Genomic DNA, 57671 nt, shown 5'->3' with positions numbered 1-57671 from the left:
TAGCTAAATTAAAAGCAATAGCATCACTAGTTTTACCTTCAAATGCGCCTTCTAACTTACTACTTTGATCTTTTAAAATTGATTCAATTTCATCTAAGCTTGAGACGCAATTTTCTATATCTTCTTTTTCATCGCTAATCATACTTTGTATTTCATTTTTCAATTCATGCTTTAAAGCAAATAAACGTGCTTTCTCCATTGCGATTTTGGCATCTTTTTCAGCTTCTTTTTTGATAGCATCTGTAGCATCATGTATACTTTCTCCAATTTCATTTGAAGCATCACGTATATCTTTGAACAAGTCCATTTTATACTCCCTCAAACCAACGATATATTTCGCTGATTTCTTTGTCACGGTCTTCAAATTTTTTAGTTGCATCAATAATTTTTTCGCTAAATTGGGACAATCTTTGCTTGGTATATTTTAATTCTCCAATTGTATCTTCAAATAACGCTTCATCAAAAAAGTCATAATGGCCACTTTTTGATAATTCTTCAACGTAGTTTTCTATATCTGATGGGGAAATAAATTCATGAGAACCGCTTAACAATTTATTAACGTATTCCGATTCGATTTGTTTTGCTTGTTTTTTAGTATTTTCCATATATTTTTCTAATGCTTTTATCGCTTTATCGATATTGTGTAACTTATCTTTCATCTCTCTAGCCATTTGATCAGCTTTTTTACCGTCCACTTTAATTTTTACACTTCCACCACTGATTTCAAAAGTTTCAATTCCATGACCGGAAATAGGATTGAAAAAGAGTTTCGAAAGCTCAGAGTCATCAGCTAATATTTCTGTTCCTAAAATTGAAGATCCCAATGTAGCAATACCTATTTTATCATTTGGGTGTGCATAATCAGTTATAGTTTGATTATACTTACTTAAATCTAAGTTTTCTTTAACATTATCAGGTAATATATTGTAACCATTAGGTGCTGAAAAAGTTTTTGTTTTATCAAAATTAAATAGTACCGTCATCACCTGTGCAATTGTGCCTCCAAGACTATGGCCAGCACCATAAACATGTTTATAATTCCCTTTATTCAAAACTGACTGAGTCCAAAGATAAGCTTCGTTAAATTGATCAGCTTCTTTTGCATTATTTTTATCGACCATTTCTAGCCATTTATTATTACCAACTGTACTTGGGTTAATTTCTTTTAAGCTAGTGTCTCTGTAGATAGCTGCATTTAAAATTTTATTTGGATTAGTTTCAATTTTAATGTCATTGGTACCTAAATATATATCAGTATTAATATCAGCAGGTTCATATTTATCTGTCCCAGCATAAACAAAATACACAGTTTCATTGTCTACATTTCCTTTACTGTCTTTTGGAGACACCGCCATTGCTTGGAAGCCATTAACTTTATCGACCCTCGAAGCTTGAATTTTAAAAGTTTGATTGCTACTGTCAGAATTTTTAATAATAGTTTCATCTTCGTCAACTTTATCAAAGTCATAGGCGTTGGCAGAAAGTCTAAAATATGTGTTATCTTTAATATGTAGTTCTTTCATTATATCACCTCAAAGGAATGATTATTTTGAATAAAAAAATTTATTACATTGCAATTATAATTATTAGTATATTATTAATAATAGGAGGCGTCTATTTAAAAATGAAACATGATGAAAAAGAAAAATACTATAATGAGCAAAAAGAAAGAATAACGATTTATATGAAGCACAATGTGAAAGGTTATAAAAATATAAGTTTTACTAATTTTAAAGAAAACCCAATGGATGGCTATTCTATTAGTGGTTATATAAATAATGATAAAAAGTTATCATTTACAGCTGGTATAAGATCTATTGATGATTTTCAATTTGATACCGATATTTCTTATACAGATGAATTAGGTAGAAAATTTATTAAAAATCCTAAGTCAGTTTCTGAAATAAAGAAAGAGCAAAATACGTCCAATAAATAATTGTTCACACTGTGGTGAAACAAAAATATATAAATCAATAGATGACCTTAACTATGATATAAAATCTCGACACTATAAAAATAGTATAGTGCCGAGTTTTTATTAATTATTTAGTTAATTCAAAGTTTACACCGGCCTCATTAGAGTTTGTGACACTTTTATTAATTAAAGTGTAACCTGCAATTGAAATTTTTGATTCTATATTTGAAGCTGTATTTGTAGTTTCAGGATTATAAAAACTACATTCATATGTGTTATCATCTTTCTTTTTAATTACAAACATTCCTTTTTCTTTTAATTCAACAGTAATTCCGTTTATGTCAAAAGTTTTAGTACTATCACTATAATTAACCCCAGCAAATACTCCATCATTATCTTTTATCACATGAAAATCTTCATCTTGTTTAACAATACTTACATTATTATTCTTCGGTTTAAAATCACTTTTTGATAAACCAGGATACAAAACATACGCATATTTATTTTCAGACGTATTATGTGTTTGTGTTACTTCGTAATAATCATCATTTTTTTGAGTAGTGCTTTGACTGTTGTTAATATCTTTCCACTTACCAGTATGACTTTCTTTTTTTACAGTTATTTTTGGCTTGTCTAAGAAATGATAACCAATGTTCTTTTTAGTATCGTTGGACTCTAAAAAGACTGAATCGGTTTCCTGATTATCGGAATTGGTTGTTTGCGTATCATCTTTATATAATTTATAATCATTCGCTTTGCGATTTCCTACAGTTGTAACTGAATTCTTTGATGAATCAGTACTTTTAATGCCAGTTCCTAAGAAGACAATTTTATCGTTTAATATGAAATATGATTTTTTGGCAGTTAAAGTTTTGTTTTGATTTTCAAAATCCATACCGATGCTTGCGTATTTATTATTTAATTTTGTCCCGCCAACAAAGGAATTATTATTCTTAGTATTTGTAGATGGCATATCATTTAAAGTAGTAGTACCTGGAAGACGAGTCATATCGGCTGTCGCCCAGAAATTATCGCGATAGTGTTTGACATCGCTGTTATATAAATAAGACATTCCAGCACCAGTGTGCCAACCTTTTAAATTCTCTCCGTTGATACTTTCATAACGAGCAACGTTTTTCGATGTCATACTTAAACCAAATGCAAAGTCCAGTTCTTTATTGTGATAAGTGACACGATCCATGTCATTATATATTTTAAGTTGTTGTGTTAAATCGTTAGTAGAGATAGATTTATCATCTATTAACTTTTTCATTTTATCTATGTCTGAATATGAATTTAAATAATCATTTTGGTTGTAACTTGAATCAGAATTAACAGAAGTTTTGACGATTTGCTTATATCTAGTTTTTGTTGATTCATCCATGGTATCACTCAATCTCAACAATGATTTCATTACAGTCGCTGACGCTGTATGACTCGTTTCATTTTCACGACTGATAGCTCTACCTCGTGATAAATCCATCATTTCACCTTTATAAATTAATGGCATAAATCCTTCATCAATCCAATTGCTTAATGTAGCATTATCTTGTGTATGTTTAAAAGGAGATTCTTTTATCATCGGCATCATTTGAGAAATTCCCTCTAATAGTACAACACCATAAGCACCAGTGTAAGGGACATCTTGATGATCAATGTAAGAGCCATCTTTATAGAATCCATTGCGAGCTTTACCAGTGGCAGAATCTTGAACATAAGTGAACACTTTATTAAAAGAATCTATAGACTTTTTCATCATATCTACATCTTCTTCAATAACACTTTCTAAAAGTTTTACTTTAGAAATGTCTACTAAATTTCCACCTTTAGCATCTTCTGATTCACCAACAGAAGATAAAATTTTGTCACTGGATGGTGCATATGTACTAATAGGTTTTGAATAATTTTTCATTTCATCTTTAGTGAGCATATCATCCATTAGAAGTAGTGTATTTGTTAATGCTCTTGGCGTACCAATTTCATAATCCCACCAATTCAATGAGTTATTCTTTTTACTAGAATCTTTTTCTTTTCGATTGGTGGTTAAATTTGAGACTTTTTGAGAAGGATTCTTGCCATAAACACTTTTATGCATCCAATCTAGGGCTTCTTTTATTTTCAACTTGTTTTCATCTGTTTTTAATGAAGTATTCTTATGTCGCATTGCTTCTGCGATTTTCTCGATATTACGATAGGTTTTTGTCATATGAGAAGAATTAGTTTCAAGGTTTTCAGCTCCTGACCACAAATATGTTCTATTTGTATCAGTTTTCATATCTTCAAGTAACTTTTTAGCTTCTTTTTCTTTAGTATCAAACTTCTTCTTCATATCTTGATTATTCTCATCATACTGATCATAACCATAGTTAACGTCTAGCCACGTCTTCTTCAATTTTTCATAATCTGGCGTTTGAACATTCGTATTAGCCACAGCAATTTGATGTTTATCAACATTTCTAAATTCACCATTATTTAAAGTAATCACTCCGGCCATTAATAACGTAATGGTGGATAATTTTTGCCATTTCTTCATTTTATATGTCATTGACATGTCTCCTTTTTGTGTTGCGTGTGTGCAATTAATATTATGATTAATTAATAATTCAACTTTCCAAAGGATTGGAAAATTCGTTGATGCATGGAAACTATCAGTCACCATGAGATTTATTTAATATCTAAAAATGTAAAGAAATTAAAATTGGAAAATTAAATATTAACAATCTTATCGATTATAACATTTTAAATAATTAAGTTATACAATATTTATAATAATTAAAATTAATGTAATGTAAACTGTTAGAAATGAGACAAATTTTGATTTAAGTAATAAAATGGTAAGTGAATCTAAGAAGATATTAATTTATATTTATAATAAGATTGCTATTTTATATATAATGCGAAATGCAAAGTCAGCACGACTTTATGTATTTATTACTATTTCAAGCGAGTAATTATTAAAAGTATTTTGAAACAACGCATTATAAGAGGCGTATACGGAACAAAGAAAAAAGATAGCATGTCAAAGTAAATTGGTTTTTGAAATCTAAAATCTATAAGAAATAAGACGCTAGGGGATTAAAATGAAAAAAAGATATGTATTTGTGGTAGTTGTTGCAATAATAATAGGCCTAATTGTTATTGCTTATGCGCATAATAAACAAATAAAGGCTCATTACATTGAGACACAAGAAAAACGAATTGATTTGTATTTTAAGCATAATCTTAACAATTATAAAAATATGAAAGTGACAGATTTCCATAAAACTCCGATGGGTGGGTATTTCATTGTAGGTTATATAAATGATGATAAAAAATATAAATTCCAAGCAAGTATAGATTCGGGAAGCAATAATCAATATCAGAAAGATATTGGTTACCATGAAGATAAATTAGGCAAATTATTCAAAGAAAAAGACCCTAAATATAAACTCTCAGTCGATGAAATAATTGAAAAAGAACACTTAGACAAAAGTGAATATGAAGCCGATCCACCATTATTCTTCTTTTCAGGGAGACTAGAGTGATGAAAAAGAAATATATTTTAATATTGCTTACAGTAATTTTAATAGGACTGGTAGTCGTGGTATGTGTGACTCATAAACATAAAAAAGAACATTATATTGAGACGCAAGAAAAGAGAATAGATTTATTTTTTAAGTATAACCTGAATCATTATAAGTCACTTAAAGTAACGAGATTTAAAAAGTCGCCAATGGACAGTTATTTTATAGGTGGTTATATAAATAACAATAAAGATTATGAATTTCAAGCTTTTATTAATGTAGGTGATAGAAAGCAATTTCAAAGAGATATAGGATATGACGAAGAAAAACTTGGAAAACTAATAAAGGAGAAAGAAGTAAAAAATTGGAAAACCGTCGATCAAATAATTAAAAAAGAACACTTAGATAAAAGTGAATATGAAGCGGAACCACCGTTGTTCTTCTTTTCAGGATCGTTGGATTAGATTAGGTTAGGTTGTATGGTGTAATAAAAATTATTATTATCCTCACAATCATTAAAGTACAAAAGTATTTAAAAAAATCATTACATAACATACAAAAAGTGAGTATTACTAATGCCAGAATTAATAATACTCGCTTTTTTGCATATATAATTGATTAAAACTATAGCTATACAGATAAACAGAACAATCTCTAAATTTAATATGATAAACTCTTTTGATCATATATCAGATGTAGTCTTATGAAATAGATTTAGGAAATTTCCAACAGGCGGTATAAAAAATAGTAAGAACTTTAGCACTGGATAACTTTGAACTATCGCAAATTTAATTATTGATATAACAAAAATTAAGACTAATAATAACCAACTATATTTTTGTGAAAAAAACCTTTGAACAGTAAGTAGGGACAACTTTCTTTACAGATGACCAGTCTATTAAAATAAATCAGCTTTTTGGGGAATTATTTTACTTAGACTGGTACTCTATAGTTTCTCAAATATCTTGTATTTTAATTTGACGAATTCTATTTTAAGAGGATAGATTCTCTTTCTTCAAGCATTAATAAAATCGCCTACATTTAAAATTAAACAACCATTTAAAGGGGTTTTTTAATAAAGCTAGGCGACTCATTATTGAGTTGATCAAATATCATTGAAGCCAGAGCAAGTCCATAAAATATTTGTAACTGCTATTACTTTACCATCCTCATTTTCAAAATAAAGTATATCTTCTTTATCTTCATTCTCTAAATGTAAATATTCTATTTCTTAGATTTCCCAAGTTGCTATATGTCGCAATGTTTAGTTGCCTAACTTCCGATATTGAACTCATCAGTCCAATTTGGCATAGAGCCTTTTTAGTTCTTGATGTTTCTCTTTAAAACCTTGCATATTTTACAAAAAGAAAAATTAGCAGTATAATTGAGATAACGAAAATAAGTATTTACTTATACACCAATCCCCTCACTATTTGCGGTAGTGAGGGGATTTTTATTGGTGCGGCTATATGTCACCTATTTTGTATTGCGTCTACTTAGCCAATAAGAAAAAAACGCAATGGCACAGCCACTGATGACTGGTGCTATGATGTGAACGAAAATAAGCATCACCTTATACACCTCCTCTCTGCGTCTAAATTGACGCCTGAGAGTTAGGCGACTCTACTATTATATCATCTAATTGGACAAATTCTATGAGAGTAGATTTTGTTAATTTAAGAAAGAAGAACATTTAGTTCAGAGTTTAAGTTGCAAATGGTTAGATTATATGAAAATGGTAAGCCTAGGAATGAAATTATACGGTAGTATGATTTAAAACCTATGACGTTAGGAAAATGGATAAAGCAACATCAAAAATCAGGTTCATTCAATCATCAAGATAACTTAACAGATGAAGAAAAAGAGCTGATTAAATTACGCAAAGAAGTTCAACATTTAAAAATGGAGAACGATATTTTAAAGCAAGCAGCGCTGATTATGGGGCAAAAATAGAAGTCATTCAAAAGAATGCACATCAATATTCAGTACCAGCAATGTGTAAAGTCCTAAAAATACTAAGAATTACCTATTATGATTCTATAAAAAGAAAAGATAATAAAATCACTAAAGATGATTCAAACGTAGAACGTGCCGTCATAAATATTTTTAATTCTACCTGTAGCCAATTAAAAAACCTCCGTTTAATTCTAGACTGCTATTACTTGAAAATGAATAAAAGGTTGAAAAGGAAAAGTACTTAAATCTATAGTTACAAAAATTCAAAATAGATACAACAAAAAGGAATTATATTAAATGATTTAACAAAGGCTTAAAATACATTATCTATTAAAAAAATAATAGGTGATTGATACATATAATGATTCAAAATTAAATGTTAGTTCTAATTAAGGGAATACAGTTCAAGACTATGCAAACTCATTTATAAACATTGTCCGTTTATAGATTGGTATGCGTGGTCTATTTTTATAAAATATATTTAATTATGGGTTTAAACATCTATAACAAAATCCTAACAGCAAAAAATAAATCTACATTAATCATTTATCGCGACTCAAGGAAATCATATATTTCTATTCCTTCTAACATATCGTCAATTTTAATGAGTAATTTCTCTACTAATATTCTAGGCAAATAGGCACGTGCTTTAGTGGCTTGCATCCATGCTGGTTTTGGATCATATTCGTCAATGTACCATTCAATGACTGTTGGTTTGATCATTTGACATAATCCAGCCGCGCCAAATTGACCATCAGATTCTTTTGTAATAATTGCATGTAAAATTAAATGCTCGATTAGATCACAGTACACTAAGTTTTCTTTCTTTTGAACGTCGTATGAGTACTTAAATTTGGAAATGAATCTTAGGTCAGATAAGTTTTGGAATTTATCCTCGTTTATGTGATGACAATATAATCCTTCACTAGCTTTAGAGTATTTTCCTTTTGAAATACTTTTGATTTCTCCATTTAAAAATCGCGTGTATGATTTTTCCTTATAATAATCATCGGTTACAACCCCATATTTATTTAAAAGGTATGCTACAGCTTGCGAGTATGTAGCGTCTAATAATTGACTATATTCATTATATTTAGCTATATATTCATTTTTCTCCACTTCAATATTCCTCTTTTCAAACTTTATGATATGAAATGCTTCTAATTTACAAAGAATAAAATCAATACTCACGTAGTTACATTCGACTTTTATATGTCTATTACTCTTGTATAATACGCCAATTGATTAATATTTTGTCATTGAATTCCACATTTTTGTAATGATTTAATAGTTCTTCAGTTCTTTGTAAACAGACTGTAACTGTATCTTCAATTGATAAATTAAATGCCGCAAAATCTTCTAATTCAGTCCCTTTATGAATTAAATCGACAATGCTGTCTTTCACGCCTAGGGAAGAGAGCGTTTCCAACATATAAGGTGTAAAAAGCGTATGCTCTGCGTTTTCGATTGAAATAATGCCGAGTTTAAGTTGATTAAAAAGACCATGCATAGTCATTAAGGTGTATTTCTCAAGTTGTTGTATATTCTCAAATGTTATCATAGCGTTTCTCCTAAAAATTACGATTAATCAAAGTATGCCATTATTTAACTTTAGTTTCTTCAGAATTATTTGCCCCATCATCATGTTTTTCTTCTTTATTAACAGCATTTTTATCATTTTTATCGTCGACTTTTTGATCTGGTATGTCATTTTGAATTGCTTTGTTATTATCAATGTCATGATGTTGAATGTCTTCTGACTCACCATCTGTTTCATCATGATTGTTCATACCTGGATTGTATTTAGGGCTTCTCTTTTTAAATGCTTCAAATTCTTCTTTATCTTTTTCTGACATATCATCAAAAATATTAATAATTGTGCCGTTATGTCGGTTTACGATAGCGCAACGTTTTAAAGGTGTACCAACGGCATCTCGGACAAGATGTTCAACATAATATTCATGTTCATTGCTTCGTTCAAGATTTGTTTTATAATTTAATGTTTGATATTCATTAACGCCTCTAGCTTTATAATTGTTTCGAACGATATCTTCGGCTTCTTGTGGTGAAATTTGCTTGTCTGTATTTGACTGAGTAGTGTTGTCAGTTTGTTGCGTCTTTTTAGTAGTGTCATTTGATTTACTATTATTTTCTTTATGTTGATTAGCACCGCAGGCGGTTAATAGTGAAAATGATAATGTGATTGCAACGATAGCTTTGAATTTCATTTTTTAATCTCCTTATATTGCTATGTATATTTATTTTTACCGTAAAAGAAGGGTAGCTGAGCTACCCTGAAAATTTATTCTGTTGAAGCATCATACATGTTATTTTCGTTGTGATTATTTTGACTAGGTGGTGCTTCACTTGTAGCAGGTTTGCTTTGAGGTGCTGATTCTGCAGTAGCAGTTTCCGCTTTAGATTCACTTTTTTCTACACTAGATTTATCACTCTGAGATTCATCCTGTTTATCCTCATCTTTACTAGACTGTTCATTTTCTTCAGAATCGTTATTCGCACTAGAAGATGTAGCAGGTGTAGTAGCCGAAGCTTCATAACTTACATTATCGCTATTTGAACTTGCTGTAGCAACGTCCGCATCGTTGTTTTCTTTTTTACTTTTTGATGTTTTTTTAGCATCGGATAAATCAAATGTAATCTTCTTAACGCTAAATAAACTAGAAATAACTTCTAATTTTTTATCTTTTGCATTGGCTATGCTTTCTGACACATCGAAAACAATTTTACCTTGAGCAGTGCTATCTGGATTTATACGTTGTAAGAAAAATGAATTTTCTATACTACCGTTGTCATTTTGATTAGCAGACATTGAGCCTGTATTATCTGCTTCAAATGTTTTATCACCAGATTTCAGTTTAAACATTGAACTATCAATTGTTAATGCTTCTTTACCTTTATTTTTAATTGTAACATCAGCAACGACAAATGTACCTTTAGCATTTGTTGGTGCGATAGATGGACCAACTGATTTCATAGTTTCAACGGAATTAACTGTGACTTCAAGATCACCATTTTTTACAGTCTCTCCAATTTTATGGGTTTTGTTCGTTTCCTTAGAATTATTTCCACCCAGGTTACCAGTGATACCGGCTGTGCATGCAGAAATACCAATAATTATTAAAATAAATAATACTAGACAACCACCACAACCCCAGAACCATCCTTTTTTAGATTTCTTTTGCCCGTATTGCTGGTGCTGTTGGTTTTGTTGATTTTGGAAAGCTTGGAATTGTTCCCATTGTCTTCGCTCTTCTTCGCTTTTAAATTGATTGCTCATGCCTAAAAAATCTCCCTCATTATAAACTATGTGATTTGTGTATCAAGCTAAATACAATTTGAATAAATTTTTATCGCTTGTTGCTTAACCTTTACCTGGTTCACATGCACGATTATCCTTATCTCTATCAAGATGAGGTCGATAGGCTGGATGACCTGCATTTACACCATTAGGATAAACTTTTCTTAGTTCCGTACAATTTGAAAATGACTGCTGTGTATTCGATTCTGGTTCAGGTGAAGTCTTTGGCTGTGAAGGTTGTTGATTTTGTTTTGACTTATCATTATCTTTAAGGTTCTTTTGTGGGTTGTCATCAATATTATTTGTATTAGTTTCTTCATTTGATGATTTAACTTGAGGTGTAGATTGTGTATTGTCATGTTGTCTCGACTCTGAATTTTCATTTGTAACTGTTGCATCTGTTTCTTGTTTATCTTTGTCAGTATTTTTATCAGATTTTGACTTATCTTCTTTTTTATTTTTGTCTTTACTACTCGTTTCTGTTTTTGACGATTTATTAGATGACGAATCGTCATTGTTACCTATAAGCATTGAACATGATGATATTAAGATAATTAATAAAATTAAAGAAATAAGACATCCACCACATCCTTTTAACATGCCACGTCTTTCAGAACTTTTATCAGTTTGGTTTTGATCCTTGTTGTTTTCAGTATTCAATAGTTAATCTCCTCTATATTTGTATGTTAATTTCATGAATTGCTGTAAAACCTTGATGCTAATTAGAGGGAGTTGCTTATGTGTAAAACGCTTACACTAAATCACATAATCATATTTTAACAAATTAGTGGTGAGAATACTTTAATTTTTTTCAAAACTTTAAAATTATTTTTGGATTGTGAAAATGCTAATTTTAAAATTCTAAAATTGTACCCTAGTGCAAATTGACATACACATGACAAATTTGATTAATAAAAACATAAAATAATTTTGGTATAATATGTTGTATTTAATTTTAGAGGTGTTGGTTTTGAGAAAATTTTTAAAACATAAGTGGATGAAAGTTTGTTTAATAATAAATGTTGTAATTATTTTAAGTAGTTGTGGCACGAGTAATAAAATAGAAGGTCAACATTTTGATATACAACAACACAATAAGAATATCGGTAGTATTTATTTTTCGTTAGATTATGCACAAGTTAAAGGTTTGGAAAAGGGGACTGCAAAGTATTTTATTAATAAAGTAGGTAGTAAACGTTATTTATTCATTGAATATATTCCAAATGATGTACTGAATTGTAAGCCGGAATTTTGGGAAACGCAGAAATATAAAAAAGAAAAGAACACATATTATGTATACTTGATTGAAAATTTAGATGATGAAGTATTTCATTTAAGTGCGTTACAGAACATTGATCAGAAATCTATTAATGATGTAGATGATTTGGCCTCAATTGCTAAATCACCACATCAAAATGATAGAATTACATTAAAAATTAAAAAATCATAAATGATATAAGTAGACGAATGATTTAACGATATGTATTGAGCATTAAAACAATCATATCAATGAATCAATTTGTCTGCTTTTTATATTTTTAAACATAACGCCTGCTAGAATGTCATAAAATCGTTATAATTATAATGTAGATGAATATGGGGGAATAGAGTATGGATTTTTGGTTATATAAACAAGCACAACAAAATGGCCAACACATTGCGATTACAGATGGTCAAGTTTCCTACACCTATCGAGATTTATATCTTAAGGCGTATCGTTTGGCTATGAAACTCAAAAGTTATCAACAATCGCGTGTTGGACTATACATAGATAATTCAATTGAATCTGTCGTTTTAATTCATGCATGTTGGTTGGCTAATATTGAAATTGCAATGATTAATACAAGATTGACGCCAAATGAAATGGTGAAGCAAATGAGGTCAATTGATGTGAAATTGATTTTTTGTACTTTGCCACTGAATTTGGAAGGCTTTCATATTGTATCGTTGGATGATATTGAATGTGATGGTACGGATATTTCAATTAACGGTTTGCTGAACAACACAATGGACGTTCAATATGATACATCGAACGAAACTTCGGGGCAACGTGATTCAACCTCTAACATATTAAACACGTCATTTAATCTAGATGACATTGCATCCATTATGTTTACGTCAGGGACAACTGGTCCTCAAAAAGCGGTGCCGCAAACGTTTCGTAATCATTATGCTAGTGCAATCGGTTGTAAAGATAGTTTGGGATTTGATCATGACACAATTTGGCTATCTGTATTGCCGATTTATCATATTTCAGGTCTCAGTGTACTCATAAGAGCTGTTATTGAAGGGTTTACGGTGCGTATTGTTAATAAATTTAATGCCGAACTAATTTTAAATATGATAAAAAATGAACGTATAACACACATTTCACTTGTGCCCCAAACATTAAATTGGCTAATGCAACAAGGTTTACACGAACCATTTAATTTACAAAAAATATTACTCGGTGGTGCTAAATTATCTGCTAATATGATAGATACGTCGTTACGATATAATTTACCGATATATAATTCTTTTGGTATGACTGAGACATGTTCACAATTTTTAACTGCAACACCGCAAATGTTGTATGAACGTCCTGATACCGTTGGCATGCCAAGTGCCAATGTTGACGTAAAAATTAAAAATCCTAATAAAGAAGGTCATGGGGAATTATTGATTAAAGGTGCCAATGTAATGAATGGATATTTGTATCCAACAGATTTAACGGATACGTTTGAAAATGGTTATTTTAATACGGGTGACATTGCTGAAATAGATCATGCAGGTTATGTCATGATTTATGACCGACGTAAAGATTTAATCATTAGTGGCGGTGAAAATATTTATCCTTATCAAATTGAAACGGTAGCGAAGCAATTTCCAGGTATCAATGACGCAGTATGTGTAGGGCATCCTGATGATACTTGGGGACAAGTACCTAAATTATATTTTGTAAGTGAAAATGACATTTCTGAAGCGCAATTGATTGCATATTTGTCACAACATTTAGCAAAATATAAAGTTCCTAAATACTTTGAAAAGGTTGATACGTTACCTTATACATCGACTGGTAAATTACAAAGGAATAAGTTGAATAGAGGGTGATTTAGTGAAATTGACGGCTTTGCATTTTTATAAATATAGTGAACCATTTAAGTCCAAAATTGTAACTCCGAAAGTCACTTTAACTCATCGTGATTGTTTGTTTATTGAAATAATTGATGATAAAGGCAATTCATATTTTGGTGAATGTAATGCTTTTCAAACAGATTGGTATAATCGTGAAACAATCGATGCTGTGAAACAAGTAATTGAGCAATGGTTCATAGATATTAAAAATAAATCATTCGAAACGTATGAAGTGGCACTTGAGTTATTGGCACCTTTGGAAGATACGCCTGCTGCAAGAGCAACTGTTGTTATGGCATTGTATCAAATTTTTCACACTTTACCGTCATTTTCAGTAGCATATGGTGCGACAGTAAGTGGGTTATCTAACAAACAACTAGCTGCCTTGAAAGTAACAAAACCTGCCAGAATTAAGTTAAAGTGGACGTCTCAAATTATAGATCAAATAAAATCGTTACGTGAGTTAGACTTTCAGTTTCAATTAGTAGTTGATGCAAATGAGTCATTAACCCGTCAAGACATGACACAGTTACAATTATTAGCACATGAAAATATACTTTATATCGAAGAGCCATTTAAAGATATCTCAATGATTGATGAAGTAGTGAGTGAAACTAAACCTCCAATCGCTCTTGATGAAAAAGCGACATCGTTGTCAGTCATTATTAATTTGATAGAACAATATGATGTGGATGTTATCGTACTAAAGCCATTTCGACTTGGTGGCATTGATAAAGTGCAAATTGCTATGAAGACATTAAAAGAGTATGGCGTAAAGGTAGTAATTGGTGGCATGTATGAATATGGCTTGAGCCGTTATTTTACAGCAATGCTTGCTTGTAATGGTGACTATCCTGGAGATGTAACGCCAGCAGGTTATTATTTTGAACAAGATGTAGTTGAATATTCAGGCATATTAAAAGAGGAACGCCTCGAATTTCGTCCCCCTAAGGTAGATATAACTCAATTAAAACCATATTAATGGTGATGTTTATGCGAATGTTTACTTGTTGACTTGTCTTTTTTTATAGGAACAGGGTCAAAGCCGCCTTTATGAAGCGGATGACATTTTAAAATTCGACGAATACCTAAGTAAAGGCCTTTGAAAGCGCCATGATATTGAATGGCTTCTCTAGTGTATTCTGAACACGTTGGATAAAAACGACAAGTAGGTGGCGTAAGTGGCGAAATGAATCGTTGATAAAAGTGAATCATTGCCAAAAATATCTTTTTCATGAATTAATGCCTCCAACAATATTGATTAATTATTATTTTAACATAGAATGTAGGGATGTGATGCGTGTGAAGTTTTGGGATAAGGACAATCGTCAAGTTAATTTAACATTTAAAACGGATAATGAGGTAGCAAATGGCAATCACGTGTTGGCTATTCCAACGTTTGAAAATCAATTACTTTTTACAAAGCATAATATTAGAGGAATTGAATTTCCTGGTGGCAAAAGGGAACACGGGGAAAGCAGCATTGAAGCAGTAACTCGAGAATTATATGAAGAAACTGGTGCCAAAGTTAAAAATATTCATTACATAGCACAATATCGTATTGAGACTCACGACCAACTTCAATTTGTTAAAGATGTGTATTTTATAGAAGTTGACTCATTAGTAAGCAAGAACAATTATTTAGAAACAGCAGGGCCAGTGTTGTATAAATGTATAAATGATATAGAAGAAGCAGAGAAAAGTTTCTTACTTCAAGATAGTACCATTTTAAAATGTGTAGAGAGGGTGCAATCACTTGGATTTTATCAAAAGCAAACGAATGCCAATTGAATCTTTTACGCACCATTTTGAAGAAGTAACATTTTTGTCAGATGATTTAAAAGTAAAGGCACTTATGATGACACCATATCAATCTGTAAAAAGGATTGTAGTATACTTGCGGGGTGGCAAAGGTCAAGTAGGTCGAGTTCGTGCAGGAAGACTAATGCAATTTGCTGATGAACAAACTTTAATAATTGGTCCATACTATCGTGGTAACAATGGTAGTGAAGGTAGAGATGAATTTTATCGTGGAGATTTAAATGATGTGACACAACTATTGCGGTTGCTTCATAGTAAATATCCACATGCATTTATACACATGGTTGGTTTTTCGCGAGGTGGTTTACAAGGATTGTTGACATTTCGAGACTTACCAGTAACAAGTTATACAATCTGGGGTGGTGTCTCAGATATTTATTTAATGTATGAAGAACGTGTCGATTTAAGAGGCATGCTTCGGAGAATGATTGGTCATCCCAAAAAAGATCATGAAGCATATGAGGCACGACAGGCCATTCCAAATATAGATGAAAATAGTCCGCCGATTTTAATTGTGCATGGAGGTAAAGATAAACAGGTTGGCATTCAACATGCGTATCATTTAGCAGAACAGCTAGAGTTAAAAGGTGCCATACATGAAACATTTTATCAAATGGCGGAAGGGCATGTGCCGAGACCACCAGCCATGGTTGAAGCTTTGACTTATATTAAAGCGTTTATGAGTAAAGCTGAAATGAATAAGTAGTTGTAATGCGTGATAATATTGTCTTCTTAAAATTGGATTTCTAGAAGTGTGCGATACAATCGTGGAAAAATAAATCAAGTCATATAAGGCGAATAATTTTATTATTCTTGACTAGAACAGCGATTGTCACGATACACAACAAAAATTTAAAATTTTATTAACATAAATAACGAGCCAACCATTGTTTCTAATAACAGCGGTTGGCTCTTTGATTAGTATTCAATTTTATTTGTTGAAGCTACCTTTTTCAGCAATATGTTCAACTTTCTTACCGAATTTTTCAAAATTCTTTTCAAAACGTTGAATTAAATCTTCTGCTTGTGCTTTATATTTCTCTTTGTCGCTCCAAGCATTAATTGGATTTAAAATTGTCTTAGGAACATCTTCAATTTCTACAGGAATGCTTAAACCAAACGTACTATCTTTTGTATATTCAGCATTTTTCAACTTACCTGAAATAGCTTGATTTACCATTTGGCGTGTGTAATGTAAGCTGATTCTACGTCCGATACCATATTTCCCACCAGTCCATCCAGTGTTAACTAGATATACATCAACGTCATGCTGATCAATTAATTCACCTAGTAGGTCCGCATAAACAGTAGGATGTAACGGGAAGAAAGGTGCACCGAAACATGTTGAGAATGATGGTTCAGGTTCTGTAACACCACGCTCTGTACCAGCTAATTTAGAAGTGAAACCACTTAAGAAGTGATACATAGCTTGATCTTTATTTAATTTTGAAATTGGTGGAATGACACCAAATGCATCTGCAGTTAAGAAAATGATTGTATTTGGATGTGCCGCTTTTGATGGTACGACAATGTTATCTATATGATTAATTGGATAAGCCGCACGAGTATTTTCAGTGTAGCGATTGTCTTCGAAGTCTACTGAACCGTCCTCAGCCACGACAGTATTCTCTAAAATTGCACCATATTTGATTGCGTCAAAGATCTGTGGTTCTTTTTCTTTGGAAAGATTGATTGCTTTTGCATAGCAGCCGCCTTCAATATTAAATACGCCGTTTTTATTCCATCCGTGTTCATCATCACCGATTAATTTACGATGTGGGTCAGCTGATAATGTTGTTTTACCAGTACCAGATAGACCGAAGAATAAAGCTACATCGCCTTTTTCACCAACATTTGCTGAACAATGCATGCTCATAATATCTTGCATCGGTAATAAGTAATTCATTACAGAGAAAATACCTTTTTTCATTTCGCCAGCGTATTCAGTACCACCGATTAAAATGACTTTATGTTTAAATGAAATAATGACAAATGTTTCAGATTTAGTACCATCTACTTCTGGATCTGCTTTAAAATGTGGGGCAGAAACGATAGTGAAGTTTGGTTTAATCTTTGTAGCTTCTTCTTTTGATTCAGGTCGGATAAACATATTTTTAGCAAATAAATTATGCCAAGCTAATTCATTGATGACTGTCAATTTTAACATTGTATCTTTATCGCTACCTGCGTATCCTTTGAAAACATATAACTCATCTTTTTTATCTAAATAGTCTAATACTTTATGGTATAACTTTAAGAAAGTTTCTTCATCGATAGGTTGATTGATATCTCCCCAGTCGATGTTATCTCTATATGAAGGTTCTGAGACAAAAAATTTGTCTTTAGGCGAGCGACCAGTGTATTTACCAGTGCTTGCATTAACAGCTCCAAGTTCTGTTAATACGCCTTCCTTATTATCTAAAATTTTATTATAAAGTTGTGTCGTCGAAAGCTGAAAATGTGACGTTGGTTTTTTCAATAATTTGTCAATTTTAGTTGTTTCAGTGTATGTGTCTACTGACATCCTAAATCCCTCCAAAGCGATAGTTTAAATGTAAGCCTTTACATTTAATTAGTATAACACATTAACATAATTAATCTACAATATTTTACTGTAAATTTATTTATCAAAAATTGACATTAATTCATTAATTAGGTAGTATTATTTTTAACGGATTCTCTTATCCTGAGTGGTGGAGGGACATGGACCCAATGAAACCCAGCAACCTCTTTTTTATAAAAGAAAGGTGCCAAACCGTTTGCAGACAAATAGGTCTGAACGATAAGAGCGAATGGACGTATTAGGCCTTCTCTCTATACTTATAGTTAGAAGGCCTTTTTTATTTAGCTCACAGAGAGAGAATTTTCGTAATATAAATTTAAAGGAGCAAACTATGTTAAATAACAAACGATTATTTACTTCAGAGTCTGTTACAGAAGGACACCCAGATAAAATCGCTGACCAAGTGTCAGATGCAATATTAGATGCTATTTTAAAAGACGACCCAAATGCACGTGTAGCTTGTGAAACAACAGTTACAACAGGAATGGCATTAATCGCCGGCGAAATTTCTACAACAACATATGTTGATATTCCGAAAGTTGTTAGAGAAACAATTAAAGAAATTGGATACACAAGAGCAAAATATGGCTATGATTATGAAACAATGGCAATTTTAACTGCGATTGATGAACAATCACCTGACATTGCGCAAGGTGTGGATAAAGCGTTAGAATATCGTGACAAAGATAGTGAAGAAGAGATTGAAGCTACTGGTGCAGGTGACCAAGGTTTAATGTTTGGTTATGCAACAAACGAAACAGAAACGTATATGCCTTTAGCTATCTATCTATCACATCAATTAGCTAAACGTTTATCAGATGTTCGTAAAGATGGTACATTAAACTATTTACGACCAGATGGTAAAGTTCAAGTTACTGTTGAATATGATGAAAATGATAATCCAGTACGTATTGATACGATTGTTGTTTCAACACAACATGCGGAAGATGTGACGTTAGAGCAAATTCAAGAAGACATTAAAGCACATGTCATTTATCCTACTGTTCCTGAAAACTTGATTAATGAACAAACTAAATTTTACATCAACCCAACAGGACGTTTTGTAATCGGTGGACCTCAAGGTGATGCTGGATTAACAGGCCGTAAAATTATAGTTGATACTTATGGAGGCTATGCACGTCATGGTGGTGGTTGCTTTAGTGGTAAGGATCCAACAAAAGTAGACCGTTCAGCTGCATATGCTGCACGTTATGTTGCTAAAAATATAGTTGCAGCGGGCTTAGCAGATCAATGTGAAGTTCAATTAGCATATGCCATTGGTGTTGCAGAGCCAGTTTCAATTGCAATTGATACATTTGGAACTGGAAAGGTTTCTGAAAGTCAACTTGTTGAAGCAGTAAGAAAGCACTTTGACTTAAGACCGGCTGGCATTATTAAAATGCTTGATTTGAAACAACCAATTTATAAACAAACTGCTGCATACGGTCATTTTGGACGTACAGATGTATTATTCCCATGGGAAAAATTAGATAAAGTAGAAGAATTAAAAGACGCAGTTAAATAATGATTCGAACTAAATAAGGCTAATTAATAGATTTTCGGTATATAAATGATATTATGTATCGAAAATCTTTAGCTTTTCTATTATAATTAAAGTTATTCATATATTATAAAGGAGCGTTGTTGTGATGGATTTATCTTCACCAGTAGTCATTGGACTCATTACTGCAGTAGTTATTGCATTAATCTTTTTTGTCCTTTTCTTAATTGCATTAGGCAGTAAGAAAAAAGTTAAGCGACAAACAGAAGAAAAGTATGAACAACAAGAACAAAACATTAAAAAGTCTCATGAAGAAGCTTTAGAAAAAGAGCGTATTCAGAATAAGAAGACAATTACGAAACAACAAGAAGATTACAACCACATGGTTAGTACAAAAGACCGTGAGATTGATGCATTAAAATTGTTCTCGAAAAATCATAGTGAATATGTAACGGACATGAGATTAATTGGCATTCGTGAAAGATTAGTTAAAGAAAAGCGAATTCGACCAGAAGATATGCACATTATGGCAAATATCTTTTTACCAAAGGATGGCTTTAATAATATTGAACGCATTAGTCATTTAGTATTAACTAGAACTGGACTATATATTATTGATTCCCAATTGTTGAAAGGTCATGTATATAATGGTATCAGTGGCGGTCAATTTAAAGATTTACCACCAATGGAACAAGTATTTGATACATTAGATTTAGATAAATCTAGACCGCAAACTATTGTTATGGATCAAAATGATGACAAACGTTCATTATCATTTGTGAATTATTCAGATCAAATTGAGGCAATTAAACAATTAGCTGAAGACTTACAAAAAGAATTGGGTGCCAAATATACGCCAACTTCAATTTTATACTTCAATCCTAAAAATGAAGGTGACGTAACGATTTCAAATTATAATCAAAATAGCGCTGTAAAAGTACTTGTTGGTGCAGAACAATTAGATGAATTCTTTAACAAATTTGTATTCCATGGTCGTATTCAATACAATGTTGAAGACTTACAACAAATGATGGATAAAATCGAATCATTCAATTAAATGTTAGGCTGAAGTGATGACTATATAGTTGTTACCTCAGCTTTTTTATTTTGTTATACATTAAAAGGCATTGAGTTTTACGTGCGACAAATTGTTGTGTAGTGTCATACATTAAAAAGAATTGAGTTATACGTGCGACAAAGTTTTATATTGGATCATATATTAAAAAGAATTACCTTTGCACTTTGACTAATATTAAAGTGATATAACTAGAATTTTAGTGGTTGATCACCAAAAGTGTTTTTAAATGAATGAGTGAAGTTAGATTTGTTATGATAACAGAGTATAATACATCATAAAAGAGAGGCGATATTAATGGAGGTTAAACGATTTTATAACGGGAACAAAATGCCACAAATTGGTTTAGGAACTTTTCGTGTTGAAAATGATGAAAATTGCATGAAAAGTGTTAAACATGCAATTGAGCAAGGATATCGTAGCATTGATACTGCAAAAGTATATGGGAATGAAGAGCAAGTTGGAGCAGGTATTCGTGCTGGATTGGAATCAACTGGATTAAGTAGGGAGGACTTATTTATTACTTCAAAATTATATTTTGAAGATTTTGGTAGAGAAAATGTTGCCAATGCTTATCACGCTAGTTTAACACGCCTCGGTTTAACATATTTAGATTTATACTTAGTACATTGGCCAGGTACGAACGAAGCCGTTATGGTTGATACGTGGAAAGGTATGGAAGATTTATATAAAAATAATGAAGTAAGAAATATTGGCGTTAGCAATTTTGAACCTGATCATTTGGAGGCGTTGTTGGCACAAGTGTCAATCAAGCCGGTTATTAATCAAGTTGAATTTCATCCATATTTAACACAACATAAATTGAAATTATACTTGGAAGCGCAACATATTGTGATGGAATCTTGGTCACCATTGATGAATGCACAAATATTAGATGATGAAACAATTAAAGAGATTGCTAAAGAATTAGGGAAATCAGCGCCACAAGTAGTTATAAGATGGAACATACAGCATGGTGTAGTAACGATACCTAAATCTGTCACACCTGAAAGAATTACTGAAAACATAAATATATTCGATTTCAATTTAACAGATGAGCAAATGAAGCGAATCGATGCTTTGAATCAAGATAGAAGAATTGGACCTGATCCAAAAACATTTGAAGGCTAAGTTAAAACCATTCAAGTTTTGCAATGGTTAGACGAATTATTAGAACTCAATGTCCCAAGCTCGCATCAGTATTAGGATTTACTCTAAAACGATTAATAGTTTTATAAGAAGGTGTTTGATTTTGAGCTAACCACATCATTCGAATACTGTCATGAAGTAGTTTCTCTATTCTACGACCAGAAAATACAGATTGAGTGTATGCATATAAGATAATTTTTAACATCATTTTTGGATGATAAGATGTTGCGCCACGATGGTGTCTGAATTCATCGAATTCACTATCAGGTATCGTTTCAACAATTTCATTAACATATCGCGAAATATCAATTTGAGGAATTCTAACAGAAGTTTTTATTGGTAGTGTAAGTTGGGTCATGTTATAATTTTTATACATAAGGCACCTCGTTAATTTAGTTTAGTGGTATTTATTAAATTATACGAAGGGACCCAACACATAAAATTCAAATTATTGAATTATACATTTATGTGCAAGTTGGGCAAAGTGTCTTATTTTTTAAAGTATTTAAAAGTAAAATTACTTGTTAATACGTAGTATTAATGGCGAGACTCCTGAGGGAGCAGTGCCAGTCGAAGACAGGGGCCCCAACACAGAAGCTGACATATAGTCAGCTTACAACAATGTGCCGGTTGGGGTGGCTGAGACGGCATCCTAGGAAGGGACCCGTCATCAAAAATTCTATTTATAGAATTTTACAATTATGTGCCAGACGGGCATAGCGAAGCCATTCAATACGAAGTATTGTATAAATATAGAACAGCAGTAAGATATTTTCTAATTGAAAATTATCTTACTGCTGTTTTTTTAGGGATTTATGTCCCAGCCTGTTTTATGTTCGACTAGTTTGGAGCATTGATTGATGTTCGCAGTTTTTAAACGGTAATAATGATTGTTTAATAATGGTAGGCATTATCCAGGGACTAAAAATTTGTATGAAAATTAAAAATGCTTTATTCAGTTTGGTGTGTGCATACCATTTTACTGAATAAAGCATTTTTTAAATATGAAAGCCGATATAACAAGCAATAAATCCTATAATGAATTGTAAAAGTGAATAATTGATAAAATGTGTTAACTTAAGCTTAGGCGTCATCATTAATGTAAGCTCTTTTGCTAACGTTGAAAAAGTTGTAAGTCCACCTAAAAATCCTGTGACCAAAAGAGCAGGTAACCACGTATTTGAAATTGCCATTCCCATTATTAGCCCGATGAGAAAGCTACCAATGAGGTTAACAATAAGTGTTGGGATTGGTAATTGTGATGTGAATTTAGCATTACAATAATCTGTTAATGCACCTCTAACAACTGCACCAAAGCCACCACCAATCATAACTAATAATGTAGCTATCATGAAATGGCACCTCCAATTTTCATACCACAGTGACATAATAAGATCCCTAGCACATAACTTGTTACGGCATATAATAGCAATGTTACAAATTGCTGATGTTCAAACATATGTACTAATTCTATTTGAAATGTTGAAAAAGTTGTTAATGCACCTAAAAATCCTGTTGTAATTGCTTTCTTTAATGTTGGACGATTTTTTAAAAAAGCAATGGATAAAGTAGTTAAAAATCCCATAACAAAAGCGCCTATTAAATTCGCAACAAAAGTACCAACAGGAAATGTACCAGATACATTTAGAAATGAAATTAGATAACGTATAAGCGCACCTAAAGCGCCACCTATAAAAATATATACATATTGCAATTGATTCACCTCGAATGATAAAGCTTTATCTTTAATCAAAAACGAGGTTTTGACAATGTTGCGATTATAAAAAATCACGTAATTGCCAAACCTCAATATAGTTAGATCATGCTGTCTATGACTATACAGAAATGATGTATAGTTTTTATGAAGCATTGGCATTTTGATATAGCCAATGGTATTTAATCTGATGTGTAAATAAATTTAACAATCTACATTCAAATAAATGCTTTGGTGATTTGACTTAAATTAAACCAAATGTATGAACGATTGAAAAAATATGAACTAAAATTACAATTAAAATAATCCATGGTAAACTTTTACTAGCAACTCTAATCCAATCAGCATCAGGTTTTAATGCTTTTATTGAACGATCCGCAAAAATAATCGCCAAAATAAGAATAATTGAATTAACAATACTACAGAAGAATATTAATTTTATGAATGAATTAAAAAGTCCACTTAGAAAAACATTATTTGTATTAAAGAAAAAGCTTAAAATAATCATTAAGCTAGATAAGTAAAAGTGTTTTTTTGAACGAGACATGCTTGACCTCCTGGATGATTATCATTTACATATCGTATCATAAACGACCATAAAACAATAGTTTAAATACTATCTTGACACAATGTTGCAAAAGTAATTTATTCATTTTCTAGGCAAAAAATTAGCTATATATTATAAAAGCGTGATATAAATGTTTTATATAACAAAGAAATAAAAATCATTTTATACAAATGGTTGTAAGAAAAAGACATGCAGATGTTGTTAAAATTTTAATAAGAACCAAGGAGGCTATATTATATGGCTAAACTAAATGTTGAAGTATTTGCAGATGGTGCAGATATTGAAGAAATGAAAGCAGCTTATAAAAACAAGCAAGTGGATGGTTTTACTACTAATCCAAGTTTAATGGCAAAAGCGGGTGTTACAGATTATAAAGCATTTGCTGAAGAAGCTGTGAAAGAAATTCCAGATGCATCTATTTCATTCGAAGTATTTGCTGATGATTTAGAAACTATGGAAAAAGAAGCAGCTATTTTAAAACAATATGGTGACAATGTTTTCGTTAAAATTCCAATTGTTAATACAAAAGGTGAATCAACAATTCCATTAATTAAAAAACTTTCAGCTGACAATGTAAGATTAAATGTAACTGCTGTATATACTATCGAACAAGTTAAAGAAATTACAGAAGCAGTAACTGAAGGCGTACCAACATATGTTTCAGTATTTGCAGGAAGAATTGCTGATACAGGCGTAGATCCATTGCCATTGATGAAAGAAGCGGTGGAAGTGACACACAGCAAAGAAGGCGTTAAGTTATTATGGGCAAGTTGTCGTGAATTATTTAATGTCATTCAAGCTGATGAAATTGGTGCAGATATTATTACATGTCCAGCAGATGTTGTTAAAAAAGTGAACACAAACTTAGGTCGCGACATTAATGAATTACCAGTAGATACTGTTAAAGGCTTTGCAAAAGATATTCAAAGTTCAGGACTTTCAATTTTATAATTTAAAATACATTTAAACCCTCATAAGCATTGTGCTTTTGGGGGTTTTTAATTGATATGTAATTGGAGCCACACATAAATAGTTAAACAATAAATTAAGAAAACCACACACCTATTTAAGTCCGGCGTGTGGCTTTGTTGTATTTATATAATTCCGAAAAGTAAATGTCCAATAACAAATGAAAAGTTATCTATTTATTGTATTGTTATAATTTTAGTGTCACGTTGCAATTTTCAAAATGAATAATGATTAATCATATAGTGAAGCTGAATGACTTTAATGCTAAATAGCTAAGAGGTTATTTATAAAATGTATTAAAATTGGTACCTCTAATCGTTTTGTTTTTAAGTAAGTATAGCCAAAAATTAAACCTGAATAAAAATAAGGAAGATAACCAATCAGTGTGTCAGATGCATGTATTAGTGCGAAGAATATACTTGATACAATTAGTCCTAAGAAAAGATGGTTTCTAAATAAAACCCGTAAAATCAATCCACGACATATGATTTCTTCCGTGATTGGTGGAATTATTGCAATGCTGATTAGTGATAAGTGGAAAGGTATATCTTCAAACTCTTCATCTATCAACGTTTCATTTAATGTAGGTGGTGCGAACATAGCATATAAGCTATCCAACCCATACATTAACAAATAGCCAAAAATAATATAGAGAATATGAGTGAATTTTAATTTTTTGAATGATAACAAATTGATATTTAAAACTTTGAGAAGTACAACACCTAGTAATATAATGAATAATCCAACATACTCATGATCAATACTGACGTCTGTACCATAATTAATAACTAAAAATATGACTAACATCTTTAAAACTGCAATTAAATAATTATCCTTTGTTACAGATAAATCATCAACAAAAATATTGTTGTTCCTCGAAAACATATTAACTCTCCTAAAATAAAGATTGACGTTTAATTTTTAATAAAAATTAAGTTAATTATACAAGATTTATTATTATTTTAAAAGCTTGTATATTATTAATTTGTATTGTGTATAGTTTTGTGGATAACATATTAAGATGCAATCAATAATGTATATCATTTCAATTTATCATTTTAAACTTACATTACCCCCATATTATAAAAAGCAGAGCTAGCAAGTTATTTAGAAAGTGCATTAAAATAGTAACTTCTAATCGTCTTGTTTTTAAATATGCTAGACCAAAAATTACTCCCGAATAAAGGTAAGGTAAGTATCCAATCCAAGTGTCTGATTCATGTAACGATGCAAAAGCTAGGCTAGATACAACTAAACCTAGTAATAAATGTTTTCTAAAAATAACCCTTATTAAAATACCGCGAAAAATAATTTCTTCCAAGAGCGGTGGAATAACTGCGATGGTAAGTATTGAAAAATATAGAGGCATATTTCTTATCTCATCTTCCAATATTTGTTCATTTTTAGGCGTCTCATGAAAGTATAGGTAAATGTTGTCTAAGCCAAAAAGTAAAAGGGCTCCACCAATTATAAGGGCAATTTGTCGCAACGTTATTTTTTTAAATGAAAATAAATTTATTTTCAAAATTTTTAAAAGGATGATACCGACAATTATTGTTAGAATTCCATATAATAAATGTGATTCACAAACAACAATAGCGATGAGGAAATAAATCGCAATAAAAATTCCTTTAAGTAGTGTGAAAAAATAATTTCCATTAACAACTGATAAATCATCGTAAAAGAATTGATTGAATTTTTTTAACATAAATGATTTCTCCTAATTTATTAAAAATTCTATTAAACTGATGTGTTTCTTAAATCTACATTCATTATATGAAAATTACACACGTATTTAAAGGCGGTCTAAATTTACAAATATAATTTGTAAATATAACATTCTATTTATACCTTCAAACGAACACAAAATGAATTTGTAAAATGAATTTTGTAGATTTGACGCTCACATTTCTGTAAAATATATAAAATACCATGTAATTTGACTTTGAATTGAAAATTAGGTCAAAAAATCAAAGGAGAGAAATCCTTAATTATGAGTAAAAAATTGTTTGATAAAAAAGTGAAAAAGCAATTGTGGTTTTTAAATAAGAAAGAAAAGCATGATTTAGATCAACATTTGGCATCAATCTCAGAATCTGACAATGTAAATGTAAACAAGCCAATTACATTTGCTAACGCTTATTTACGTCAATACATTTTCAAAGATAAAGAAGCGAAAAGCTACAGTATGTTTTTAATATTAGTTGTGATGATTTTCGCTTATGTTGCATTACTGGGCATTTTCTTATTTGGATTAATAACTAGCTTATCAGGAGTGCAATTTTTCGTTAATCCAAAGGTGGATTTATCGACAACTGTTGTTATATTAACCATCATTGGAGCTATTTTATTAATGTTTGTCAGCATATATTTAATTAAAATCGTAACATCATACTTCACTAAGAAATTACTAGAACTTAAATTTAATTCTAAATAGAATGTTCAATAAAATGTTTTAATGCTAGACTTTCTTGACATTTTTTCGATATAAGGGAAAATGGTTCATCAACTTCTAAAGTAATGCCTTTCTTAAAATGTATTAAAGTTGAATTATTTTTAGCAGTCATACCAATAATATAGTGTGCATTGATATAAATTTGTATCGGTGCACGTTTTTGTTTTATAGGGAAAAGTATTGCTTTGTGGTCAAGGTATATAGGAATTAATTTATTAATATTTAGGAGGTTTTTTGCGGTTTCAATTTGTAATTCTGGTGTTTTGAAATGAAGTTTCGCGTAATATGCGACTAATTTATTTATTGAAATAGGAAGATTATAATTGTAATTTAGAAAAACACAATCTGTTTTAATGTGATTCGAAGATGCAGTTTTGATATAAAGTAAATGTTTAGTAGAAATTTCTTGCAAATAGATTACTCCTTTAAAGCTAATTAAAAATTTGATGGCATTTACGCTTAACAGATGCCTTGATTAATTTAATTGTTGACTTTGATAATGACATGACTTTAGCAATTTCATATTGCTTATATCCGTCAAGATAAAGCTTCAGCCATTGTCGTTCTCTACAATTCAAAACATTACATATGTCTTGAAAATATAATTCAAAGTTACTACAATATACAGGTTGTTCTAAAAATATAGCTGAATTGTTTTCTAATAAAATGGCATCGTTTAAACGATTTTGTTGGCGAAATAAGTCAATAAGATAAAAATTTAAGCGTAAGAATAAAAATGAAGATAAAGAATGGTTAGTTGAGGGATTATATATTTGACTCAATTCCCACATTTTTATTAAAAGTAGTTGATAAAACTCATCATAATTATACTTAATATTATATTTTTTTAAAAGATGGTGAATGATTTTGTGGTGCTTTTTAAATACATCATTAAATTCCAAATTATAAATCTCCATGCTATACGTATAGCGAAGTATTTCCGGATAAAGTGATAATAGAGTATTTTTGAAAATCATTCATTTGCGTAATCACTAATTTAAGTGTTAAATAGAAGACATAAGTAATTAAATTAATGTGATTTGATATATCATTACTTTGCTATATAGAAAATTGAACAAAATTTGTAATCGGGAGGTAACAATGGATTACGCACATTTAAATTTAGAACATTTTTTTGCACGAAACGATGATTTAGATGTTATAAGAGATCGTGCTGATTTCGTGATGATAAATAATTTTAATAATGAAATGATGTATCGTGATGGTCAAATAGAGGGTACGATTGATTTAAACCAGTATTATTATAAAAATAGATCAAATGCTGCCAGTTTTATCATGATGGATTATAAAAAAGAAACTAAATAATAATAGATAGCTAAAATCAAGTTGTAGTATTACTTAATGGATTAGTAGCTTCCTTACTAAAGTTTTAAAAAGCTTTATAAAAGATTTTTACGTCAGTGATGCATGAAAATGGTTTTGCTTATGTTGATGAATCATTTAAAACGTTTCATTTACATTACTGTTTATTTATGAATATGTAACAATGCATAGATAAAATTGTTAAACGGTTTTAATAATGTTAAACTTTATTATCGTAATCAAACTGAATGTATAACAACAATGACCTAAGAGGTGTGGATATGAATAAGCACAAGAAAGGTTCTATTTTTGGAATAATAGGACTTGTTATCATATTTGCTGTTGTCTCATTTTTATTTTTCACAATGATATCCGATCAGATATTTTTCAAACATGTTAAATCAGACATTAAAATTGAAAAGTTAAATGTTACATTAAACGATGCAGCAAAGAAACAAATAAACAACTATACGAGTCAACAGGTATCAAATAAAAAGAATGATGCATGGAGAGATGCATCAGCAACGGAAATAAAAAGTGCAATGAATAGTGGTAGCTTTATTGATGATAAAAAGCAAAAATATCAATTCCTAGATTTATCTAAGTATCAAGGCATTGATAAAAATAGAATTAAACGTATGTTAGTAGATAGACCAACATTATTGAAACATACAGATGATTTCTTAAAAGCTGCTAAAGAAAAGCACGTTAATGAAGTTTATTTAATTTCACATGCATTATTGGAAACCGGTGCAGTAAAAAGTGAATTAGCAAATGGAGTCGAAATCGATGGCAAAAAATACTATAATTTCTATGGTGTAGGCGCTCTTGATAAAGACCCTATTAAAACTGGTGCAGAATACGCTAAAAAACATGGTTGGGATACACCTGAAAAAGCTATTTCTGGCGGTGCTGATTTCATTCATAAGCACTTCTTATCAAGTACAGACCAAAATACATTATATAGTATGAGATGGAATCCTAAGAATCCTGGTGAACATCAATATGCAACTGATATTAAGTGGGCAGAAAGTAATGCAACGATTATCGCTGACTTCTATAAAAACATGAAAACAGAAGGTAAATACTTCAAATACTTTGTGTATAAAGATGATAGCAAACATTTAAACAAACAATAATTTAATAAGAGGTAAGTCATAAACTGACTTGCTCAATTACAAAAATACGCTTTCTATCGTAATGAGATAGAAAGCGTATTTTTTATGAAAATAAAGATTTTGAACTGTTTCCTTGATACGCTTTTTAATTTCTAGTATTGAACCTTTATCTTGATTTAAAGTTTTCGATAGCAATTTTAGTCTCGTCTCTCACGCGGTGGAATTCTGACCAAGGTTTACCAGCAGAATCATCAAATGTTCTGTGTTCCTTCTTAACATAGGAGGTAAAGTAGGACAATTGACATCTACATCACTACATAAAGTTACGACTAAATTTGAATTTTTTAAGATATTTATATCAATTAAATCAGATGATTGACTAGTAATATCAATGTCTACTTCTTTTATAGCTTCTATAGCTTTCCGATTAACACCATGTATCTCAATATCCACCAAACGTACTTACAAATCTTCCACTAAAATTTGTTTGGTCCAACCTTCAGCCATTTGACTTCGACATGAGTTGTCAGTACAAATAAATTAAATTGTTTTTGTATTCAAAATGCATTGCATCCTCCCTAAAAAAGAATTAACGATAGGTACAATCCTAAGAGGGTTATAAATAGTACTGGAATTGTAATAATGATACCAGTTTTGAAATATGTGCCCCAAGAAATCTTTACATCTTTCTGTGTTAAGACGTGTAACCACAGTAATGTAGCTAAAGAGCCTATAGGTGTTATTTTAGGACCTAAATCTGAACCAATGACATTCGCATAGATTAAGCCTTCTTTTAACAGGCCATGGACATTTGATTGACCAATAGCAATGGCATCTATTAAAACTGTAGGCATATTATTCATTACCGATGATAAAAATGCTGAAATGAAGCCCATTCCCAAAATAGTGCTAAAAAGTCCATAATTTGAAATATTGGATAATAAATGAGCCAATATTAAAGTGATTCCAACATTTCTTAAGCCAAAAACAACAATATACATACCAATTGAAAATAATACTATATTCCAAGGTGCTCCTAAAATGACGCGCTTAATATTTACAGCATTTGATTTACGAGCCAATATTAGAAATATAAAAGCGATGACTCCAGTAAATATTGATACTGGAATTTTGGTAAATTCACTTATTAAGTATCCGAATAGCAATAAGACTAAAACGACCCAGGATATCTTGAAAAGCTTCATATCTTTAATGGCATCTTTAGGATTTTTTATGCTTTTTGCATCAAATGTATTAGGTATAGCTTTTCTAAAATATAACCATAGTACAAAAATGCTTGCTAAAAGCGAGAAGATATTAGGAATTATCATTCGAATAAAGTATTGAACAAAGCTGATATTAAAATAGTCAGCGGAAATAATATTAACTAAATTACTTACAATTAATGGTAAAGATGTTGTATCAGCGATAAAACCACTTGCAATAATAAATGGAAATATTGCGCGCTTATTAAATCCAATATTTTTTACCATAGCTAATACAATAGGCGTTAAGATTAAGGCTGCGCCATCATTTGCGAAAAATGCTGCAACAACGGCACCCAATAATATGATATAAACGAACATTTTTAAACCATTACCTTTTGAAGCATGAAGCATATGGATAGCTGACCATTCAAATAATCCAACTTTATCTAATATTAATGAAATAAGTATGACTGAGACAAAAGTCAAGGTAGCATTCCAAACAATACCTGTTACTTCGAAAACATCTGAAAAACTTACAACACCTGTAATGACAGCGATAACGGCACCCATTAATGCGGTGATTCCAATATCTAGGCCTTTAGGTTGCCATAATACAAATATTAAAGTTACTAGAAAAATAAGTATCGCTAAAGTTGTCATCATTAGCATTCACCTGTCTTAAGGTTATGGCAAATACATCGTTGATCAGAGGTATGAACCATAGTCAAGTTATTAATTACAGACTCAAAAAGATCATTATTAAGCTGGTATAAATTTTTATTTCCGATTTTTCGTGTTGTGACTATGTTGGTTTCTACTAATGCTTTCATATGATAGCTAAGTGTAGGTTGAGAGAATTGAAAATGTTTTAATAAATCACAAGCGCATAATTCTCCACAAGAGAGTAAATCAAGTATTTCTATTCTACTTGGATCAGATAAAATTTTTAATAATCTTGCTAGTTCTTTATAAGACATAACAATACCTCCTGGACTTCAATTAGATTATCATCTATATAGATATGTGTCTATGTATTGCTGTTTATTATTTTTCGACAATAGCATTAAAATACAATATGAGGTATAACGTTGAGAATCGTCTTAATCAATAAAGATATTTGAAAATGTATTAGTGTTTTTTTACAACAAAAAAGGTAACTGGCCAAGTTTAGATAACATGGTCAATTACCTTTTTGAATTTATTTTATATTCTAGGGTATTAATTAAGAAGCTTTATTTTTACGACTAAAAATCATAAACAATATGACTAGTGAGATTAAAATTTTTGCTATAAATTTCATTTTGATCACCTCGTTTTTGATATTTTAACACAAACATTATTGTTGATATTGAATGAAAGCTTCTAGTATTTATTTGATAATGTGAGAGTAAGTTTCACTAACAAATTTTAAACTAATAAGTCATATTGATATAATTGTTTATAATTCTAGAATTGCAATATTTTGAATTACTAAAGGATGGATGATGTATGCGTGTAGCAATTATAGGTATGGGAACTGCTGGAGTAAGTGTTTTAAGAGAATTAGTTAAGCATCCTAAGTTTAAACAACTAGATATAGATTTATACGATGACAAAGTTAATATGGGACAAGGTGTACCATTTCAAAATGATAGTTCAGAACTTTTGATTAATATGCCTTCTAAAAAGATGAGTTTAAATTTAGATGATGAATCAGAATTTTGGAAGTGGTACCAACAACAAACAGAATTCACATTTGATCAACCTACATATTTACCTAGATTTGTTTTCGGGCATTATATGAAATCTTATTTATTAATGTATTTGAAAAGATATAGTAATATCACTACTAAATTTCACAAAGTACAAGAAATTTATACGAATTCCAAAATTGATGAGACCAAATTAACATTTTATGTTTGTACAGCTGATACAAAGGAATCTTGGAAAGAATACGATTATATATTTCTAACATGTGGTACATTTGCTTATCATGATCCATATAAGTTAAAAGGGACCAATGGATATATTGCGACACCGTATCCTACCTATCATACTTTAGATGAAGTTAACGATGATGATGAAATTGCTATTGTAGGTACAGGTCTTGCAAGCTTAGATGTCGTTCGATTTGTAACTGCACATCATCCAAAATTGCCAATAACTATGACAAGCCGTTCTGCCAATTTGCCTAGTGTGCGTGGGACAATGATTGATATTAAATTTAATTATTTAACAAAAGAGAAGTTGAATGAAATTAAGAAAATTCATTTTGGTAATGCACCCCTTGATACTTTAGTTTCATTATTTTTAAAAGAGTGTGATGACTATAATATAGACTTTATAAAATTAGTCAAAAGACGTACGGGAAATCATATTCAGGACTTGAAATATGATTTAAATAATCCAAAAGAGATGGGCATCTTTCAAAGTATTATTGAACATTTAAAAGAAAATTTAAATTGGATATGGAATAGCTTGAGTATCGAAGATCAGTATCAATTTAACAACAAGTATAGTAAAATCATTCAATTAAATTCTAATCCAATGCCACCAAGAACAGCGAAGCTAATTATTCAATTAATTGAAAATGGGTCTTTAATATTAAGAAAAGGTCTTGAAGATGTAGTTTATAATAATAAGTTGTATCAATTTTCATACAAAAATCAAGAAACAAAAGATGTATTCAATGTTGTGATTAATGCAACTGGAGCAAAAAATCATTTGTCTGAATTAGATGAAGATGATCAATTAATGAAAAATCTTGAAAATAGACAAATTGTACAAGCACATCCAATGGGTGGGATACAAATCATACCTGAAACTAATCAAGTCATTAGTCCTAGATTTGGCACTTTGACTAATATGATTGCAATTGGACAAATGACAAATGGCGTTAATAAATTGCGCAATGGTGTGAAGATGATTGTTGAACAAGTTGCGAATACGGTATCTCAATTATATGAAGTGCTAGAATCTTATGAACGACAAGACCTTCATAACCGATAAAATAGCATACCAAATATAATAAAAACCTAAAATGAAATGAATAGAGAGTTTGTTCAAAAGTAAAAACAAAACATAACGTTTTGAATATAAAGTTTTTAAATAACTTAATACGTATATTCAAACCGACATTAATTGTATTTTCTGAAAACATATAGTATCATTTTAGACGTAGTAGACATACTACAAACTCAAATGATCTATAACAATTTCATATATAATTCTTTCGGGGCAGGGTGAAATTCCCAACCGGCAGTAAATTAAGCCTGCGACCCGCTAATATTTTGTATATTAGTGGCTGATCTAGTGAGAATCTAGAGCCGACAGTGAAAGTCTGGATGGGAGAAAGAATATCAGTTATCGACACAGATAATGTAGCGTATTTGTAAAATTAATTACAAATAGGCTTATTTAACGATAAATTTTTACTCCTTGCATCTGATTTTTTGATGTGAGGATTTTTGTTTATAGAGGTGATAATTTGAGTCAATTTATGGATTACGCGATTCAACTTGCGAACATGGTACAAGGGCAAACAGGTGTTAATCCTCCTGTTGGTGCAGTTGTAGTTAAAGAAGGTAGAATTGTAGGTATCGGTGCACACTTGAAAAAAGGTGACAAACATGCAGAAGTTCAAGCTTTAGACATGGCAAAGCAAGATGCTGTTGATGCAAGTATTTATATCACATTAGAGCCATGCAGTCATTTTGGTTCTACGCCACCATGTGTTAATAAAATCATTGAGTGCAAAATTGCCAAAGTAATTTATGCTACAAAAGATGATTCGTTAGATACACACGGTGACGATACATTACGTGCTAACGGTATTGAAGTAGAATGTGTTAATGATGAACGTGCGACACGTTTGTATAGAGATTTTTTCAAAGCAAAAGCACACCAAGTACCTCAAGTTACTGTAAAAGTTTCAGCAAGTTTAGATGGTAAACAAGCTAATGACTATGGACAAAGTCAATGGATTACGAATAAAGAGGTCAAACAAGATGTCTATAAATTAAGACATAGCCATGATGCAGTGTTAACAGGACGTGGCACGATCGAATTAGATAATCCACAATATACGACACGTATTCAAGATGGAAAAAATCCAACAAAGATTATTTTGTCAAAGTCCGGAAATATTAGTTTTAATAAACAAATTTACCAAGATGAATCAACGCCAATTTGGATATATACTGAAAATCCAAATTTAACAACGAATAAAACGCATATTGAAATTATTTATTTGAATTCATGTGATTTAACAACAATACTTCATGATTTATATAAAAAAGGTGTTGGTACTTTGCTAGTCGAGGCAGGGCCAACGATTACTTCAGAATTTCTCCAATCTAATTTTATAGATGAACTTATTCTCTATTTTGCCCCGAAATTAATTGGTGGATCTGGAAATTATCAGTTTTATCAAACGGATAAAGTGATGGCAATTCCAGACACAAACCAATTTGAAATTGTTCATTCCGAGTTATTAAATCAAAATGTCAAATTAACTTTACGAAAGAAGTGATGATGCATGTTTACTGGCATCGTTGAAGAAATAGGTGTCGTTAAAAATGTACAAATTCGTCAATCTGTTAGAACAATTGAAATTGAAGCACATAAAATTATTGAAGATATGCATATTGGTGATTCGATTAGCGTGAATGGTGCATGTTTAACGGTTATTGATTTTAGTGCAACATCTTTTACTGTACAAGTAATTAAAGGTACTGAAAATAAAACCTATTTAGCAGATGTGAAACGACAGTCTGAAGTGAATCTAGAACGTGCAATGAGCGGTGACGGTAGGTTTGGTGGTCACTTTGTATTAGGACATGTCGATGAACTAGGAACAATTTCTAAAATAAACGAAACTACAAATGCCAAAATTATTACTATCCAATGTTCTAACAATATTATTGAACAATTAGTTAAACAAGGTTCAATAACTGTAGATGGTGTGAGCTTAACAATTTTCGAAAAGCATGAAAATGCATTTGATATTCATCTTATTCCCGAAACAAGACGTTCTACAATTTTAGCATCAAAAAAAATAGGTGATTACGTACATTTGGAAACGGATGTATTGTTTAAATATGTTGAAAATATTTTGAATAAAAATAAAGATCATTTAACTGCGGATAAATTAAGAGCATTTGGATTTTAGGAGGGGTATTATGCAATTCGATAATATAGAGAGTGCTTTAGTAGCTCTAAAAAATGGTGAAACAATTATCGTGGTTGATGACGAAAATCGTGAAAATGAAGGTGACTTAGTTGCAGTTACTGAATGGATGGACGATCAAACTATCAATTTTATGGCTAAAGAAGGAAGAGGCCTTATTTGTGCACCAATGTCTAAAGATATTGCAGAAAGATTAGAATTAGTACAAATGGTGGAAGAAAATTCAGATGTTTATGGAACTCAATTTACTGTGAGTGTCGACCATATTGATACTACAACTGGTATTAGCGCGTTTGAACGTACATTAACTGCTAAAAAACTTATAGATCCAAGTAGTATTGCAAGTGATTTTAATCGTCCTGGCCATTTGTTTCCTCTAGTAGCTAAAGATAAAGGTGTATTAGCAAGAAATGGTCATACTGAAGCGGCTGTCGACTTAGCAAGGCTTACTGGTGCCAAACCAGCTGGAGTTATTTGTGAAATAATGAATGATGACGGCACAATGGCTAAAGGTCAGGATTTACAACTATTTAAAGAAAAGCATCAACTGAAAATGATAACAATTGAAGATTTAGTTGAATATCGTCAAAAATTAGAACCAGAAATTGAATTTAAAGCGAAAGTGAAAATGCCTACAGACTTTGGAACTTTTGATATGTATGGTTTTAAAGCCACTTATACAGATGAGGAAATCGTGGTACTTTCTAAAGGTACAATTCGACAACATGAAAATGTTCGTTTGCATTCAGCTTGTCTTACAGGTGATATTTTCCATAGTCAGCGATGTGATTGTGGTGCGCAACTTGAAGCATCTATGAAATATATTAATGACAATGGTGGTATGATTATTTATTTACCACAAGAAGGTCGAGGCATAGGTTTATTAAATAAATTACGTGCATATGAATTAATAGAACAAGGATATGATACTGTAACTGCGAATTTAGCTTTAGGTTTTGATGAAGATTTACGAGATTATCATATTGCGGCACAAATTTTAAAATATTTTAAAATTGAACAAATTAGTTTATTAAGTAATAATCCAAGCAAATTTGAAGGTTTAAAGCAATATGGTATTAATATTGCAGAAAGAATCGAAGTCATTGTGCCTGAAACGGTACATAACCATGATTATATGGAAACAAAAAAATTAAAGATGGGTCATTTGATTTAGGAGGATAATAACATGAATTTTGAAGGAAAATTAATTGGTAAAGATTTGAAAATAGCAATTGTAGTAAGTAGATTTAATGATTTTATTACTGGTAGATTACTAGAAGGCGCAAAAGATACGCTTATCCGTCACGATGTTCAAGATAATAATATAGATGTTGCATATGTACCAGGTGCATTTGAAATTCCATTAGTAGCTAAGAAACTTGCGGCTTCAGGGAACTACGATGCTGTTATTACTTTAGGTTGTGTGATACGTGGTGCGACATCACATTACGATTATGTATGTAATGAAGTTGCGAAAGGTGTATCTAAAGTTAATGATCAAACAGATGTACCAGTAATTTTTGGTATATTAACGACAGAAAGTATTGAGCAAGCAGTAGAAAGAGCTGGTACTAAAGCAGGTAATAAAGGTGCAGAAGCAGCTGTAAGTGCAATCGAAATGGCAAATTTATTAAAAGTAATTAATTAAAAATTTGTATCAAATGATTTAGGATCTAATTGATTTAAATACTAAGTAAGACGATAATAAAGAACATTTTTTAGGAGCTTGGGACATTAAGTTCTTAGGCAATGTAAAAAAGCTGATTTCTTTTAATTATTTGATAGAAATCAGCTTTTTTGATATGTATTTTAAAATATACAGCTCGTCGAGCTACTATTTTCCTTATATTAAGTGCCATTAATACAAAACCTAGCTCTCGTTTAACTTTATTTATTCCTCTTCTTTTATCTCTGGTATTATTTTTCTTCAACTAAGTCACGATATAATGCTTTTGAATTTTCGTTCAATTTCGATTCGTGATTTTGAATACTTTTCTTCCACACAAATGTATATCTATTGGCACTAGCTTCTACTTTTGTACCATCAATAAAAATTGAATTATTATCAATAAGATTTTGCTTTAAACATTGACTATGGAACTGAGTAAATAAAGATTCAATTAACGCATACGTATTAGGATTCACTCTAAAACGATTAATATTTTTGTAAGAAGGTATTTGATCTTGAGCTAACCACATCATTCGAATACTGTCATGAAGTAATTTCTCTATTCTACGACCAGAAAATACAGATTGAGTATATGCATATAAGATGATTTTTAACATCATTTTTGGATGATAGGATGTTGCGCCACGATGATGTCTGAATTCATCGAATTCGCTATCAGGTATCGTTTCAACAATTTCATTAACATATCGTGAAATATCATTTTGAGGGATTCTAACAGAAGTTTCTATTGTTAGTGTAAGTTGGGCAAAGTGTCTTATTTTTTTAAAGTATTTAAAAGTAAAATTACATGTTAATACGTAGTATTAATGGCGAGACTCCTGAGGGAGCAGTGCCAGTCGAAGACCGAGGCTGAGACGGCACCCTAGGAAAGCGAAGCCATTCAATACGAAGTATTGTATAAATAGAGAACAGCAGTAAGATATTTTCTAATAGAAAATTATCTTACTGCTGTTTTTTAGGGATTTATGTCCCAGCCTCCTAAACTTTTATTTATATTTTATTTACGACATAATTTTTTGATTGAAGATACACCCAACATTATCGTAGCACCAATACTTGCAATAATTCCGACTTTCTTTAATGCAGCTGGTTTTACAAATTCTTTAACGGCTAATGATAAGTTTTGTGGTCGCTCTGCTAATCTTCTCATGAAATATGCAAACCAATCATCACCGTATGGTACATAAATCGTAAAGTTATATCCTTCATTCGCAATTTGTTCAGCTAATTCTGATCTAAAACCATAAAGCATTTGGAATTCCATACGATCTTTTTCGATATTATGCTTTTTCATAAATTGTTTCACATGATTGATAATTTGATGATCATGAGTCGCAATAGATGTAAAATTACGCGCATTTAATAAACGTTGCTCAATAATTTTAATATAGTTTGCATCTACATCTTCTTTAGATTGAAAAGCGATAGACTCATTTTCTTTATAAGCCCCTTTAACTAAACGCAAACGTAAATCTTGGTATTTATCAACAAGTTCTGGACTATCATATAGATAAGCTTGGATAACTGTTCCAACATTTCTAAATTCACCTTTTAATCGGTCAAGAACTTGAACTATTTGCTGTAAACTAGCATATTTTTCAGTATCAATATTAATGTGCATGTTATTGTAACTATTTGCTTTAAGTAAAATTTCTCTTAAATTTTGATAAGCTAATTCTAAATCAAATTCAGCTCCTAATTGGCTTAGCTTAACAGACATATGTGCATTGACACCATGTTGGTGAAGTGCGTCCATAATCGTTAAGATTTGTTCTTTAGCATGATTGCTTTCTTCCACTGTTCCAACAAATTCCCCTAAATTGTCAACAGTAACAGCAATGTTTTTATCATTTAAGTGTTCAATTGTATTGATTAATTGTGGAATTGTATTGCCGGCAACGACTTTATTTGCACCCATACGAGGTCCAACTTTTTTAGCTGCGTTGTTAAAAAAACTATTATTAGATAATCCGATAAAAAAATTCTTTAATAGTGCCATTGCTACTCCTCCAAACCCTTGTGTTTACAATAAGTTTAGCATGAAAAAATTATTCGAGAAAGCGTTTTCATCAAAAACAATTAAAAATAATTATGTATAATTACACTATTATTGGTGTTGATTTCATTTATATTAAATAATATGGACAACAATAATACTATAAATAGAAATCTACATGCAGAATTTGCTATAATTATGTTATTGAAGATTATCATAAAGGGGCAGTATAAGAATGTGGAAGTGGGAAGCTGAAAATGATGCAAAAGGCGTCGTTGTTATTGCTCATAATATATTAGAACATACAGGAAGATATGCATATGTTATTACGATGTTAAGACGAAATGGTTATCATGTGATAATGGGAGATTTACCAGGTCAAGGACAAACTTCTAGAGCGAATAAAGGTCAAATTGAAAATTTTCAAACATATCATGAAAGTTTGCTAGATTGGTTGAAAATCGCTAATGAATATAAGATTCCAACTTATGTTTTAGGCGTTGGACTTGGTGGTTTAATATTATTAAATTTACTTGAAAAAGTAGAATTACCTATTGAGGGCATGTTGTTGATATCGCCAATGCTAGAACTACAAAAAAATGGTAAAAATCGTAAAGATAAACTCATTTCAAATATAGGTAAAATCTCAAAAGATACACGTTTTAATGTTGGTGTAGAACCAAAAGATTTAACACGTAATTTAGAAATAGTAGAAGAAACTGAAAATGATGGATTAATGCTTAAAAAAGCGACTTATCATTGGTACAATACGATAAATGAAACAATGAAAGATACGATGTCTCATATCCATGACATTCAACCATTGCCAACACTACTTATGTATGGAACTAAAGATTTAATAGTTGATACAAGAGCGATTGATGAGTTTAAAGATAAATATCAAACACCGGAATTATATTTTAAAGCTTGGCAAGGTTTTTATCATGAAGTACATAATGAGCCAGAACGTGATGAAGTAATGCGTTATATTCTGACGTTTTTAAATAATAGTGTCAATACTATGGGCTTCATTGTTGAAGAAGAAGAAATCGAAGAAATTTAATAATTCAATTTAGTAAAGATGAGTCAAAATGAGCTCATCTTTTTTTTATAATTTTTGAACAAACTATGACATGATTTATAGACACAGAATTTTAAATTATTAAAGGCGTTAACATTATTTATTATATTTAAACTTTTGATTTATCAAAATCAAATCGTGATAAATAAAGGATTTAGCATTATACAGTTGAACCTAATTGGTTAAAATACAGGGTAACTAAATAATTTAGTTTAATCAATTTACATGAGAGTTATATGTAATAAAAATTTAATGAGTATCTTTTTTGAAGAAATATATGTAGAATTGTTGCAATTTAATGGTAATATTGATATATTTTCTTTGTATATAAATTATAAAATTAATATGTAATAGAGTGATTAGTTTTATGTACTATTATCTTATTTCTAAATATTAACTCTATCGATTATTGGTTTTTATACTTATTTAATTTTATTCAACTTTGACAATTGAATAGAAAGCAAGTTTATTTACACTTGTAGTATTAAGCATAGGTTAGCACACATAAGTTTTGGGAATTATTGGGATGTAAGTTATAACTTGTGTGATGCTAAATATGTGATTATTAATTGGGAGATGTTTAGCATGAAAAAAGTAAATAACGATACTGTATTTGGGATTTTGCAATTAGAAACATTGTTAGGTGACATTAACTCAATTTTTGGTGAAATTGAGAGTGAATATAAAATGTCTAGAGAAGAAATTTTAATTTTACTAACGTTATGGCAAAAGGGATCTATGACACTTAAAGAAATGGATCGATTTGTTGAGGTGAAACCTTATAAACGTACTAGAACTTATAATAATTTAGTTGAATTAGAATGGATTTACAAAGAAAGACCTGTAGATGATGAAAGAACAGTAATTATTCACTTCAATGAAAAGTTAAATCAAGAGAAAGTCGCATTATTGAATTTTATCAGTGACGCAATTGCGAGTAGAGCAACTACAATGCAAAATAGTTTAGATGCCATTACTGCAGTATAGAGCTATATTACATAAAAAAGAGGTTTTCAAAGTCGAAAACCTCTTTTTTATATTTCATTAACATAATTGCTGACTATACAAAAAATATTAGGTAACTTAAAGCTTTGTTAAGAAAGCTTTTCTATAGCACAAATAAATGGTGCATGATTTCGCTGGTTTAGAAATTTATATTGTAAAACTTGTGCTTGTTTTTGGTCTAAGGTACTTAAGTATTCAAGTATTTCATTTTTCTCAATTTGGCCTTCACTATGACCATGATAAATAACTAAAATGATGATGCCTTCTATCGACAGCATCGTTAATAAAGAATTAATAGCTTGAATAGTTGTTTCAGGTTTTGTCACGATAGATTTGTCACCTTTTGGCAAATAACCTAAGTTGAAAATAGCTGCATCAATATGACCCTTATGTTTATCTTGTATATATCTTGCAACATTTTCGTGACCGTCTTTAATTAAAGTAACATTGGTAAAATCTTTAATCTTTTCTCGTGTGTTTTCTATAGCTAAATCTTGAATATCAAATCCATAAACATGACCTTCTGGTACCTGTTCTGCTAAAAATAAAGTATCATTGCCATTACCACATGTAGCATCAACAACAATACTTTTTGATGATGTATGCTGTTTAATGAGTGTTTTTGAAAAGGGGAGAATGCGTTCTAATTTCATTGGTTCACCTTAGACTTATAACGCAATCCTTGATGGGAATTTCTGCGTGCTAATTCAGCGTCAATACCATTTAAAACTTCCCATTTGTTGACACTCCACATAGGACCTACCATAATGTCAATTGGACCATCTCCAGTAATTCTGTGAACAATCATTTCAGGTGGAATCACTTCTAATTGATCTACAACAAGGTTTGTATATTCTTCTTGTGTCATAAAAGTTAATAAACCTTTGTCATATTGTTTTACCATTGGAGTTCCTTTTAATAAATGTAATAAGTGAATTTTAATACCTTGTACGTCCATCTGTGCGACTTCTTTAGCAGTCGCCATCATCATTTCGTAGTCTTCACCCGGTAACCCATTAATAATATGAGTACAAACGTTGATGTTATGTTTACGTAATTTTGCAACACCATCATAATATGTTTGCATATCATGAGCGCGATTAATTAAATCAGATGTTGATTGGTGAATGGTTTGTAATCCTAATTCAACCCATAAATATGTTCTCTTGTTTAAGTCAGCTAAGTATTCTACCACATCATCAGGTAAACAATCTGGACGTGTACCAATTGATAATCCTACTACGCCAGGTTCTTTAAGTACAGGTTCAAATTTTTCTTTTAATACTTCTACAGGTGCATGCGTATTTGTGAAAGCCTGAAAATAAGCGATATACTTTCCTTCGTGCCACTTTTCATGCATTTTTTCTTTAATTTCTTTAAATTGTACTGCAATTGAATCTGCTCTATTGCCTGCAAAGTCTCCACTACCAGCAGCAGAACAGAATGTACAGCCACCATGTGCGACAGTACCGTCACGGTTTGGACAGTCAAAACCGCCATCCAACGCAACTTTAAATATTTTTTGTCCGAATTTATTTTTTAAATGGTAATTCCATGTGTGATAGCGTTTGTTTTCAAATGCATATTGGAAATGATTGCCCATAAGTCATTTTCCTTTCTAAAAAAATAGTACTAAGTACAGATTTTAACATATTTTAATGTTATAGTGTTTATAATAGTTTGACAAAAAAGAGAGAGGAACTATGAAATATGAATATACCTAAATCGGTCTGGTGGCTAGTAATTGGCATGGCTTTAAATATTACTGGTTCCAGTTTTTTGTGGCCTTTAAATACTATTTATATGAAACAAGAACTTGGAAAAAGTTTAACCGTTGCTGGTTTAGTCCTAATGATTAATTCATTTGGCATGGTTATTGGTAACTTATTAGGTGGTTCACTATTCGATAAATTAGGTGGATACAAAACGATATTAATAGGTACTTTCACGTGTCTTTGTAGTACAACACTACTGAATTTCTTTCATGGGTGGCCGTGGTATGCTGTGTGGCTAGTAATGCTTGGATTTGGTGGTGGAATGATTATTCCAGCTATTTATGCCATGGCGGGTGCAGTTTGGCCTAATGGTGGACGACAAACTTTTAATGCCATTTATTTAGCACAAAATATTGGTGTAGCTGTCGGTGCTGCAATGGGTGGGTTCGTTGCAGAATTTAGCTTTAACTATATTTTTCTAGCTAATCTCATTATGTATATTGTATTTGCGCTAGTAGCCGTTACGCAATTTAATATCGAAATTAAAGCAAAAGTTAAATATCCAACCCATTTAGATATTACGGGTAAAAAGAATAAAGCAAGATTTATATCATTAGTATTGATTTGTGCGATGTTTGCAATATGTTGGGTAGCATATATTCAATGGGAATCCACAATCGCATCATTTACACAATCAATCAATATATCGATGGCACAATATAGTGTTCTATGGACAATAAATGGAATCATGATTTTAGTTGCACAGCCACTAATCAAGCCTATACTATATTTATTAAAAGGTAATTTAAAGAAACAAATGTTTGTTGGCATTGTCATTTTTATGTTGTCGTTCTTTGTCACGAGCTTTGCCGAAAACTTTACAATATTTGTTGTCGGTATGATTATTTTAACCTTTGGAGAAATGTTTGTATGGCCAGCTGTTCCAACTATTGCAAATCAATTAGCGCCAGACGGTAAACAAGGTCAGTATCAAGGCTTTGTAAACTCAGCAGCTACAGTAGGAAAAGCCTTTGGACCATTTCTTGGCGGTGTGTTAGTAGATGCATTCAATATGCGTATGATGTTTATTGGCATGATGGTATTACTAGTCTTTGCGCTGATCTTATTAATGGTTTTTAAGGAAAATAATGAGCAAACTAAAAAAATAGATGCATAATATGTAAATAGAATTAACCATATAGACTTGAAATAAATGCCGTTATAACATAATATTAATTTGTATAATTTAATTTCATTTAGAGCTTTTCTACAGAAAGTTAGTGATGCTGAGAACTAGCGTAAAGGACTAAATGTAAATCGTAATAATTTTAAACTGAATGAATGACATCTCTTACTATTAAAATGAGTGCACAATTTTTGTGAAATAGGGTGGTAACGCGGCGAATGTCGTCCCTATATAGACTAAATAGTTAGAGGTGTCTTTTTTATTGAATAGGAGGAAATGTGTTGAATTACAATCACAATCAAATTGAAAAGAAATGGCAAGATTATTGGGACGAAAATAAAACATTTAAAACGAATGATAACTTAGGTCAAAAGAAATTTTATGCGTTAGACATGTTTCCATATCCTTCTGGTGCGGGCTTACATGTTGGACATCCTGAAGGTTACACAGCAACGGATATCATTTCGAGATATAAGAGAATGCAAGGATATAATGTATTACATCCAATGGGATGGGATGCATTCGGATTGCCAGCTGAACAATATGCGTTAGATACAGGGAATGATCCTCGTGAGTTTACAAAGAAAAATATTCAAACATTCAAGCGTCAAATTAAAGAATTAGGATTTAGTTATGATTGGGATCGCGAAGTAAATACAACTGATCCAGAATATTATAAATGGACGCAATGGATTTTTATTCAGTTATACAATAAAGGATTGGCCTATGTTGATGAAGTTGCTGTTAATTGGTGTCCTGCATTAGGAACAGTATTATCAAATGAAGAAGTCATAGATGGCGTATCTGAACGTGGCGGACACCCAGTTTATCGTAAACCAATGAAACAATGGGTGCTTAAAATTACAGAATATGCTGATCAATTATTGGCAGATTTAGACGATTTGGATTGGCCAGAATCTTTAAAAGATATGCAACGTAATTGGATTGGTCGTTCTGAAGGTGCTAAAGTATCTTTTGATGTGAAAGATATTGATGATAAAGTAGAAGTATTTACGACTAGACCAGATACAATCTATGGTGCTTCTTTCTTAGTTTTAAGTCCTGAACATGCGTTGGTTGATTTAATTACAACTGATGAATATAAAGAAAAAGTAAAAGCTTATCAAACAGAGGCCTCTAAAAAGTCAGACTTAGAGCGCACAGATTTAGCTAAAGATAAATCGGGTGTGTTTACTGGTGCTTATGCAATTAATCCGTTATCTGGTGAGAAATTGCCGATTTGGATTGCTGATTACGTATTATCAACTTATGGAACAGGTGCTATCATGGCTGTTCCAGCACATGATGAGAGAGACTATGAATTTGCTAAAAAGTATGAATTACCTATTATTGAAGTTATCGAGGGTGGCAACGTTGAAGAAGCGGCATACACTGGTGAAGGTAAACATATTAACTCTGGTGAACTTAATGGTCTTGAAAATGAAGAAGCGATCACTAAAGCCATTCAATTGTTAGAGCAAAAAGGTGCAGGAGAAAAGAAAGTAAATTATAAATTAAGAGACTGGTTATTTAGCCGTCAAAGATATTGGGGTGAACCAATCCCAGTAATTCATTGGGAAGATGGTACAATGACAACTGTTCCTGAAGAAGAGCTACCGTTGTTACTACCTGAAACAGATGAAATTAAGCCATCTGGTACAGGTGAATCACCATTAGCTAATATTGATTCATTTGTTAATGTAGTAGATGAAAAAACAGGTATGAAAGGACGTCGTGAGACAAATACGATGCCACAATGGGCAGGAAGCTGTTGGTACTATTTACGTTATATTGATCCTAAAAATGAAAATATGCTTGCAGATCCTGAAAAATTAAAGCATTGGTTACCGGTTGATTTATATATCGGGGGTGTCGAACACGCAGTTCTTCACTTATTATACGCAAGATTTTGGCATAAAGTACTTTATGATTTAGGCATTGTACCTACTAAAGAACCATTCCAAAAATTATTTAACCAAGGTATGATTTTAGGTGAAGGTAACGAAAAAATGAGTAAGTCTAAAGGAAATGTAATCAATCCTGATGATATCGTTCAATCTCATGGTGCAGATACATTACGCTTATATGAAATGTTTATGGGACCTTTAGATGCTGCTATTGCTTGGAGTGAAAATGGATTAGATGGTTCACGTCGTTTCTTAGATCGTGTATGGCGTTTAATGGTTAATGAAGACGGATCATTAAGTTCTAAAATAGTAACAACAAATAATAAGTCATTAGACAAAGTTTATAATCAAACAGTTAAAAAGGTAACAGAAGACTTTGAAACATTAGGATTTAATACTGCTATTAGTCAATTAATGGTATTTATTAACGAATGTTATAAAGTTGATGAAGTTTATAAACCTTACATTGAAGGTTTTGTGAAAATGTTAGCACCAATTGCGCCACATATAGGTGAAGAGTTATGGTCAAAATTAGGTCATGAAGAATCAATCACTTATCAACCATGGCCAACTTATGATGAATCATTACTTGTAGACGATGAAGTTGAAATAGTTGTTCAAGTTAATGGTAAATTAAGAGCTAAGATTAAAATTGCTAAAGATACTTCAAAAGAAGAAATGCAAGAAATTGCATTATCAAATGATAATGTCAAAGCAAGTATTGAAGGTAAAGACATCATGAAAGTCATCGCTGTTCCTCAAAAATTAGTCAATATAGTAGCTAAATAATGATTTAAGGAGGGCTTTATAATGAAGTCAATTACAACTGATGAATTAAAAAAGAAACTCTTGCAATCTAATCCTGTTCAAATAGTAGATGTACGAACAGATGAAGAAACTGCGATGGGGTATATTCCCAATGCAAAGTTAATACCTATGGATACCATTCCTGAAAATCTAAATACATTTAACGATAAAGAAACATACTATATCGTATGTGCTGGTGGCGTAAGAAGTGCCAAAGTTGTTGAATATTTAGAAGCAAATGGTATTGAAGCAGTAAATGTTGAAGGTGGCATGCATGCTTGGGGCGATGAAGGGTTAGAAAATAGTAATATATAATTAGTATTACGCAAGTTAAATTACAATATTAAATCATTTAAATAAACATCAAGTAACGGTTTTGTTGCTTGGTGTTTTTTTCTTTGTAGATTTTTCCCTAACATAAAATGTGGACAATATCTCTGATATATTTTTTTAAGTTATTAATCACAAAACAGAAACTAAATTGTAATAAAATAAAACTTTATTTTATAAAATTATGATGATAAAATTGAGTGAACTTAAAATGTTGTACAAAATAATATGGTTATAAATACAATTGGGAGAGATTTAATTTTTAGCATAATTCTAAACGACACAGCAGAGAATAGACAACCAGGAGGAAATTGAAATGAATTTGTTAAAGAAAAATAAATATAGTATTAGAAAATATAAAGTTGGCATTTTCTCTACATTAATAGGGACAGTATTATTACTTTCAAATCCAAATGCTGCTCAAGCTTTAACTACTGAAACAAGTGCAAATAATTCAGCAGATCAAAGTGTACCAGCTAATGTACAAAATTCTAATGTGAATACTAATCAAGGTGTTACAAATAATGCGCAGAATACATCAAGTCATTCTACTACAACAAATGCATCACCAAATCAAACGTTGCCAAATCACAATAGTGTTGGTTCTGCAAATCAAGTTGCGCCAATATCACCGCAACCTAACCAACCTAACACAACAACAGGTCAAAATAGCAATAATTCGCATTTAAATACAACAACAACTGACAAAACGTCAAATACTACAAATGGTAATTTAACACCAAATACGAATACTTTAAATGTGGATAATAATACAACTGAAAATAGTTCAGAGCGTCATTTAACTTTGAAAGAGATTCAAGAGGATGTTCGTCATTCTTCAGATAAACCAGAGTTAGCTGCAGTAACAGAAGAACCTTCTAATAGACCAAAGAAGAGAAGTAGACGTGCAGCGCCAGCAGACCCGAATGCGGCACCAGCAGATCCTGCGGCAGCCGCTGGAAATGGTGCAACTCCAGCTGGAAACGCAGCGACATATACGCCAGCAACGGATCCAAATGCTAACAATACAGGACAGAATGCGCCAAATGAAGTGTTAACTTTTGATGACAATGGTATTAATCCAAGTACTAACCGCTCAGTACCTTCAGTTACAGTTGTGGACAATTTACCAGGTTTCACTCTCATTAATGGTGGTAAAGTCGGTGTCCTTAGTCACGCAATGGTAAGAACAAGTATGTTTGATTCTGGAGATGCAAAGAACTATCAAGCACAGGGCAATGTCATTGCATTAGGTCGTATTAGAGGGAATGATACAACCGATCATGGAGGATTCAATGGGATAGAAAAAGCGTTAACAGTAAATCCGAATTCCGAATTAATCTTTGAATTTAATACGATGACTACTAAAAACTATCAAGGTATGACAAACTTAATCATTAAAAATGCTGATAATGATGCTGTTATTGCAGAAAAAGTAGTTGCGTATGGTCCAATATGGCGTTTATTTAAAGTACCTGAAAATGTCAGTCATTTAAAAATTCAGTTTGTTCCTAAAGACGATGCCATTACAGATGCCCGTGGTATTTATCAATTAAGAGATGGCTATAAATATTATGACTTTGTAGATTCAATTGGTCTACATTCTGGTTCGCACGTTTATGTTGAGAGACGTTCTATGGATCCAACAGCAACAAATAATAAAGAATTTACTGTAACCACATCATTAAAGAATAATGGTAATTTTGCAGCATCATTAAACACAGATGATTTTGTCTACCAAATTCAATTACCTGAAGGTGTAGAATATGTTAATAATTCATTGACTAAAGACTTCCCAAGTAATAATTCAGGTGTTGATGTGAATGATATGAATGTAACTTATGATGCAGCCAATCGAATTATTACAATTAAAAGTGCTGGCGGTGGTGGAGGAAATTCAGCTGCGCGCCTTATGCCAGATAAAATATTGGATTTAAGATATAAGTTACGTGTAAATAATGTTCCAACTCCAAGAACGGTTACATTTAATGACACATTGACTTATAAAACTTATACTCAAGATTATATTAATACACCTGCAGAAAGTCATACTGTAAGCACAAACCCATATACTATTGATATCATTATGAATAAAGATGCATTGCAAGCAGAAGTAGATAGACGTATTCAACAAGCAGATTATACATTTGCCTCATTAGATATATTCAATGGTTTAAAAAGACGTGCACAAACGATTTTAGATGAAAATCGTAATAATGTACCGTTAAATCAAAGGGTATCGCAAGCTGATATTGATTCATTAGCAAATCAAATGCAGCATACATTGATTCGCAGTGTTGATGCTGAAAATGCAGTAAACCAAAAAGTGAATCAAATGGAAGATTTAGTTAATCAAAATGATGAACTAACAGATGAAGAAAAACAAGATGCGATTCAAGTTATAGAGCAACATAAAGATGAAATAATTGGTAATATTGGTGATCAAACGACTGATGAAGGCGTTACTCGTGTTAAAGATCAAGGTATTCAGACTTTAAGCGGGGATACTGCAACACCGGTTGTTAAACCAAATGCTAAAAAAGCTATACGTGATAAAGCGGCAAAACAAAGAGAAATTATCAATAACACACCAGATGCAACTGAAGATGAAATCCAAGATGCATTAAATCAATTAACGACAGATGAAACTGATGCTATTGATAATGTAACGAATGCCACAACGAATGCTGATGTTGAAACAGCTAAAAATAATGGTATTAATACTATAGGCGCAGTTGTTCCTCAAGTCACACATAAACAAGCAGCTAGAGATGCAATTAACCAAGCAACAGCAACGAAACGACAACAAATTAATGATAATAGAGAAGCGACGCAAGAAGAGAAAAATGCAGCATTAAACGAATTAACACAAGCAACGAACCACGCTTTAGAGCAAATTAACCAAGCAACAACAAATGCTGATGTCGATAATGCAAAAGGAGATGGTTTGAATGCCATTAATCCAATTGCTCCGGTAACAGTTGTTAAGCAAGCTGCAAGGGATGCTGTTTCACACGATGCGCAACAACAAATTGCAACAATTAATGCAAATGCTGATGCGACTCAAGAAGAAAGACAAGCAGCGATTGATAAGGTTAATGCAGCTGTAGCAGCAGCAAATACAAACATTTTAAATGCCAATACAAATGCAGATGTTGAGCAAGTAAAGACAAATGCGATTCAAGGAATACAGGCGATTGAACCAGCTACAAAGGTTAAAACTGATGCTAAAAATGCTATTGACCAAAGTGCAGCAACACAACATAATATTATTTTTAATAACAATGATGCTACGCTTGAAGAACAACAAGCAGCCCAACAATTACTTGATCAAGCTGTTACAACGGCGAAACAAAATATTAATGCAGCAGATACGAATCAAGAAGTAGCGCAAGCTAAAGAGCAAGGTACGCAAAGCATTACTGTCATTCAACCAGCAACACAAGTTAAAACGGATGCTCGTAATGCTGTAAATGAAAAGGCAAGAGAAGCAATTACAAATATTAATGCAACACCAGGTGCAACAAGAGAAGAAAAGCAAGAAGCAATAGATCGTGTTAATACCCTTAAAAATAGAGCATTAAATGATATCAGTGTAACTTCTACAACAGCGATGGTTAATAGTATAAGAGATGATGCAATAAATCAAATTGGTGCGGTTCAACCACATGTAACGAAAAAGCAAACAGCTACAGGTGTATTAAATGATTTAGCAACTGCTAAGAAGCAAGAAATTAATCAAAATACAAATGCAACCACTGAAGAAAAACAAGTAGCGTTAAATCAAGTAGATCAAGAATTAGCAACTGCAATTAATAACATTAATCAAGCAGATACAAATGCAGAAGTAGATCAGGCACAACTAGCAGGGACACAAGCGATTAATGCTATACAGCCCAATATCGTAAAAAAACCTGCAGCATTAGAACAAATTAACCAACATTATAATGCTAAATTAGCTGAAATCAATCAAACACCAGATGCTACAGATGATGAGAAAAATGCAGCAATTAATACTTTAAATCAAGAGAGACAACAAGCAATTGAAAGCATTAAACAAGCAAATACAAATGCAGAAGTTGACCAAGCTGCCACAACAGCTGAGAATAATATTGATGCTGTTCACGTAGATGTAGTTAAAAAGCAAACGGCTAGAGATAAAATTAATGCAGAAGCTGCTAAACGAATAGAAGTTGTTAAACAAACGCCTAATGCAACAGAAGAAGAAAAACAAGCTGCAGTGAACAAAATTAATCAACTTAAAGATCAAGCGCTCAATCAAATTAATCAAGATCATACAAATGACCAAGTAGATGCTACTACAAACCGAATGATAAATGCTATAGATAATGTTGAAGCAGATGTTGTTGTGAAACCAAAAGCAATTGCCGATATTGAAAAAGCTTTTAAAGAAAAACAACAACAAATTGATAATAGTATTGATTCTACTGATAACGAAAAAGAAGTTGCTACTCAAGCACTTGCTAGGGAAAAAGAAAAAGCTCTAGCAGCAATTGATCAAGCACAAACTAATAATCAAGTAAATCAAGCAGCAACTGATGGATTATCTGCAATTAAAATTGTACAACCTGAAACTAAGGTAAAACCAGCCGCACGTGAACAAATTAATCAAAAAGCTAATGAACTACGTGCGCAAATTAATCAAGATAAAGAAGCGACAGCAGAAGAAAGACAAGCTGCACTTAATAAAATTAATGACTTCGTTAATCAAGCTATGTCTGATATTAGTAATGATAGAACAAATCAACAAGTTACTGACACAAAAACTCAAGCACTTGATAATATTGCTCAAGTAAATCCTGAACATATTGTTCGAGCGGCAGCAAGAGATGCAATTAATCAGCAATATGAAGCTAAAAAACAAGAAATTGAGCAAGCAGAACATGCGACGGATGAGGAAAAACAAGTAGCTTTAAATCAATTAACTAATAATAAAGAACGTGCATTACAAAATATTAATCAAGCTGTAACTAATGATAATGTAAAACATGTTGAAACAAATGGTATTGCTACTTTAAAAGGTGTAGAACCGCATATTGTGGTTAAACCAGAAGCACAACAGGCAATAAAGGCGAGTGCAGATAAACAAGTAGATTCTATAAAAGACACGCCTGACGCAACAGTAGATGAAATAAATGAAGCGAATCAGCTTATAAAAGATACACTTCAACAAGGTCAACAGCAAATTGATAACACAAATCAAGATGCTGCTGTTACAGGTGTTAGAAATCAAACGATTAAAGCAATAGAAGAAATTAAACCAAAAGTGAGACGTAAGCGTGCAGCACTCGATAATATTGACCAAACTTCAGACAATCAAATGAATACTATACAAAATACTTTAGATACTACTGAAGATGAGCGAAATGATGCTATCCATGCTTTAAATAAAATTGTAAATTCACTTAAAGAGGCTATTGCACATAATAGTACGAATGCTGAAGTTGATCAAACAGAGACATCGGGGCAAGAAAACATTAAAGTGATTTTACCAAAGGTTCAGGTTAAACCAGAAGCACGTCAAGCGGTTAATGTGAAAGCAGTATCTCAAAATGCACTTATCGATCAAAGCGATTTATCTACAGAAGAAGAACGTCTTGAAGCCAAGCATTTAGTTGAACAAGCACTTAATAAAGCTATCAATCAAATCAATCATGCTGATAAAACGGCGCAAGTAAATCAAGGCAGTCTAGATGCTCAAAATATAATTTCGCAAATTAAACCAGCGACAACTGTTAAGACAAAAGCGCTACAACAAATTCAAGATATTGCAACTAATAAGATTAATCTAATTAAAGCAAATAATGAAGCGACTGATGAAGAACAAAATGCTGCAATTGCCGAAGTTGAACAAGCGTTAATTAAAGCTAAACAACAGATTGTTAGTGCAGTGACTAATGCTGATGTTGCGTATTTATTACATGATGGTAAGAATGAAATTCGTGAAATCGAACCTATTATTAATAGAAAAGCATCTGCTCGAGAACAATTAACAACATTGCTAAACGAAAAGAAACAGGCAATAGAATCAAATGTTCAAGCAACAGTGGAAGAAAGAAATAGTGTATTAGCAGAGTTACAAAATATTTATGATGCAGCAATATTACAAATTGACCATGATCGCAGTAATGCCCAAGTTGATAAAACGACATCATTAAATTTACAAGCAATACAAGATTTAGATGTATATCCTGTTAAAAAGCCAAATGCTGAAAAGGAGATCAACCAAGAAGTTGTACGTGTAACCAATTTAGTACAAAGTTATCGTAAAGTTAGTGATCGTAATAAATCTGAAGCTTTAAAAGCGATAGATGCACTAAAATTACAAATGGAAGAAGAATTAAAAGCAGCACATACCAATGCAGATGTTGATGAAGTTTTAAAACGATTTAATGTTGCACTAGGTAATATTGAAGCAGTCATTACAGAAAAGGAAAATGGATTAATACGCATTGAAAACATAGCGCAACAAACTTTTGAAAAATTCAAAGCTATTGCAACGCCTGAACAACTCGCTAAAGTAAAAGCTTTAATTGATCAATATGTTAAAGATGGCACTCGTATGATTGATGAAGATACGACGTTGAATGATATCAAACAACATACTCAATTTATTATTGATGAAATTTTAGCAATAAAATTACCAGCTGAAGCGAAAGTAGAATTGCCAAAAGCAAGAAAGTCAGTACCAATAGTATGTGAGCCAAACAAAAAAGAAGGTAAGCATGAAGCACGAAAAATTGAAAAAGAACTTCCAAATACAGGTTCTGAAGGAATGGATTTACCTTTAAAAGAAATGGCACTAATTACAGGTGCAGCATTGTTAGCTAGAAGACGTTCTAAAAAAGAAAAAGAATCGTAACATTAAAAATGACCTTAATATAACTACACAATAATGTGGCTAAGTTATATTAAGGTTATTTTTTATTTGAGTATTTTAATTAAATGAAAAAATATTGAAGCGTTTAAAAATATACTAAATTTCAATTTAATCTGCTTGTATAGAATGAGAATATTGTCCTGCATACAATCCAGCGACATGACCAGTTACTAAAGCACTTGTAATATTATAACCACCTGTATAGCCATGAATATCTAATACTTCTCCGCATAAAAATAGCCCAGGAACTATTTTAGACATCATCGTTTTAGGTTGAATTTCTTTTAATGAGACGCCACCACCTGTTACAAAGGCTTTATCAATTGGCAAAGTGCCATTAACTTTGAATTCGAAACCTTTAAACATATTTACTAAATCATTTAGTTGCTGATTTGATAAATGATGTGCTGTAGTATTTTCGTTAATACCTGATTTTTCCAAAATAAAAAGTAAATAACGCTCTTCGATTAAACCATGTAAACTATTTTTTATTATTTTATCTGGTGCATCAGCTAATAATTTGCTTATATTTTGTTTTAGTTGTTCGTGGTTTAATTCAGGGAAAACGTCTATTGCCATAGTAATTTGTTGTGCTTTTTGATTTTTTTGTTCTTTATAAACAAATTGACTACATCTTAAGGCAGCTGGACCACTGATTCCAAAGTGAGTGAACAACATGTCCATTTGATGACTAATACGTTTTTTGCCATTTTTCTTTAGTACTGACAATTCAACATCTTTCAAGCTTAGACCTTTTAAACGATTAGTTTTAATAAAAGATTCAGTCGATGTAATAGGTACTTCAGTCGGAAACAGTTCAGTAATGGTATGACCAAAATGACGGGCAAAATGATAACCATCTCCTGTTGAACCTGTTTGTGGGACACTCGTACCGCCTGTAGCAATGACAAGTGAATGACTTTCATAACAGTTATTTTGCGTATATACAGTAAAAATATGTTCATCATTGATTTCAATACGACTAACTGCTTCTTCTTCTTTAATTGTCACATGTTGACTTTTTATAGTTGATATTAAGGTATCCACGACATCTTGGGCTTTATTGGATACTGGGAACATACGACCATGATCTTCTTCTTTTAATTTGACACCACGCGATTCAAAAAAATCAATAATAGACTCATTATCAAATATTGAAAATGGACTATATAAAAATTTGCCGTTTCCTGGTATGTTTTTAATTATTTCGGCATAAGGTAGTCGGTTTGTCACATTACATCTACCACCACCAGATATTTTTAGTTTGCGACCTAATCCTTTCTTTTTTTCTATAAGCAAGACATTTTCATTTTGTTCGCTTGCAGCTACTGCAGCCATTAAGCCACTAGGACCGCCACCGATAATGATTGTTTGATACATACATGTTTCCTCCAAGTTTTAGTACTGCTACATTCACTAGTTATTTTATAGTACTTTACTAAAGTTTGCTATCACTGTTGTGTTATGAGATGACAATGAAGTTAATAATATCTATAATATGTGTTTCATAAAAAGTTGAAAATGATTGTAGCGATTAACAATGATTTTCAACAGCTATACGTAAATCATTGAAATTAGTAGTATAATGTTTATATGAAATTTAGTTATATTAAATTCAATTTTGATTATTCAATGACAATTAGTTGGTAATTTTGTTATGATATTTCATTGAATATACGACTATGAAATTAAGTTTTGTGATATATTCATAATAATGTAAATGATTTTAGACAGAAATAGCCTTTTATTTACAAAACTTTAATAAATATGAGATAGGGAGATACGTAATGAGTGAAAGTAAAGAAATGGTGCGTGGAACCTTTTTAATTACAATAAGTATATTAATTACAAAAGTGTTAGGCGTACTTTTTATCATTCCATTCAACTATTTAATTGGTGGACAAGAAAATATGGCGCCGTTCACATATGCTTACGCACCATATAATATTGCAATTGCAGTTGCGACAGCAGGTGTACCACTTGCGGCTTCCAAATATGTTGCGAAATATAATGCGATTGGTGCATATAAAGTCAGTCAGAAATTTTATAAATCTAGTTTTATTGTAATGAGTATTACAGGTGTCTTAGGGTTTTTAGTACTATATTTCCTTGCACCATATATTTCTGAATTAACACTTGCTAGAAATGTACATGATAAAAATGGTTGGTCAGTAGATGACATAACTTGGATTATTAGAATTATCAGTATGGTTGTAATCTTTATTCCAGTATTAGCAACATGGAGAGGTATATTCCAAGGGTATAAGTCAATGGGACCAACAGCAGTTTCTGAAGTAACTGAGCAAATTGCGCGTGTTATTTTCATATTAATTGGTAGTTATTTAGTACTTAATGTTTTCGACGGATCAATTTTATTAGCAAATGGTATTGCAACATTTGCTGCAGCCGTTGGGGCGATTATAGGTATTTTCACATTATGGTATTACTGGAGAAAACGTAAGCATAATATCGATCGAATGGTCGAATCTGATTATACTGATATAGATGTGTCATATGGAAAAATGTATAAAGAAATTATTGCGTATAGTATTCCATTTGTAATTGTAAGTTTAAATTATCCATTGTTTAACTTGGTAGACCAATTTACACATAAT

At 31.4% G+C, this 57671-nt stretch carries 53 protein-coding genes, 4 pseudogenes and 2 riboswitches (2 of these 59 running past the window's edge); of the genes and pseudogenes, 29 read left to right on the top strand and 28 right to left on the bottom strand.

Annotation, left to right across the window (positions count from 1 at the left end; translation table 11 throughout):
• Both ML436_08880 and ML436_08875 read right to left on the bottom strand, forming a co-directional pair.
• On the bottom strand, positions 1-307 hold the 5' portion of the coding sequence (locus ML436_08880; GenBank protein UMT77308.1) for a hypothetical protein. The gene continues 83 nt to the left of window position 1, outside the view; only the first 307 of its 390 coding nucleotides appear in the window; the start codon lies at positions 305-307; its stop codon lies off the left edge, out of view.
• Position 308: 1 nt separating this feature from the next.
• Entirely contained in the window at positions 309-1523 is a 1215-nt protein-coding gene (locus ML436_08875; GenBank protein UMT77307.1) for a hypothetical protein, read from the bottom strand.
• Between the two features lie 26 nt (positions 1524-1549).
• Here ML436_08875 and ML436_08870 point away from each other — a divergent pair, with 26 nt between their 5' ends.
• On the top strand, positions 1550-1936 hold the full coding sequence (locus ML436_08870; GenBank protein UMT77306.1) for a DUF1433 domain-containing protein: 387 nt from the start codon (positions 1550-1552) through the stop codon (positions 1934-1936).
• Positions 1937-2042: 106 nt separating this feature from the next.
• Here ML436_08870 and ML436_08865 read toward each other — a convergent pair whose 3' ends face one another.
• Positions 2043-4460 carry a polysaccharide lyase 8 family protein gene (locus ML436_08865; protein UMT77305.1) on the bottom strand — a complete coding sequence of 806 codons (2418 nt, stop codon included), beginning with the start codon at positions 4458-4460 and terminating at the stop codon, positions 2043-2045.
• Between the two features lie 535 nt (positions 4461-4995).
• Between ML436_08865 and ML436_08860 the strand changes: the two genes are divergently transcribed.
• Together ML436_08860 and ML436_08855 are read left to right on the top strand one after the other, a co-directional pair.
• Entirely contained in the window at positions 4996-5439 is a 444-nt protein-coding gene (locus ML436_08860) for a DUF1433 domain-containing protein (GenBank protein UMT77304.1), read from the top strand.
• Entirely contained in the window at positions 5439-5882 is a 444-nt protein-coding gene (locus ML436_08855; protein ID UMT77303.1) for a DUF1433 domain-containing protein, read from the top strand. Before ML436_08860 ends, ML436_08855 begins: the two co-directional genes overlap by 1 nt.
• 792 nt (positions 5883-6674) lie before the next feature.
• Here the strand turns inward: ML436_08855 and ML436_08850 are convergent.
• Both ML436_08850 and pepA1 read right to left on the bottom strand, forming a co-directional pair.
• A pseudogene (locus ML436_08850) lies at positions 6675-6772 on the bottom strand (hypothetical protein).
• Positions 6773-6894: 122 nt separating this feature from the next.
• Positions 6895-6990, bottom strand: a complete 96-nt coding sequence (gene pepA1 / locus ML436_08845) for a type I toxin-antitoxin system Fst family toxin PepA1 (GenBank protein UMT77302.1) — start codon at positions 6988-6990, stop codon at positions 6895-6897.
• Between the two features lie 210 nt (positions 6991-7200).
• On the opposite strand from pepA1, the gene ML436_08840 reads away from it, so the two are divergent.
• Positions 7201-7371, top strand: a complete 171-nt coding sequence (locus ML436_08840; protein UMT77301.1) for a hypothetical protein — start codon at positions 7201-7203, stop codon at positions 7369-7371.
• A 549-nt stretch (positions 7372-7920) separates the two neighbouring features.
• On the opposite strand, the gene ML436_08835 is transcribed toward ML436_08840, so the two are convergent.
• The 5 genes from ML436_08835 to ML436_08815 form a co-directional block, all read right to left on the bottom strand.
• Positions 7921-8493, bottom strand: a complete 573-nt coding sequence (locus tag ML436_08835) for a hypothetical protein (protein ID UMT77300.1) — start codon at positions 8491-8493, stop codon at positions 7921-7923.
• A gap of 100 nt (positions 8494-8593) precedes the next feature.
• Positions 8594-8935 carry a DUF3969 family protein gene (locus tag ML436_08830; protein UMT77299.1) on the bottom strand — a complete coding sequence of 114 codons (342 nt, stop codon included), beginning with the start codon at positions 8933-8935 and terminating at the stop codon, positions 8594-8596.
• A gap of 40 nt (positions 8936-8975) precedes the next feature.
• Positions 8976-9602: a hypothetical protein gene (locus tag ML436_08825; protein ID UMT77298.1), complete on the bottom strand. Its 627-nt coding sequence runs from the start codon at positions 9600-9602 to the stop codon at positions 8976-8978.
• A gap of 74 nt (positions 9603-9676) precedes the next feature.
• On the bottom strand, positions 9677-10672 hold the full coding sequence (locus ML436_08820; GenBank protein UMT77297.1) for a DUF4352 domain-containing protein: 996 nt from the start codon (positions 10670-10672) through the stop codon (positions 9677-9679).
• An 84-nt stretch (positions 10673-10756) separates the two neighbouring features.
• On the bottom strand, positions 10757-11353 hold the full coding sequence (locus ML436_08815) for an excalibur calcium-binding domain-containing protein (protein ID UMT77296.1): 597 nt from the start codon (positions 11351-11353) through the stop codon (positions 10757-10759).
• Positions 11354-11663: 310 nt separating this feature from the next.
• Between ML436_08815 and ML436_08810 the strand changes: the two genes are divergently transcribed.
• The 3 genes from ML436_08810 (at position 11664) to menC (ending at position 14789) form a co-directional block, all read left to right on the top strand.
• Entirely contained in the window at positions 11664-12143 is a 480-nt protein-coding gene (locus ML436_08810; protein ID UMT77295.1) for a DUF4909 domain-containing protein, read from the top strand.
• Between the two features lie 161 nt (positions 12144-12304).
• A complete protein-coding gene (gene menE, locus ML436_08805; protein UMT77294.1) occupies positions 12305-13783 on the top strand; it encodes an o-succinylbenzoate--CoA ligase in 1479 nt (492 codons plus the stop codon).
• 4 nt (positions 13784-13787) lie between these two features.
• Positions 13788-14789: an o-succinylbenzoate synthase gene (gene menC / locus ML436_08800; GenBank protein UMT77293.1), complete on the top strand. Its 1002-nt coding sequence runs from the start codon at positions 13788-13790 to the stop codon at positions 14787-14789.
• Here menC and yidD read toward each other — a convergent pair.
• Positions 14786-15043 carry a membrane protein insertion efficiency factor YidD gene (yidD, locus tag ML436_08795; protein UMT77292.1) on the bottom strand — a complete coding sequence of 86 codons (258 nt, stop codon included), beginning with the start codon at positions 15041-15043 and terminating at the stop codon, positions 14786-14788. The genes menC and yidD overlap by 4 nt on opposite strands.
• Positions 15044-15109: 66 nt before the next feature.
• Here yidD and ytkD point away from each other — a divergent pair, with 66 nt between their 5' ends.
• Both ytkD and ML436_08785 read left to right on the top strand, forming a co-directional pair.
• Entirely contained in the window at positions 15110-15598 is a 489-nt protein-coding gene (gene ytkD, locus ML436_08790) for a nucleoside triphosphatase YtkD (GenBank protein UMT77291.1), read from the top strand.
• A complete protein-coding gene (locus ML436_08785; GenBank protein UMT79508.1) occupies positions 15588-16334 on the top strand; it encodes a prolyl oligopeptidase family serine peptidase in 747 nt (248 codons plus the stop codon). Before ytkD ends, ML436_08785 begins: the two co-directional genes overlap by 11 nt.
• Positions 16335-16559: 225 nt before the next feature.
• On the opposite strand, the gene pckA is transcribed toward ML436_08785, so the two are convergent.
• Entirely contained in the window at positions 16560-18152 is a 1593-nt protein-coding gene (gene pckA / locus ML436_08780; protein ID UMT77290.1) for a phosphoenolpyruvate carboxykinase (ATP), read from the bottom strand.
• 154 nt (positions 18153-18306) lie between these two features.
• Positions 18307-18417: riboswitch (SAM riboswitch) on the top strand.
• Positions 18418-18522: 105 nt separating this feature from the next.
• Here pckA and metK point away from each other — a divergent pair.
• The 3 genes from metK to ML436_08765 all read left to right on the top strand — a co-directional run bounded on the left by metK (position 18523) and on the right by ML436_08765 (position 21898).
• Positions 18523-19716: a methionine adenosyltransferase gene (gene metK / locus ML436_08775; protein ID UMT77289.1), complete on the top strand. Its 1194-nt coding sequence runs from the start codon at positions 18523-18525 to the stop codon at positions 19714-19716.
• Positions 19717-19840: 124 nt separating this feature from the next.
• Complete coding sequence (locus ML436_08770) at positions 19841-20749, top strand: NERD domain-containing protein (protein UMT77288.1); 909 nt, start codon at positions 19841-19843, stop codon at positions 20747-20749.
• A gap of 315 nt (positions 20750-21064) precedes the next feature.
• Positions 21065-21898: an aldo/keto reductase gene (locus tag ML436_08765; protein UMT77287.1), complete on the top strand. Its 834-nt coding sequence runs from the start codon at positions 21065-21067 to the stop codon at positions 21896-21898.
• Between the two features lie 61 nt (positions 21899-21959).
• Here ML436_08765 and ML436_08760 read toward each other — a convergent pair.
• The 4 genes and pseudogenes from ML436_08760 to ML436_08745 form a co-directional block, all read right to left on the bottom strand.
• Positions 21960-22292 (bottom strand): annotated as a pseudogene (locus ML436_08760) (transposase).
• 622 nt (positions 22293-22914) lie between these two features.
• A complete protein-coding gene (locus ML436_08755) occupies positions 22915-23268 on the bottom strand; it encodes a CrcB family protein (GenBank protein ID UMT77286.1) in 354 nt (117 codons plus the stop codon).
• Positions 23265-23630 (bottom strand): fluoride efflux transporter CrcB, encoded by a 366-nt coding sequence (crcB, locus tag ML436_08750; protein UMT77285.1) that lies wholly within the window; start codon positions 23628-23630, stop codon positions 23265-23267. The genes ML436_08755 and crcB overlap by 4 nt, the downstream gene beginning before the upstream one ends.
• A 244-nt stretch (positions 23631-23874) precedes the next feature.
• Complete coding sequence (locus ML436_08745) at positions 23875-24177, bottom strand: hypothetical protein (protein UMT77284.1); 303 nt, start codon at positions 24175-24177, stop codon at positions 23875-23877.
• Positions 24178-24435: 258 nt separating this feature from the next.
• On the opposite strand from ML436_08745, the gene ML436_08740 reads away from it, so the two are divergent.
• Positions 24436-25149 carry a transaldolase gene (locus tag ML436_08740; protein ID UMT77283.1) on the top strand — a complete coding sequence of 238 codons (714 nt, stop codon included), beginning with the start codon at positions 24436-24438 and terminating at the stop codon, positions 25147-25149.
• Positions 25150-25431: 282 nt separating this feature from the next.
• Here the strand turns inward: ML436_08740 and ML436_08735 are convergent, their stop codons facing one another.
• Together ML436_08735 and ML436_08730 are read right to left on the bottom strand one after the other, a co-directional pair.
• Entirely contained in the window at positions 25432-26052 is a 621-nt protein-coding gene (locus ML436_08735; GenBank protein UMT77282.1) for a CPBP family intramembrane metalloprotease, read from the bottom strand.
• 184 nt (positions 26053-26236) lie between these two features.
• Positions 26237-26875, bottom strand: a complete 639-nt coding sequence (locus ML436_08730; GenBank protein UMT77281.1) for a CPBP family intramembrane metalloprotease — start codon at positions 26873-26875, stop codon at positions 26237-26239.
• A 285-nt stretch (positions 26876-27160) separates the two neighbouring features.
• Between ML436_08730 and ML436_08725 the strand changes: the two genes are divergently transcribed.
• A complete protein-coding gene (locus tag ML436_08725; protein ID UMT77280.1) occupies positions 27161-27604 on the top strand; it encodes a hypothetical protein in 444 nt (147 codons plus the stop codon).
• Here the strand turns inward: ML436_08725 and ML436_08720 are convergent.
• Positions 27597-28034 (bottom strand): competence protein ComK, encoded by a 438-nt coding sequence (locus ML436_08720; protein UMT77279.1) that lies wholly within the window; start codon positions 28032-28034, stop codon positions 27597-27599. The two genes, ML436_08725 and ML436_08720, sit on opposite strands and share 8 nt — an antisense overlap.
• Before the next feature lie 19 nt (positions 28035-28053).
• A complete protein-coding gene (locus tag ML436_08715) occupies positions 28054-28524 on the bottom strand; it encodes a sigma-70 family RNA polymerase sigma factor (GenBank protein UMT77278.1) in 471 nt (156 codons plus the stop codon).
• A 199-nt stretch (positions 28525-28723) separates the two neighbouring features.
• Here ML436_08715 and ML436_08710 point away from each other — a divergent pair, with 199 nt between their 5' ends.
• Together ML436_08710 and ML436_08705 are read left to right on the top strand one after the other, a co-directional pair.
• Entirely contained in the window at positions 28724-28948 is a 225-nt protein-coding gene (locus ML436_08710) for a hypothetical protein (protein ID UMT77277.1), read from the top strand.
• Between the two features lie 278 nt (positions 28949-29226).
• Positions 29227-30084 carry an N-acetylglucosaminidase gene (locus ML436_08705; GenBank protein ID UMT77276.1) on the top strand — a complete coding sequence of 286 codons (858 nt, stop codon included), beginning with the start codon at positions 29227-29229 and terminating at the stop codon, positions 30082-30084.
• A gap of 145 nt (positions 30085-30229) precedes the next feature.
• On the opposite strand, the pseudogene ML436_08700 reads toward ML436_08705, so the two are convergent.
• From ML436_08700 to ML436_08690, 3 genes and pseudogenes are all read right to left on the bottom strand, one after another.
• A pseudogene (locus tag ML436_08700) lies at positions 30230-30600 on the bottom strand (arsenate reductase).
• Between the two features lie 41 nt (positions 30601-30641).
• Positions 30642-31934, bottom strand: coding sequence for an arsenite efflux transporter membrane subunit ArsB (gene arsB, locus ML436_08695; protein ID UMT77275.1), 1293 nt, complete (start codon positions 31932-31934; stop codon positions 30642-30644).
• On the bottom strand, positions 31934-32248 hold the full coding sequence (locus ML436_08690; protein UMT77274.1) for a metalloregulator ArsR/SmtB family transcription factor: 315 nt from the start codon (positions 32246-32248) through the stop codon (positions 31934-31936). The genes arsB and ML436_08690 overlap by 1 nt, the downstream gene beginning before the upstream one ends.
• Positions 32249-32759: 511 nt before the next feature.
• On the opposite strand from ML436_08690, the gene ML436_08685 reads away from it, so the two are divergent.
• From ML436_08685 to ribE (ML436_08665), 5 genes are all read left to right on the top strand, one after another.
• Positions 32760-34259, top strand: a complete 1500-nt coding sequence (locus tag ML436_08685) for an FAD/NAD(P)-binding protein (GenBank protein ID UMT77273.1) — start codon at positions 32760-32762, stop codon at positions 34257-34259.
• Between the two features lie 215 nt (positions 34260-34474).
• Positions 34475-34610, top strand: a riboswitch (FMN riboswitch).
• A gap of 127 nt (positions 34611-34737) precedes the next feature.
• A complete protein-coding gene (ribD, locus tag ML436_08680) occupies positions 34738-35781 on the top strand; it encodes a bifunctional diaminohydroxyphosphoribosylaminopyrimidine deaminase/5-amino-6-(5-phosphoribosylamino)uracil reductase RibD (GenBank protein ID UMT77272.1) in 1044 nt (347 codons plus the stop codon).
• Positions 35782-35787: 6 nt separating this feature from the next.
• On the top strand, positions 35788-36420 hold the full coding sequence (ribE, locus tag ML436_08675; protein ID UMT77271.1) for a riboflavin synthase: 633 nt from the start codon (positions 35788-35790) through the stop codon (positions 36418-36420).
• A gap of 10 nt (positions 36421-36430) precedes the next feature.
• The gene (ribB, locus tag ML436_08670; protein UMT77270.1) at positions 36431-37612 is read left to right on the top strand and encodes a 3,4-dihydroxy-2-butanone-4-phosphate synthase; all 1182 of its coding nucleotides are present in this window, start codon (positions 36431-36433) and stop codon (positions 37610-37612) included.
• Between the two features lie 12 nt (positions 37613-37624).
• Entirely contained in the window at positions 37625-38086 is a 462-nt protein-coding gene (ribE, locus tag ML436_08665) for a 6,7-dimethyl-8-ribityllumazine synthase (GenBank protein ID UMT77269.1), read from the top strand.
• Between the two features lie 249 nt (positions 38087-38335).
• On the opposite strand, the pseudogene ML436_08660 reads toward ribE (ML436_08665), so the two are convergent.
• A pseudogene (locus ML436_08660) lies at positions 38336-38886 on the bottom strand (transposase).
• Positions 38887-39125: 239 nt separating this feature from the next.
• Positions 39126-40127 (bottom strand): proline dehydrogenase, encoded by a 1002-nt coding sequence (locus ML436_08655; GenBank protein UMT77268.1) that lies wholly within the window; start codon positions 40125-40127, stop codon positions 39126-39128.
• 111 nt (positions 40128-40238) lie between these two features.
• On the opposite strand from ML436_08655, the gene ML436_08650 reads away from it, so the two are divergent.
• From ML436_08650 to ML436_08640, 3 genes are all read left to right on the top strand, one after another.
• Positions 40239-40379 (top strand): hypothetical protein, encoded by a 141-nt coding sequence (locus ML436_08650; GenBank protein UMT77267.1) that lies wholly within the window; start codon positions 40239-40241, stop codon positions 40377-40379.
• The gene (locus ML436_08645) at positions 40360-41187 is read left to right on the top strand and encodes an alpha/beta hydrolase (GenBank protein UMT77266.1); all 828 of its coding nucleotides are present in this window, start codon (positions 40360-40362) and stop codon (positions 41185-41187) included. The genes ML436_08650 and ML436_08645 overlap by 20 nt, the downstream gene beginning before the upstream one ends.
• 603 nt (positions 41188-41790) lie before the next feature.
• A complete protein-coding gene (locus ML436_08640) occupies positions 41791-42192 on the top strand; it encodes a MarR family transcriptional regulator (protein ID UMT77265.1) in 402 nt (133 codons plus the stop codon).
• Between the two features lie 107 nt (positions 42193-42299).
• Here ML436_08640 and ML436_08635 read toward each other — a convergent pair whose 3' ends face one another.
• Together ML436_08635 and ML436_08630 are read right to left on the bottom strand one after the other, a co-directional pair.
• Entirely contained in the window at positions 42300-42863 is a 564-nt protein-coding gene (locus ML436_08635; GenBank protein UMT77264.1) for a class I SAM-dependent methyltransferase, read from the bottom strand.
• On the bottom strand, positions 42860-43813 hold the full coding sequence (locus ML436_08630; protein UMT77263.1) for a TIGR01212 family radical SAM protein: 954 nt from the start codon (positions 43811-43813) through the stop codon (positions 42860-42862). The genes ML436_08635 and ML436_08630 overlap by 4 nt, the downstream gene beginning before the upstream one ends.
• A gap of 107 nt (positions 43814-43920) precedes the next feature.
• Here ML436_08630 and ML436_08625 point away from each other — a divergent pair, with 107 nt between their 5' ends.
• The 4 genes from ML436_08625 to sasC all read left to right on the top strand — a co-directional run bounded on the left by ML436_08625 (position 43921) and on the right by sasC (position 55038).
• Positions 43921-45102 (top strand): MFS transporter, encoded by a 1182-nt coding sequence (locus ML436_08625; protein ID UMT77262.1) that lies wholly within the window; start codon positions 43921-43923, stop codon positions 45100-45102.
• A 287-nt stretch (positions 45103-45389) separates the two neighbouring features.
• Complete coding sequence (gene leuS, locus ML436_08620; GenBank protein UMT77261.1) at positions 45390-47807, top strand: leucine--tRNA ligase; 2418 nt, start codon at positions 45390-45392, stop codon at positions 47805-47807.
• A 21-nt stretch (positions 47808-47828) separates the two neighbouring features.
• The gene (locus ML436_08615) at positions 47829-48140 is read left to right on the top strand and encodes a rhodanese-like domain-containing protein (GenBank protein ID UMT77260.1); all 312 of its coding nucleotides are present in this window, start codon (positions 47829-47831) and stop codon (positions 48138-48140) included.
• Positions 48141-48471: 331 nt separating this feature from the next.
• Positions 48472-55038, top strand: coding sequence for an LPXTG-anchored repetitive surface protein SasC (gene sasC, locus ML436_08610; protein ID UMT77259.1), 6567 nt, complete (start codon positions 48472-48474; stop codon positions 55036-55038).
• A gap of 126 nt (positions 55039-55164) precedes the next feature.
• Here sasC and ML436_08605 read toward each other — a convergent pair whose 3' ends face one another.
• Positions 55165-56436, bottom strand: coding sequence for an NAD(P)/FAD-dependent oxidoreductase (locus ML436_08605; protein ID UMT77258.1), 1272 nt, complete (start codon positions 56434-56436; stop codon positions 55165-55167).
• Positions 56437-56843: 407 nt separating this feature from the next.
• Between ML436_08605 and ML436_08600 the strand changes: the two genes are divergently transcribed.
• Positions 56844-57671, top strand: the start of a protein-coding gene (locus ML436_08600; GenBank protein UMT77257.1) for a polysaccharide biosynthesis protein. Its footprint extends 834 nt past the window's final position; the window shows 828 of its 1662 coding nt (coding positions 1-828); the start codon lies at positions 56844-56846; its stop codon lies beyond the right edge, outside the window.

The sequence above is a fragment of the Staphylococcus roterodami genome (genome assembly GCA_022493055.1).
GTDB lineage: Bacteria > Bacillota > Bacilli > Staphylococcales > Staphylococcaceae > Staphylococcus > Staphylococcus singaporensis.
Note: the sequence above shows the minus strand (reverse complement) of the source record. Positions and strands in the feature narration are given on the sequence as shown.

What these genes read in the sequence shown, in the direction of transcription:
- ML436_08825 (UMT77298.1), bottom strand. Translation starts at nt 9,602, where the DNA reads ATGAAATTCAAAGCTATCGTTGCAATCACATTATCATTTTCACTATTA.
- ribE (UMT77269.1), top strand. Translation starts at nt 37,625, where the DNA reads ATGAATTTTGAAGGAAAATTAATTGGTAAAGATTTGAAAATAGCAATT.
- ML436_08625 (UMT77262.1), top strand. Translation starts at nt 43,921, where the DNA reads ATGAATATACCTAAATCGGTCTGGTGGCTAGTAATTGGCATGGCTTTA.
- ML436_08745 (UMT77284.1), bottom strand. Translation starts at nt 24,177, where the DNA reads ATGTCTCGTTCAAAAAAACACTTTTACTTATCTAGCTTAATGATTATT.
- metK (UMT77289.1), top strand. Translation starts at nt 18,523, where the DNA reads ATGTTAAATAACAAACGATTATTTACTTCAGAGTCTGTTACAGAAGGA.
- ML436_08840 (UMT77301.1), top strand. Translation starts at nt 7,201, where the DNA reads ATGACGTTAGGAAAATGGATAAAGCAACATCAAAAATCAGGTTCATTC.
- ML436_08785 (UMT79508.1), top strand. Translation starts at nt 15,588, where the DNA reads ATGCCAATTGAATCTTTTACGCACCATTTTGAAGAAGTAACATTTTTG.
- ribB (UMT77270.1), top strand. Translation starts at nt 36,431, where the DNA reads ATGCAATTCGATAATATAGAGAGTGCTTTAGTAGCTCTAAAAAATGGT.
- ML436_08875 (UMT77307.1), bottom strand. Translation starts at nt 1,523, where the DNA reads ATGAAAGAACTACATATTAAAGATAACACATATTTTAGACTTTCTGCC.
- pckA (UMT77290.1), bottom strand. Translation starts at nt 18,152, where the DNA reads ATGTCAGTAGACACATACACTGAAACAACTAAAATTGACAAATTATTG.
- ML436_08740 (UMT77283.1), top strand. Translation starts at nt 24,436, where the DNA reads ATGGCTAAACTAAATGTTGAAGTATTTGCAGATGGTGCAGATATTGAA.
- ML436_08830 (UMT77299.1), bottom strand. Translation starts at nt 8,935, where the DNA reads ATGATAACATTTGAGAATATACAACAACTTGAGAAATACACCTTAATG.
- ML436_08735 (UMT77282.1), bottom strand. Translation starts at nt 26,052, where the DNA reads ATGTTTTCGAGGAACAACAATATTTTTGTTGATGATTTATCTGTAACA.
- ML436_08865 (UMT77305.1), bottom strand. Translation starts at nt 4,460, where the DNA reads ATGACATATAAAATGAAGAAATGGCAAAAATTATCCACCATTACGTTA.
- ML436_08640 (UMT77265.1), top strand. Translation starts at nt 41,791, where the DNA reads ATGAAAAAAGTAAATAACGATACTGTATTTGGGATTTTGCAATTAGAA.
- ML436_08615 (UMT77260.1), top strand. Translation starts at nt 47,829, where the DNA reads ATGAAGTCAATTACAACTGATGAATTAAAAAAGAAACTCTTGCAATCT.
- ML436_08860 (UMT77304.1), top strand. Translation starts at nt 4,996, where the DNA reads ATGAAAAAAAGATATGTATTTGTGGTAGTTGTTGCAATAATAATAGGC.
- ML436_08635 (UMT77264.1), bottom strand. Translation starts at nt 42,863, where the DNA reads ATGAAATTAGAACGCATTCTCCCCTTTTCAAAAACACTCATTAAACAG.
- ML436_08725 (UMT77280.1), top strand. Translation starts at nt 27,161, where the DNA reads ATGAGTAAAAAATTGTTTGATAAAAAAGTGAAAAAGCAATTGTGGTTT.
- ML436_08655 (UMT77268.1), bottom strand. Translation starts at nt 40,127, where the DNA reads ATGGCACTATTAAAGAATTTTTTTATCGGATTATCTAATAATAGTTTT.
- ML436_08855 (UMT77303.1), top strand. Translation starts at nt 5,439, where the DNA reads ATGAAAAAGAAATATATTTTAATATTGCTTACAGTAATTTTAATAGGA.
- ML436_08710 (UMT77277.1), top strand. Translation starts at nt 28,724, where the DNA reads ATGGATTACGCACATTTAAATTTAGAACATTTTTTTGCACGAAACGAT.
- ML436_08690 (UMT77274.1), bottom strand. Translation starts at nt 32,248, where the DNA reads ATGTCTTATAAAGAACTAGCAAGATTATTAAAAATTTTATCTGATCCA.
- ML436_08685 (UMT77273.1), top strand. Translation starts at nt 32,760, where the DNA reads ATGCGTGTAGCAATTATAGGTATGGGAACTGCTGGAGTAAGTGTTTTA.
- ML436_08765 (UMT77287.1), top strand. Translation starts at nt 21,065, where the DNA reads ATGGAGGTTAAACGATTTTATAACGGGAACAAAATGCCACAAATTGGT.
- sasC (UMT77259.1), top strand. Translation starts at nt 48,472, where the DNA reads ATGAATTTGTTAAAGAAAAATAAATATAGTATTAGAAAATATAAAGTT.
- ML436_08770 (UMT77288.1), top strand. Translation starts at nt 19,841, where the DNA reads ATGGATTTATCTTCACCAGTAGTCATTGGACTCATTACTGCAGTAGTT.
- ML436_08755 (UMT77286.1), bottom strand. Translation starts at nt 23,268, where the DNA reads ATGATAGCTACATTATTAGTTATGATTGGTGGTGGCTTTGGTGCAGTT.
- menE (UMT77294.1), top strand. Translation starts at nt 12,305, where the DNA reads ATGGATTTTTGGTTATATAAACAAGCACAACAAAATGGCCAACACATT.
- ML436_08705 (UMT77276.1), top strand. Translation starts at nt 29,227, where the DNA reads ATGAATAAGCACAAGAAAGGTTCTATTTTTGGAATAATAGGACTTGTT.
- ML436_08645 (UMT77266.1), top strand. Translation starts at nt 40,360, where the DNA reads ATGTGGAAGTGGGAAGCTGAAAATGATGCAAAAGGCGTCGTTGTTATT.
- yidD (UMT77292.1), bottom strand. Translation starts at nt 15,043, where the DNA reads ATGAAAAAGATATTTTTGGCAATGATTCACTTTTATCAACGATTCATT.
- arsB (UMT77275.1), bottom strand. Translation starts at nt 31,934, where the DNA reads ATGATGACAACTTTAGCGATACTTATTTTTCTAGTAACTTTAATATTT.
- ribE (UMT77271.1), top strand. Translation starts at nt 35,788, where the DNA reads ATGTTTACTGGCATCGTTGAAGAAATAGGTGTCGTTAAAAATGTACAA.
- ML436_08730 (UMT77281.1), bottom strand. Translation starts at nt 26,875, where the DNA reads ATGTTAAAAAAATTCAATCAATTCTTTTACGATGATTTATCAGTTGTT.
- ML436_08605 (UMT77258.1), bottom strand. Translation starts at nt 56,436, where the DNA reads ATGTATCAAACAATCATTATCGGTGGCGGTCCTAGTGGCTTAATGGCT.
- ML436_08630 (UMT77263.1), bottom strand. Translation starts at nt 43,813, where the DNA reads ATGGGCAATCATTTCCAATATGCATTTGAAAACAAACGCTATCACACA.
- ML436_08820 (UMT77297.1), bottom strand. Translation starts at nt 10,672, where the DNA reads ATGAGCAATCAATTTAAAAGCGAAGAAGAGCGAAGACAATGGGAACAA.